Annotated in this window: 51 protein-coding genes and 1 pseudogene (1 of these 52 only partly in view); 19 read left to right on the top strand and 33 right to left on the bottom strand. The window is 33.9% G+C overall.

What is annotated here, in order from left to right; all coding sequences use genetic code 11:
* On the bottom strand, nucleotides 1-195 hold the beginning of the coding sequence (locus ACODSB_RS11625) for a helix-turn-helix domain-containing protein (RefSeq protein WP_256634538.1). The gene continues 675 nt to the left of window position 1, outside the view; only the first 195 of its 870 coding nucleotides appear in the window; its start codon is at nucleotides 193-195; its stop codon lies beyond the left edge, outside the window.
* 206 nt (nucleotides 196-401) lie between these two features.
* Here ACODSB_RS11625 and ACODSB_RS11620 point away from each other — a divergent pair, with 206 nt between their 5' ends.
* The 4 genes from ACODSB_RS11620 to ACODSB_RS11605 all read left to right on the top strand — a co-directional run bounded on the left by ACODSB_RS11620 (nucleotide 402) and on the right by ACODSB_RS11605 (nucleotide 2069).
* Nucleotides 402-638: a hypothetical protein gene (locus tag ACODSB_RS11620; protein WP_488937168.1), complete on the top strand. Its 237-nt coding sequence runs from the start codon at nucleotides 402-404 to the stop codon at nucleotides 636-638.
* Nucleotides 639-689: 51 nt separating this feature from the next.
* On the top strand, nucleotides 690-989 hold the full coding sequence (locus ACODSB_RS11615) for a Crp/Fnr family transcriptional regulator (protein ID WP_488937167.1): 300 nt from the start codon (nucleotides 690-692) through the stop codon (nucleotides 987-989).
* 101 nt (nucleotides 990-1090) lie between these two features.
* On the top strand, nucleotides 1091-1489 hold the full coding sequence (locus ACODSB_RS11610; protein WP_488937166.1) for a hypothetical protein: 399 nt from the start codon (nucleotides 1091-1093) through the stop codon (nucleotides 1487-1489).
* A 10-nt stretch (nucleotides 1490-1499) separates the two neighbouring features.
* Nucleotides 1500-2069 carry a hypothetical protein gene (locus ACODSB_RS11605; RefSeq protein ID WP_488937165.1) on the top strand — a complete coding sequence of 190 codons (570 nt, stop codon included), beginning with the start codon at nucleotides 1500-1502 and terminating at the stop codon, nucleotides 2067-2069.
* A gap of 148 nt (nucleotides 2070-2217) precedes the next feature.
* On the opposite strand, the gene galA is transcribed toward ACODSB_RS11605, so the two are convergent.
* Nucleotides 2218-5037 (bottom strand): beta-galactosidase GalA, encoded by a 2820-nt coding sequence (gene galA, locus ACODSB_RS11600; RefSeq protein ID WP_488937164.1) that lies wholly within the window; start codon nucleotides 5035-5037, stop codon nucleotides 2218-2220.
* A gap of 210 nt (nucleotides 5038-5247) precedes the next feature.
* Between galA and ACODSB_RS11595 the strand changes: the two genes are divergently transcribed.
* The 5 genes and pseudogenes from ACODSB_RS11595 to lpdA all read left to right on the top strand — a co-directional run bounded on the left by ACODSB_RS11595 (nucleotide 5248) and on the right by lpdA (nucleotide 9867).
* Complete coding sequence (locus ACODSB_RS11595) at nucleotides 5248-5631, top strand: hypothetical protein (RefSeq protein ID WP_053472222.1); 384 nt, start codon at nucleotides 5248-5250, stop codon at nucleotides 5629-5631.
* 15 nt (nucleotides 5632-5646) lie between these two features.
* Complete coding sequence (locus ACODSB_RS11590) at nucleotides 5647-6513, top strand: chromate resistance protein ChrB domain-containing protein (protein ID WP_488937163.1); 867 nt, start codon at nucleotides 5647-5649, stop codon at nucleotides 6511-6513.
* Between the two features lie 59 nt (nucleotides 6514-6572).
* Nucleotides 6573-7073 carry a hypothetical protein gene (locus ACODSB_RS11585; RefSeq protein ID WP_488937162.1) on the top strand — a complete coding sequence of 167 codons (501 nt, stop codon included), beginning with the start codon at nucleotides 6573-6575 and terminating at the stop codon, nucleotides 7071-7073.
* A 14-nt stretch (nucleotides 7074-7087) separates the two neighbouring features.
* Nucleotides 7088-8248 (top strand): annotated as a pseudogene (locus tag ACODSB_RS11580) (chromate transporter).
* A gap of 212 nt (nucleotides 8249-8460) precedes the next feature.
* Entirely contained in the window at nucleotides 8461-9867 is a 1407-nt protein-coding gene (gene lpdA, locus ACODSB_RS11575; RefSeq protein WP_488937161.1) for a dihydrolipoyl dehydrogenase, read from the top strand.
* Between the two features lie 587 nt (nucleotides 9868-10454).
* Here lpdA and ACODSB_RS11570 read toward each other — a convergent pair.
* Nucleotides 10455-10946 (bottom strand): TlpA family protein disulfide reductase, encoded by a 492-nt coding sequence (locus ACODSB_RS11570; RefSeq protein WP_488937160.1) that lies wholly within the window; start codon nucleotides 10944-10946, stop codon nucleotides 10455-10457.
* 375 nt (nucleotides 10947-11321) lie between these two features.
* Between ACODSB_RS11570 and ACODSB_RS11565 the strand changes: the two genes are divergently transcribed.
* On the top strand, nucleotides 11322-11624 hold the full coding sequence (locus tag ACODSB_RS11565; RefSeq protein ID WP_035644774.1) for an ArsR/SmtB family transcription factor: 303 nt from the start codon (nucleotides 11322-11324) through the stop codon (nucleotides 11622-11624).
* A 7-nt stretch (nucleotides 11625-11631) separates the two neighbouring features.
* Nucleotides 11632-12738 carry an NADH:flavin oxidoreductase gene (locus ACODSB_RS11560; protein WP_488937159.1) on the top strand — a complete coding sequence of 369 codons (1107 nt, stop codon included), beginning with the start codon at nucleotides 11632-11634 and terminating at the stop codon, nucleotides 12736-12738.
* A 245-nt stretch (nucleotides 12739-12983) separates the two neighbouring features.
* On the opposite strand, the gene ACODSB_RS11555 is transcribed toward ACODSB_RS11560, so the two are convergent.
* The 5 genes from ACODSB_RS11555 to susR all read right to left on the bottom strand — a co-directional run bounded on the left by ACODSB_RS11555 (nucleotide 12984) and on the right by susR (nucleotide 19920).
* Entirely contained in the window at nucleotides 12984-13487 is a 504-nt protein-coding gene (locus tag ACODSB_RS11555; RefSeq protein WP_488937158.1) for a hypothetical protein, read from the bottom strand.
* Nucleotides 13488-13766: 279 nt separating this feature from the next.
* A complete protein-coding gene (locus ACODSB_RS11550; RefSeq protein ID WP_488937157.1) occupies nucleotides 13767-14906 on the bottom strand; it encodes an acyltransferase family protein in 1140 nt (379 codons plus the stop codon).
* A gap of 155 nt (nucleotides 14907-15061) precedes the next feature.
* The gene (locus tag ACODSB_RS11545) at nucleotides 15062-15709 is read right to left on the bottom strand and encodes a DUF1349 domain-containing protein (protein ID WP_488937156.1); all 648 of its coding nucleotides are present in this window, start codon (nucleotides 15707-15709) and stop codon (nucleotides 15062-15064) included.
* A gap of 179 nt (nucleotides 15710-15888) precedes the next feature.
* Nucleotides 15889-18105, bottom strand: a complete 2217-nt coding sequence (locus tag ACODSB_RS11540) for a glycoside hydrolase family 3 C-terminal domain-containing protein (RefSeq protein WP_488937155.1) — start codon at nucleotides 18103-18105, stop codon at nucleotides 15889-15891.
* A 207-nt stretch (nucleotides 18106-18312) separates the two neighbouring features.
* Nucleotides 18313-19920 (bottom strand): SusR family glycan utilization regulator, encoded by a 1608-nt coding sequence (gene susR / locus ACODSB_RS11535; protein WP_488937154.1) that lies wholly within the window; start codon nucleotides 19918-19920, stop codon nucleotides 18313-18315.
* 183 nt (nucleotides 19921-20103) lie between these two features.
* On the opposite strand from susR, the gene ACODSB_RS11530 reads away from it, so the two are divergent.
* Nucleotides 20104-20445, top strand: coding sequence for a 5-carboxymethyl-2-hydroxymuconate Delta-isomerase (locus tag ACODSB_RS11530; protein WP_488937153.1), 342 nt, complete (start codon nucleotides 20104-20106; stop codon nucleotides 20443-20445).
* Between the two features lie 274 nt (nucleotides 20446-20719).
* On the opposite strand, the gene ACODSB_RS11525 is transcribed toward ACODSB_RS11530, so the two are convergent.
* Nucleotides 20720-22978 (bottom strand): acyl-CoA dehydrogenase family protein, encoded by a 2259-nt coding sequence (locus tag ACODSB_RS11525; protein ID WP_488937152.1) that lies wholly within the window; start codon nucleotides 22976-22978, stop codon nucleotides 20720-20722.
* Nucleotides 22979-23301: 323 nt separating this feature from the next.
* Complete coding sequence (locus tag ACODSB_RS11520) at nucleotides 23302-24219, bottom strand: EamA family transporter (protein WP_180859809.1); 918 nt, start codon at nucleotides 24217-24219, stop codon at nucleotides 23302-23304.
* A 101-nt stretch (nucleotides 24220-24320) separates the two neighbouring features.
* Between ACODSB_RS11520 and ACODSB_RS11515 the strand changes: the two genes are divergently transcribed.
* Complete coding sequence (locus ACODSB_RS11515; protein WP_488937151.1) at nucleotides 24321-25745, top strand: aminotransferase-like domain-containing protein; 1425 nt, start codon at nucleotides 24321-24323, stop codon at nucleotides 25743-25745.
* A gap of 458 nt (nucleotides 25746-26203) precedes the next feature.
* Here ACODSB_RS11515 and ACODSB_RS11510 read toward each other — a convergent pair whose 3' ends face one another.
* The 6 genes from ACODSB_RS11510 to ACODSB_RS11485 all read right to left on the bottom strand — a co-directional run bounded on the left by ACODSB_RS11510 (nucleotide 26204) and on the right by ACODSB_RS11485 (nucleotide 32402).
* The gene (locus ACODSB_RS11510) at nucleotides 26204-27151 is read right to left on the bottom strand and encodes a bestrophin family protein (protein ID WP_053472206.1); all 948 of its coding nucleotides are present in this window, start codon (nucleotides 27149-27151) and stop codon (nucleotides 26204-26206) included.
* 47 nt (nucleotides 27152-27198) lie between these two features.
* Complete coding sequence (locus tag ACODSB_RS11505; RefSeq protein ID WP_488937150.1) at nucleotides 27199-27918, bottom strand: adenine nucleotide alpha hydrolase family protein; 720 nt, start codon at nucleotides 27916-27918, stop codon at nucleotides 27199-27201.
* A 77-nt stretch (nucleotides 27919-27995) separates the two neighbouring features.
* Nucleotides 27996-29399, bottom strand: a complete 1404-nt coding sequence (locus ACODSB_RS11500; RefSeq protein WP_488937149.1) for an ATP-binding protein — start codon at nucleotides 29397-29399, stop codon at nucleotides 27996-27998.
* A 1-nt stretch (nucleotide 29400) separates the two neighbouring features.
* A complete protein-coding gene (locus tag ACODSB_RS11495; RefSeq protein ID WP_180858478.1) occupies nucleotides 29401-30075 on the bottom strand; it encodes a response regulator transcription factor in 675 nt (224 codons plus the stop codon).
* Between the two features lie 320 nt (nucleotides 30076-30395).
* A complete protein-coding gene (locus ACODSB_RS11490) occupies nucleotides 30396-31016 on the bottom strand; it encodes an outer membrane beta-barrel protein (RefSeq protein WP_053472202.1) in 621 nt (206 codons plus the stop codon).
* A 111-nt stretch (nucleotides 31017-31127) separates the two neighbouring features.
* Nucleotides 31128-32402, bottom strand: coding sequence for a BamA/TamA family outer membrane protein (locus ACODSB_RS11485; protein WP_488937148.1), 1275 nt, complete (start codon nucleotides 32400-32402; stop codon nucleotides 31128-31130).
* 235 nt (nucleotides 32403-32637) lie between these two features.
* On the opposite strand from ACODSB_RS11485, the gene ACODSB_RS11480 reads away from it, so the two are divergent.
* Nucleotides 32638-33111 carry a hypothetical protein gene (locus ACODSB_RS11480; protein ID WP_488937147.1) on the top strand — a complete coding sequence of 158 codons (474 nt, stop codon included), beginning with the start codon at nucleotides 32638-32640 and terminating at the stop codon, nucleotides 33109-33111.
* 81 nt (nucleotides 33112-33192) lie between these two features.
* Here the strand turns inward: ACODSB_RS11480 and aspA are convergent, their stop codons facing one another.
* Nucleotides 33193-34602 carry an aspartate ammonia-lyase gene (gene aspA / locus ACODSB_RS11475; RefSeq protein ID WP_488937146.1) on the bottom strand — a complete coding sequence of 470 codons (1410 nt, stop codon included), beginning with the start codon at nucleotides 34600-34602 and terminating at the stop codon, nucleotides 33193-33195.
* Nucleotides 34603-34737: 135 nt separating this feature from the next.
* Here aspA and ACODSB_RS11470 point away from each other — a divergent pair, with 135 nt between their 5' ends.
* Nucleotides 34738-35316 (top strand): pentapeptide repeat-containing protein, encoded by a 579-nt coding sequence (locus ACODSB_RS11470; RefSeq protein ID WP_488937145.1) that lies wholly within the window; start codon nucleotides 34738-34740, stop codon nucleotides 35314-35316.
* Nucleotides 35317-35386: 70 nt separating this feature from the next.
* Here the strand turns inward: ACODSB_RS11470 and ACODSB_RS11465 are convergent, their stop codons facing one another.
* The 5 genes from ACODSB_RS11465 to glyA all read right to left on the bottom strand — a co-directional run bounded on the left by ACODSB_RS11465 (nucleotide 35387) and on the right by glyA (nucleotide 40237).
* Entirely contained in the window at nucleotides 35387-36358 is a 972-nt protein-coding gene (locus ACODSB_RS11465; RefSeq protein WP_488937144.1) for a hypothetical protein, read from the bottom strand.
* A 69-nt stretch (nucleotides 36359-36427) separates the two neighbouring features.
* The gene (locus ACODSB_RS11460; RefSeq protein ID WP_488937143.1) at nucleotides 36428-36925 is read right to left on the bottom strand and encodes a GNAT family N-acetyltransferase; all 498 of its coding nucleotides are present in this window, start codon (nucleotides 36923-36925) and stop codon (nucleotides 36428-36430) included.
* A 20-nt stretch (nucleotides 36926-36945) separates the two neighbouring features.
* Nucleotides 36946-37986: a GMP reductase gene (locus tag ACODSB_RS11455; protein WP_488937142.1), complete on the bottom strand. Its 1041-nt coding sequence runs from the start codon at nucleotides 37984-37986 to the stop codon at nucleotides 36946-36948.
* Between the two features lie 245 nt (nucleotides 37987-38231).
* On the bottom strand, nucleotides 38232-38825 hold the full coding sequence (locus ACODSB_RS11450; protein WP_053472194.1) for a MiaE family protein: 594 nt from the start codon (nucleotides 38823-38825) through the stop codon (nucleotides 38232-38234).
* 137 nt (nucleotides 38826-38962) lie between these two features.
* On the bottom strand, nucleotides 38963-40237 hold the full coding sequence (gene glyA / locus ACODSB_RS11445) for a serine hydroxymethyltransferase (RefSeq protein ID WP_053472193.1): 1275 nt from the start codon (nucleotides 40235-40237) through the stop codon (nucleotides 38963-38965).
* Nucleotides 40238-40346: 109 nt separating this feature from the next.
* Between glyA and fahA the strand changes: the two genes are divergently transcribed.
* Complete coding sequence (gene fahA, locus ACODSB_RS11440) at nucleotides 40347-41630, top strand: fumarylacetoacetase (protein WP_488937141.1); 1284 nt, start codon at nucleotides 40347-40349, stop codon at nucleotides 41628-41630.
* A 437-nt stretch (nucleotides 41631-42067) separates the two neighbouring features.
* Here fahA and ACODSB_RS11435 read toward each other — a convergent pair whose 3' ends face one another.
* Nucleotides 42068-43108, bottom strand: coding sequence for an agmatine deiminase family protein (locus tag ACODSB_RS11435; protein ID WP_488937140.1), 1041 nt, complete (start codon nucleotides 43106-43108; stop codon nucleotides 42068-42070).
* A gap of 188 nt (nucleotides 43109-43296) precedes the next feature.
* On the opposite strand from ACODSB_RS11435, the gene ACODSB_RS11430 reads away from it, so the two are divergent.
* Together ACODSB_RS11430 and ACODSB_RS11425 are read left to right on the top strand one after the other, a co-directional pair.
* Complete coding sequence (locus ACODSB_RS11430; RefSeq protein ID WP_488937139.1) at nucleotides 43297-44817, top strand: choice-of-anchor I family protein; 1521 nt, start codon at nucleotides 43297-43299, stop codon at nucleotides 44815-44817.
* Between the two features lie 202 nt (nucleotides 44818-45019).
* Nucleotides 45020-46279, top strand: a complete 1260-nt coding sequence (locus ACODSB_RS11425) for an OmpA family protein (protein WP_180856942.1) — start codon at nucleotides 45020-45022, stop codon at nucleotides 46277-46279.
* Between the two features lie 70 nt (nucleotides 46280-46349).
* Here the strand turns inward: ACODSB_RS11425 and ACODSB_RS11420 are convergent, their stop codons facing one another.
* From ACODSB_RS11420 to clpB, 7 genes are all read right to left on the bottom strand, one after another.
* Entirely contained in the window at nucleotides 46350-47240 is an 891-nt protein-coding gene (locus tag ACODSB_RS11420; protein ID WP_180856943.1) for a carbon-nitrogen hydrolase, read from the bottom strand.
* 95 nt (nucleotides 47241-47335) lie between these two features.
* Complete coding sequence (locus tag ACODSB_RS11415) at nucleotides 47336-47626, bottom strand: type II toxin-antitoxin system RelE/ParE family toxin (RefSeq protein ID WP_488937138.1); 291 nt, start codon at nucleotides 47624-47626, stop codon at nucleotides 47336-47338.
* On the bottom strand, nucleotides 47626-47871 hold the full coding sequence (locus ACODSB_RS11410) for a hypothetical protein (protein WP_488937137.1): 246 nt from the start codon (nucleotides 47869-47871) through the stop codon (nucleotides 47626-47628). The genes ACODSB_RS11415 and ACODSB_RS11410 overlap by 1 nt, the downstream gene beginning before the upstream one ends.
* A 131-nt stretch (nucleotides 47872-48002) precedes the next feature.
* Nucleotides 48003-48416 carry a hypothetical protein gene (locus ACODSB_RS11405; RefSeq protein WP_053472187.1) on the bottom strand — a complete coding sequence of 138 codons (414 nt, stop codon included), beginning with the start codon at nucleotides 48414-48416 and terminating at the stop codon, nucleotides 48003-48005.
* A gap of 357 nt (nucleotides 48417-48773) precedes the next feature.
* Nucleotides 48774-49190: a hypothetical protein gene (locus ACODSB_RS11400; protein ID WP_488937136.1), complete on the bottom strand. Its 417-nt coding sequence runs from the start codon at nucleotides 49188-49190 to the stop codon at nucleotides 48774-48776.
* A 138-nt stretch (nucleotides 49191-49328) separates the two neighbouring features.
* Complete coding sequence (locus ACODSB_RS11395) at nucleotides 49329-50204, bottom strand: DUF808 domain-containing protein (protein ID WP_488937135.1); 876 nt, start codon at nucleotides 50202-50204, stop codon at nucleotides 49329-49331.
* 357 nt (nucleotides 50205-50561) lie between these two features.
* On the bottom strand, nucleotides 50562-53165 hold the full coding sequence (clpB, locus tag ACODSB_RS11390) for an ATP-dependent chaperone ClpB (RefSeq protein ID WP_488937134.1): 2604 nt from the start codon (nucleotides 53163-53165) through the stop codon (nucleotides 50562-50564).
* Nucleotides 53166-53371: 206 nt separating this feature from the next.
* On the opposite strand from clpB, the gene ytxJ reads away from it, so the two are divergent.
* The gene (gene ytxJ, locus ACODSB_RS11385; RefSeq protein WP_488937133.1) at nucleotides 53372-53761 is read left to right on the top strand and encodes a bacillithiol system redox-active protein YtxJ; all 390 of its coding nucleotides are present in this window, start codon (nucleotides 53372-53374) and stop codon (nucleotides 53759-53761) included.
* 159 nt (nucleotides 53762-53920) lie between these two features.
* On the opposite strand, the gene ACODSB_RS11380 is transcribed toward ytxJ, so the two are convergent.
* The 3 genes from ACODSB_RS11380 to argH form a co-directional block, all read right to left on the bottom strand.
* On the bottom strand, nucleotides 53921-55090 hold the full coding sequence (locus ACODSB_RS11380) for a hypothetical protein (protein WP_488937132.1): 1170 nt from the start codon (nucleotides 55088-55090) through the stop codon (nucleotides 53921-53923).
* Nucleotides 55087-56085 carry a DUF2157 domain-containing protein gene (locus tag ACODSB_RS11375; RefSeq protein WP_488937131.1) on the bottom strand — a complete coding sequence of 333 codons (999 nt, stop codon included), beginning with the start codon at nucleotides 56083-56085 and terminating at the stop codon, nucleotides 55087-55089. The genes ACODSB_RS11380 and ACODSB_RS11375 overlap by 4 nt, the downstream gene beginning before the upstream one ends.
* Before the next feature lie 142 nt (nucleotides 56086-56227).
* Entirely contained in the window at nucleotides 56228-57508 is a 1281-nt protein-coding gene (gene argH, locus ACODSB_RS11370; RefSeq protein WP_053472180.1) for an argininosuccinate lyase, read from the bottom strand.
* Nucleotides 57509-57671: the final 163 nt, after the last annotated feature.

The raw sequence follows: 57671 nt of genomic DNA, 5'->3' as shown, positions 1-57671 counted from the left end.
AGTTCCGTCGGTTTCTATTCCGCGGTCAGCATATTGTATGATACTTTTACTCGTATTGATGCAGATTTTATAAAAATCCCTGCGGCTGTAAACGGGAATTTTACTTAAATCTCCGTTGATCTGATATACCTTAAAGCCCTTCAGCTTTAAATCTGAAGTAAAATCGCAATTCTGAGTTTCTGATTGATTATTCATTTTGCAAAGTTATGAAAATCAAATATAAAAATAAAAACAAGTTCCAATATTTCAAATTACAAATTCCAATTTTCAGGCTTGATTATCTTTATCTGCGTATAAAAATTTCACAAAGGTTTATAACTTCATGCATTGAATTTATTTTTTGAGGTTTGGAATTTGGAATTTGAAATATTGGAACTTATTTTTATTTTATCTTTGTTTTCATGAAGGATTTACTGCCCGTTATAGACTACGTTTCAAGATATGTTGATTTGACAGATGATGAAAAAAAGCATCTGGCTACTTTTTTGAAAATTACCAAAGTAAAGAAAAGGCAATTTATTGTACAGCCAGGATTTGTATGTAAACACAAAAGCTATGTTGTAAAAGGTGCTTTTAGAGGTTATTTAGTGGATAACGAAGGAAAAGAACACACTTTATCATTTGCGATTGAAGATTAGTGGATTTCTGATTACAGCAGTTTAATTTATCAGGAACCTGCTACTCTGTTTGTGGAAGCATTGGAAGATTCCGTTTTGATTCAAATTGAATATGAAGACGAACAAAAATTTCTACGCGAAATTCCCAAACTTGAAAAATTCGAACGTATTATAACACAACGTTCACTTGCTTTTCAGCAAAAAAGACTTTTATCAAATTTCACCAAAACCGCCGAAGAACGTTATGACGAATTCATAAGCAAATATGCCGAAATTGCTAAACGTGTTCCGCAATATGCTTTGGCTTCTTATCTTGGTTTTAGCACCGAGTATTTGAGCAAAATACGCAATCGGAAAACCTCAAAAAGTTAAACTAGTTTAACCGAATTTCCTAAACCAGTTCATTTTTATTTTTCTTGTTCTGTCCCAGATTTGCATTGTCAATAGGGACAAATAATTTCAATTCAATAAAAATGAAAAATACTATTTTAATTACCGCTTTTTCGATTCTTTTTGCTGCTTGCGACAGCGAAAAGAAATCTGCTTCAATTCCTGTTTCTCTTCAAAGTAAATATACTGTAACAGATATTGGTCTTTATCCGGAAGGAATTGATTATGATTCTAAAAATGAAAAATTCTTATTTAGTTCGTTGTATAAAGGTGCCGTTTATGCAATGAACTCAAAAGGCGAAACAGCCGTTTTTGCTACAAGCAATAAACTAGTTTTACCAACAGGAATTTATACGGATGAAGTCCGAAACCGATTAATTGTGGCAAACGCCGATTTGGGAATTTCACAAAAAAGTACTGCTACAAGCGCCGGAACGATTGCTACAGTAAGTATTTTTAACCTTACTTCGGGCGCATATTAAGGAAATTGATTTGAAAAATTTCACTCCAAATGCCGGATCGTGCCTTAATGATATTGCGGTAGATACTGACGGAAATATTTATATTACTGATTCTTTTTCTCCGAACATCTATAAAATTGATACCAGTTTTACAGCATCATTATTTGTTACGAATACTTTATTTCAGCCTGCTCCCAATCAGTTTGGTTTAAACGGAATTGTTTTTCATCCTGATGGTTATTTGCTGGCTGTAAAAACAGATGATTCTAAATTGTTTAAAATCTCTATTGCTAATCCTTCCATTATTACTGAAGTTACAGGAGCAGCTTTCAGCGCGCCTGACGGAATAGAATTAGACAAAAACAATAATCTTGTTGTGGTTGAAAACGGGTTGGCTTTAGGTAAAACTTATACTTTTTCGAGCAGTAATAACTGGAAAAGTGCTTCAAAAATTAGTGAAACTGCTATTGGTAAAGAAGATTTCCCAACGACTGCGGCCTTGGCTTCAGATGGAAATGTTTATGTGATAAGTTCTAAATTAGGCAAATTGTTGGGTGGAGATAAAACGCAGTCTTCTTATGATATTCAGAGAATAAAATAGTTTTTTTTAACCGCAAAGAGCGCTAAGATTTCGCAAAGCACGCAAAGAAAATAAAACTTTGCGCCTTTGCGACTTTGCGAGATTCTTTCATTCCAGCTAAAAAAAACTTAGCGAACTTTGCGTAAACCTTTGCGCCTTTGCGGTTAAACTAATTTTTCAAGTTGCCTGTTCGTAATCCTTTCGCGGAAGCAGATAAAATTACTTCTTTAGCATTTTCCTCTTTTTGAATTATGATTTGTGTATAACCATTAAAAAGTTTTCTTTTCCAAGGTTCAGATGGTGTTACAACCTGAATAATTCCGGGATCTGTATTCATTACGTCCCAGTCTTTTATTTTTTGAAGCGGCGTTGCAACGATATGAATTGTGTTTTTGCCTTCTTTTAGTATTTTCGAATCCAAAATATACTTTTGAGAATCTTCTACACTTGCATCTACTTTATTTCCATTGATAAAAACCACAGTTTCAACTCCGATTTTCTTGTAAAAGAAACTCACAATATTTGATGCCAAATTGTTTTTTAACTCAAAATCACCTTTATAAAAATAAGATAGCGCCTGGTTTTTATAATCTCTGTCTTTAAAAGCTGTTTTCCAATCGTTTTCAGGATAATTTTGTAATTCTTGAGGCAAAGTAGCCGTTAATCCTTTTTGTTCCTGAAAATTAGTTATTTGAACTAGCGAAATAGCATCCAGAAACTGATCTTTTTCTAAAGAAGTTGGATCGCCGTTTCCTACTCCCAAAATCTTTCCGCCTTTTATAGAAAAGGTAATTTCATCATTTGAAGTTGGAACATGCAGACCGTTTTTATCTGTAACCTCAACTGTGGCAACCGTAACTTTTGAATTTGGTACATTTTCTTTATCTACAGAAAGTTTAATATTTTCAGCTTTTCCGGTTGTTTTTTGAATATCAGAAAGTATTCTTTTTCCGTTTTTATATCCAATGGCTTCCAGAGTTCCCGGCGCATAATTTACTTTCCATTCTAAATGGCTGTTTTGTTCCATTTTCTTTTTGCCGAGACTTTTTTTGTTCAGGAAAAGTTCTACTTCATCGCAATTAGAATGTACCCAGACATCAATTTCTTTTCCTTCCATTCCACTCCAGTTCCAATGCGGCATAATGTGCAGAACAGGCTCCGTTCCCCACCACGATTTCAAATAAAACACATTGTCTTTCGGGAAACCGCAAACATCCATCATTCCGAAATATGAAGTTACCGACGGCCAGCCGTAAGGCGTCGGTTCTCCGCGATAATCAAAACCTGTCCAAATGAACATTCCGGCTAAATAAGGTCTTTCTGCATAAAACTTCCAGCCTTCTTCAATACTGTAAAAACTTGGGCGGGGTTTTTTATCGTAAGCACTTTGATAATGTTTGGCATCATCAGTAAAATAAATGCCACGTGTTGCAAAAGTCGAACCTTCCTCCGTTCCCATTCCCGGTTGGTTTTTAAACTGATTTCGGTGTGCATCGATATCTCCGTTTCCAAGATAATTATAACCCATAATTTCAACAACAGACGAAATTCCGCTTTTAAATCCGCTGCTAATTCCAACCGTTACAGGTCTTGTTGGGTCAATGGTTTTAGCAAAATTCTGCATCACATTCGTAATACGTTCCCCAACAATATTGCCTTCAATATTCCACTCTTCATTTCCTACCGACCAGCAAAAAATACTCGGATGATTACGGTCACGCTCCATCATTCGCTTTAAATCATTCAAATGATAATCGTTAATTCCCATCAAACGCGTTTCATCAATTACAAGCACTCCCAATTCATCACAAGCTTTCAGTAATTCGGGCGTTGGCGGATGATGTGAGCAACGATAAGCATTCGAACCCATTTCTTTCAGTTTTTTAATTCGATAATACTGAATTTCATCTGGCAATGCCGTTCCAATTCCCGCATGATCCTGATGATTATTGGTTCCTTTTAGTTTTAAAGGTTTTCCGTTAAGAAAAAAACCGTTTTCCGGATCAAACTCAATCGTTCGAATTCCAAAAGTAGTTTCATAACTATCAATTGTTTTTCCGTTTTGCTTAATCTGTGTTACCAAACGATATAAATTCGGCGATTCAATACTCCACAAAAATGGATTTTCTACATATAATTTTGAACTATGCGTACTCGTTTTGTAAAATTCGGGAGCTACTATATTTTCAGAAAAATTGGCAGCTTGTTGATTTTGAAGATCAAAAACAGTCTGAACAATTTCAATCGATCCTTTATAATTTCCTTTATTTTCAATCGTAACATCGGCAATAACATCAGCTCCGTTATTTTTAAGTTGAGAAGTTACATAAGTTCCGTTTGATGCAACATGAACCGGATTTGTTTTCTGCAGATAAACATGTCTGTAAATCCCCGCACCTTCATAAAACCAGCCTTCTTCCATTGATGTATCGGCACGAACAACGATTGTATTTTCTCCTCCATAATTTACATAAGCCGTTACATCATATTCAAATCCGTTATAACCGCTTTGTTCTGTTCCGAGATAATATCCGTTAAAAAATACTTTTGAATTTCTAAAAACACCGTCAAATTTTAGACTGATAATTTTACCATTATCAGTTTCCGGAATATTGATTTTTTTTCGGTACCAGCCAATACTTTTCTCCGGAAAGCCTTTTCCTGCGGTTTTAAATCCGTGGCTGAAACTTCCTTTTTCACTAAACTCCTGTTCAACAGCCCAATCGTGAGGTAAATCTAACTTTCGCCAGGCACGGTCATCAAAATCTTTTGCCGCCGGGCCATCGCCAAATCCGGTTTTGGTTAAGTATGAAAAATAACCCGTTGCATGCCCAAAATCTTTTTCTGTATCGTATAAATGACCCAACGAAAAACGCCAGTCTTTATCGATTAAAGTAAATTCTCTTTCTGATTTATTTTGGGCGAATGTCAAACAAGAAATCAAAAAACTGACAGACAGAAAAATTCTTTTTAAGGAAACAATTTTCATAAAACTTGGTTTGGTAAAGTTAGAACGATAAAATTAGGGCATAAAAAGGACTTAACTTAATAGTATTTTATCAAAATATATGCAATAAGATCTGATAATCTGTTTGAAAATGGTGCTTAAAAAATTTAGAATCATTCTATTGGCTATACTTTTTTAAATAACTCTGATTTGATGTAATTTTATATAAAAATTTAAAAAACAGAGATTACTATGAGTGTTATTAAAGATGAAAAAAAGCTTCTTAGCACCATTAAACGTATCGATGAAAAGATCGATAAGAATAATGATCAAAAGATATTGGCCTTTTTTGAATCTCTTGGATTAACTGAAAGAGATGATGTTCCCCAAAATTTTCTGGATTGGGATACGATTCTTATTGTCGTTCCCGACCGCCACATTTCGCATGAATTAAAATATTATAAATATTCCATATCAAGGCTTTTCTTTGTAACTAATCCTTATGCTGATCAAATTCATATTTATGATTTTGACCAATGGAAAAGTGTAACCCGAAACAAAACCCAATTTCAAATTAGAGAATTGATGAAAACGAGTTTTGGCGGTGTAAAGAAAACTTCGAATGAAAACGATTAATTTTAAACTTGCCAAATGAAATGGATCACCCGTGAAAGGCCTAAAATTGATAGAATTGCCTGTCCGTGGCTGATCAAAAATTTTGTTGATGCCGATGCCGAATTTATTTATGTTCCGTTTAGTGAAGTTGCAGCGAAAGCGAAAGAATTAGATGCGATTCCGTTTGATATTCCAAATGTAGAATTTACGCATTATAATGAAGAATGTACTTTTGATTACATTATAAAAAAATATCAAATTGCTGATCCAGCGGTTTTAATTATGGCAAAAATTGTTCGCGGCGCCGATACCGACCGTCACGATCTTGCTAAAGAAGCCGCCGGACTCTGGGCAATTTCTGCCGGACTTTCGCATAATATTACAAACGATGCCGAATTATTAGAAACGGGATTAAAACTCTACGACGCCTTATACAGCTGGGCAAAACATTTGTACAAGCAAAATCATTTGCAAAACAGCCCGTTTGAAAGTTTACTTCACGAAGTTTACAATAAGCTTTTGATTGAGAAAAAAAGCAGTCAAAAAACACCTTTATGGGTTAAGGAATTAAAGAACATCATTCAGGATCAAATTGATGCGCAGTTTACTTTTGATTTAAAGAAAATCTCTAATGATTTAGAATTAAACCCTTCTTATTTATCAAGGGAGTTTTCTAAATATTTTGAAGATTTAAATTTTGGCGAATATGTTCGAAAACTTCGAATTGAAAAAGCGATAAACTTAATTCAGAATTCTACTTATACTTTAACCGAAATTGCTTACATGACAGGGTTTTCAGATCAAAGTCATTTTACCAGAATTTTTAAACTCCAAACAGGAAAAAATCCTTCTTCTTATAGAAAAAATACGCTAAAAAGTAATCCAGATACAAAAGGTAAATAGCATTCTATTTTTTAATTTACATTGTCGATAGTTTTGTTTCTTAATTAACAAAACTAATCATGATTTCATTTAAACACATTTTCATAATCGCTTTATTTACTTTCAGTTTCAATGCATTTTCTCAAACTACTTATCCAAAAATTACAGGATATTTTGGGATAATGCATCCTATTGCCACTTTTAGCAGTGAACAAACGAGTGTAAATTTTAGAGATTATTATGCCGTTGGTTTTCCTACCGGAATCAATATTTGGAAGAGCCAGAAAATAGGTTTTTCTTTTGAAGTTGTTCCTAATATCAGAGTTCAGGGAAACAGTGATAAAGTGACTAATTTATTATTTCATCCCGGTGTTTTAGTGGCTCTTGGTAACGGTTATACTTTTGCCGGAAGAGCAGCTTTTGAAAGCAGCGGCAGATATGGTATAACTCCCGTACTTAATAAAACGGTTATAAAAAGTGATAATTGCAGTTATTATGTGGCGCTTCCGCTTCCCGTTCGTTTTGGTAATGATCATCCTGCCTTTTTTACGGTTGGCTTTCAATTTGGAATTGCTTTTTAAAAATATCGGTATCAATGACAACTTCAAAATATTCATTAAGAGAATTAACTTTATACTTTCTAAAACTAGGAACAATAGGTTTTGGAGGGCCGGTTGCGCTTGTGGGATATATGCATAAAGATTTAGTCGAAAATCGCAAATGGATTTCTGAATAAGAATACAAACAGGGTTTGGCTTTAGCCCAATTAGCCCCCGGCCCATTGGCAGCTCAATTAGGAATATATTTAGGTTTTGTGCATTATAGACTAATAGGAGCCACTTTAATTGGGTTTGCATTTATTTTACCTTCCTTTATTATGGTTGTCCTTTTAGGAATTATATATAAATTATATGGAGGGCTTCCCTGGATTCAAGCTGTATTTTATGGTGTTGGCGCAGCCGTTATCGGGCTTATAGTCGTCAGTTCGTATAAACTTACTGTAAAATCTATTGGTAAATTTAATATAGAGTCTTTTAGGACAAACTGGTTATTATGGCTGTTTTTTATTATTACTTTTAGTATAACATTTATAATGCGGCAAGAACCGGTTTTGTTATTTATTGCCGCAGGATTTTTATATATGATCATTAAGTCACCTCCTAAATGGTGGAACTCAAGATCTATAACTTCAATATTATTTCTACAAGTTCCTTTGTGGAATTATGAAAGCAGAACGTTAATAAAAATTGCTATTTTCTTTGCCGAGGCAGGAACATTTGTATTTGGAAGCGGGTTAGCCATTGTACCTTTTTTACATTCGGGCGTTGTAATTGAAAATCATTGGTTAACAGAACAGCAATTTTTAGATTCTGTTGCTGTAGCAATGATAACACCCGGCCCGGTGGTAATTACTGTAGGATTCATTGGCTATTTAGTCGACGGTTTTTTGGGTGCTCTGGTTGCGGCCTTAGCGACATTTTTACCTTGTTATATATTTACTGTAGCTATGGCTCCTTATTTTCATAAAATTGCAGGAAATAAATCAGTTAAATCATTTGTTGATGGAATTACAGCAGCAGTTATTGGTGCTTTGGCAGGCTCAGTTCTTGTAATAGCTTCCCAAACTATAATTGATATCCCAACAACTTTTATCGCTCTTATAACAATTGTTACTTTGTTTCGCATCAAAAATTTACCCGAACCTTATATAATAATTATTGCCGCTTTATTTGGCTTATTTATTAAACTTATATAACCCGTTCGTTTTGCAATGCATCCTGTCTCTTTTACAGCTGGTTTTCAATTTGGGATTACTTTTTAAATATCATGAATTCAACTTTTTAAATAACGAAATACAGTAAATTCTTTTCCAGAATACATTTTTAATTATTAAATTCAACAACTTAAATAAAGGCATATTGATTGCTTTAACTAAAATGTTCTTTTAATTATTTAAAAAACTCATTTATGGAAACAAAATTTGATATTGTTGTTATTGGTTCAGGTCCGGGCGGTTATGCATCGGCAATTCGCTGTTCGCAATTAGGTTACAAAACTGCTCTTGTAGAAAAATATAAAGCCCTTGGCGGAACCTGCACAAATGTTGGCTGCATCCCCACAAAAGCATTACTGGACAGTACGGAACATTATCATACTGCCGAAACCAAATTTGCAACACACGGAATCCTAACCGGAAAATTGAGTTTAGATTTCAAGCAGTTAATTAAAAGAAAAGGCGAAGTTGTAGAACAGAATATTGCCGGACTTAATTTTTTAATGAAGAAAAACAAAATCGAGGTTTTTGAAGGAATTGGTTCTTTTTTGAATAATTCTGAAATCAGCGTAAAACACAACGATGGCAATTCTACTAAAATTACTTCGACTTATTTTATTATTGCAACAGGTTCAAAACCAGCTACAATTCCCGGAGTTGAAATCGATAAAGAAAGAATTATAACTTCAACTGAAGCTCTTTCATTGCCAGAAAAACCGAAAAGCATTGTCATTATTGGCGGGGGCGTAATTGGTGTAGAAATGGCTTCTATTTATGCCAGAATTGGCGTTGAGATTACAATAATAGAATATTTTGACAGCCTGATTCCAACAATGGATAAAGATCTTGGAAAAGAACTTAAAAAGATATTTACTAAACAGAATATCAAGATTTTATTGAGTCACAAAGTACAATCGGCTAAAAATAACGGCAAGAATGCAACGGTTAGTTTTTTGGATGCCTCCAATAATCCACAGGAAATTACCGCCGATTATTGTTTAGTTGCCGTTGGAAGAAAACCGTATACAGAAGGTTTAGGTTTAGAAAATACCAATATCGAAGTCGACTCAAAAGGCCGAATTGTTACAAACGAAAAACTACAAACAAAAGCCGAAAATATTTATGCTATTGGCGATGTTGTGGCCGGAGCAATGCTTGCACACAAAGCCGAAGAAGAAGGGATTTTTGTTGCCGAAACTATAAACGGGCAAAAACCGCATATCAATTACAAGTTAATACCGGGCGTTGTTTATACTTGGCCAGAAGTGGCTTCCGTTGGCTATACCGAAGAAGAACTAAAAGAGAAAGGTATTGAATATCGCGTTGGAAAATTTCCGTTCTCAGCCAGCGCACGAGCGAGAGCCGCGATGGAAAAAGATGGTTTTTCTAAAATCTTATCTGATCCAAAATACGGAGAACTTTTAGGAATGCATGTCATTGGCCCGCGAGCCGCAGATTTAATTGCTCAAGGCGTTATCGGAATGGAATATGAAGTTACAGACGAAGATATGTTCAGAATTTCATACGCTCACCCAACCTATTCTGAAACTTTAAAAGAAGCGTATATGATTGCTTCCGGACAGGGAGCTATTAATATTTAAGTTTTTTGTTTCAGGTTTTCTTTGTTTCAGGTTTCAAGTTTTTTCAGCGCTTAATCTTTGTCAAAGTTTGGAACTTTGACAAAGATCTGTATTCTATTTTTTATCTCATTTAATTTCAAAAATCCTGATAAATTTTTGCTCTAATTTTTTCCTCTTTCTTTCCTCTTTCCATCTTGAATAGAAAATAACAATAAGAAGAAACAAGCTCACAATTGTAGTAGCTCGCCTAAGACCTCTTCCGAAGAAAAGAAAAAATACATTAATAAATATTAAAAAAACTACTGGAGAGAATTTCGTCCAAAACAACTGAAATTTGCTATTTTCTTCAACGACGTAATTCACATTAACCCTATTATCAATATTCTTGTAATTTCCTCTCACAATAAAAATTGTGGGAGATGTCGCTGAATTTATAGTTAACCGAAAACTTTTATCATCAAAAAGTCCGTAAAAAGGTTTTGCTCCGCCAAATAAAGGAAATATCCTAAAGTGACTTAAGTTCACTTTTAAAGAACCAATTTCGATATTATTTTGCAATCTCGTACGGAAGTCTGATAAAGAAAGATTTGATTCCTTTTGATTAGTCATCACGGCGCCAACAAACCATTAACCATATCTTCTAAAGCTTTTCCATGAATATTTTTAGCCAGAATAATTCCGTTTTTATCAATTAAAAAATTCAAAGGAACAGACTGAAGCATATAATCTCCAATAACCGGAGATTTCCAGTATTTTAAATCGCTTACTTGTATCCAAGGCAGTTTTCCTTTTGCAATTGCTCCTAACCATAAAGGCTTTTTAGTATCCATAGAAACGCTGTAAATTGAAAATTTATCTGGATAGGCGTTGTATAATTTTAATAAAGTCGGCTGTTCTTTAATACATGGCCCGCACCAGGAAGCCCAAAAGTCAACTAAAGTTAATGAACCTCTTAAAGACGAAAGTACCACATTGTTTCCTTTGGTATCAGGAAGATCTATTTCTGGTGCTATATCGCCAATATCAGTACCTACAACCTGAGCTTTTGAACTGGTTATTACACAACATAAGAATGCTAAAATAAGTAAAGTTTTTTTCATAGTTTATTAAGTTTAATTTGTTTTGGGGAACGTTTTTTAATCTCGCAAAGTCGCAGAGTCGCAAAGTTTTTTTAGTCTTTTCTATGAATTGCCTCCAGCTTTAGCTGGAGGTTTATAAAAATTAGCTTGGAAAGGCTTTAGCCAAAAATATAAAGTTTGGCTAAAGCCCTTTTCTCACCTTTCTTATTATCTCCAGCTAAAGCTGGAGGCAATTGAAAAAAAATTTTGCGACTCTACGACTTTGCGAGATTAATACGCAAGCAAATATAATTTTTCTTTCCTAAATTCTCCATCATTTCTCCTCCTCCATCATAAAATTTTCCTAAATAATTTTATTCAAATAGATATATCGGGAAAAGTCGATATATTTGCATCATGGAAAATATAGAACTTTTTAAGGCACTCTCTAACAAGTCCAGATTACAAATGCTGGAATGGCTTAAGGAACCCGAAATAAACTTTCCCAGTCAGCTGGAACATGGCGGATTTGAACACGGAGTCTGCGTGGGACAAATTCAGGCCAAAGCCGGTTTGACACAATCTACAGTATCTGAATACCTGTCTATTTTACAACGCGCCGGTTTCATCGAAGCCAAACGTGTTGGACAATGGACTTACTATAAACGCAACGAAGGTGCCTTTGAAGCACTCAGTAAATTAATTCAATCTAATTTGTAAATTACTTATGAGTACAAACAACCTGTTTTCGCCGTTTAACTTAAAATCGTTAAACCTTAAAAACCGAATCGTAATGGCGCCAATGACGCGCTCTTTTTCTCCAAACGGAGTTCCAACTGATGATGTAGCTGCTTACTACCAAAAAAGAGCTGAAGGTGAAGTTGGTTTAATATTATCTGAAGGAACTGTAATCAACAGACCTTCTTCATCAAATGATGCTAATGTGCCGCATTTTCACGGTGAAGCATCTTTAAACGGATGGAAAAAAGTTATTGATGGAGTTCACGCTGCAGGCGGAAAAATGGGCCCGCAGATTTGGCATATGGGAATTATGGATAACCACCATTCAGGATGGGTTCCGCCAGTTCCTTTTGAAGGTCCTTCCGGATTAAATCGTCCTGATTTTAGAAATGGTGTTACCATGACTGAAAAAGATATTGAAGACACTATTCTTGCTTTTGGACAAGCTGCTGCTGATGCCAAAAGATTAGGTTTTGATACTATCGAAATTCACGGTGCACACGGTTATTTAATTGACCAGTTTTTTAGAGCTGAAACAAATTTACGTGAAGACATTTTCGGTGGAAAAACTTTACCGGAACGTAATCGTTTTGCTATTGAAGTGATTAAAGAAGTTAGAAAACAAGTGGGTAACGATTTTGCTGTAATCATGCGTTTTTCTCAATTTAAACCTTCTGATTACAATTATAAACTGGCAAAAAATCCGCAGGAATTAGAAGCTTGGCTTACTCCTCTTGTTGATGCCGGAGTAGATATTATACACGCTTCACAACGTCGTTTCTGGGAACCAGAGTTTGAAGATTCTGATTTGAATTTTGCAGGCTGGGCTAAAAAAGTTACCGGAGCTCCAACTATTACAGTTGGTTCTGTTGGTCTTTCCGGAGATTTCTTTGGTGCTTTTGCCGGAGAAAGTTCTCAGCCGACTTCTTTAGAAGAATTAAACAGACGTTTCGACAGAGGTGATTTTGATTTGGTTGCCGTTGGAAGACCTTTACTATCTGACCCAAATTGGACTGCTAAAATTAAAGCCGGAAAAACAGACCAGTTAAAAGGTTTCAGTAAAGAAGCTTTAGGAGCGTTAGTTTTAGAATAAATCTTAAAGATGGCCCACTGGTTTAACAGATTTTACTGGTTTACGCTGGTTTTAATTGTTTTAATCTTTTAATCTGTGGCACAAATAATACAACAGGGATGAGACTATTAAATTTTATCCCTGTTTTTTTTTACGAAACGTATATCCGTAGAGACGCACAGCAGTGCGTCTACGCAACGTTATGTAATCAAATATAATTACAAAATATAAAGGGATGAAACTATAAAATTTATTCCTTTTTATTTTTATAGATCATCATCGCTATCAGAATTAAAATAATCGTTTGGATTAAAGGGAATATCATCATCCGGATCTTTATCATGGGCATTTACGCCCGGCGGATTAAATAGTCCCCAGCTGTCTTTTATGTAATTCCAAACATCAAAACTCGCAACCCAATCAATAAATAGCAAACGAAATTCTTCAATGGTATTTCTTAATAAAGAAATATAATCCATATCTTTTATCCCCTCTTCATATCGTAAACTCCCGGCCTGAACATATAATTCTCGAGCAGCTTTTCTAATAATCGCTGCATTTTCCATACGAAGATCATATAAATCTCCTCCTTCTGCTCCTGCAATTTTTACTGGAATAAGCATAGCATTTTCTAACATAAAACGAACCACAGTTTCCTGTAAATATTCATTATCCGCAGGAACAATATAGACTAATCCTTGTGTTAATTTAAAAATTTGTTCTGCCTTTTGGTATATTGGCATTTTCTCGGTTTCATCTGGCTCTAACATTTCTTAGATATTTTTTATCAATACAAATATATTACAATAAAATCTTACAATATAATTTTATAACATCTGTATATAATACAAAATAAAATCATTTTAATCCTTTTAATCTGTGGCAAAAAAAAGCACTGCTGTGCGTCTCTACATAAAAACAAAAAAATAAAGGGATGAAAACATGAAATTTCATCCCTTTTTTGAATATCTATAACTAACAAAATTAGAAATTCAAGATTTTATATACGTTGCGTAGATGCACTGCAGTGCATTTCTACCTTTCACATTTTACGCTATTTTACGTTTTTGAAATTTATTCTGAAGCCAATTTCTAACCGGTTCATCGTATAATTTTAAACATACGAAAGCTAAAAGAATACTCGCGACCAGAAGTACAATTCCAGGGATGAATCCATCTTTCAGGGACACTTTATTATCAACAACCCAAGCGGTATACCAATAAATTAAAGGATAATGTGTAATGTAAATTGGATATGAAATATCACCTAAAAGTTTGCATATTTTTGCTGAGAAAGCGCTTTTAATTTGTCCGCCTGCTCCTATTGCAACAATAATTGGGAAAATTAAGATGATAACGAATGTTTCGTATAAACCATTCATCCATAACGTATCTTCATCACCAAATCTTGGCAATGCCAAAACAATTGTGATTAAAATACTGCAAACCCAAAAAGCCCCTTTTATATGGATTAATTTCCCTAAACGGGAAAGTAAAATTCCGGCAAAAAACGGATACAATAATCGGGTGAAACCAACATTCATTTGTTCCAGATTTAATGACCAGCCGCCAATTACATCACCTTTTGGACCAAAAACAGTATAGTTAATTAACAGTCCGGCAAATATCAGCACAAAAACTGATAGTACTTTATTCGAAAATCTGCGGAAAATTAGGGCGTACAAGATGTTTGCGATGTATTCGAAAAAAAGTGACCATGCCGGACCATTTAAAGGATGCATTTCACCCCAGCCTCTGATTTCCATTGAAGGCGGAATTGGTAATAAAGTGAAACCAATAATCATGGTTAAAATTACTTTCCACACTTCCATTCCTGCAATTTGTGGAAACAATATATCTGAGGCCTGAAAATAATAAAATATAGCACCAATGATCATTCCCATAATCACCATAGGCTGTAAGCGTATTAATCGGCGTTTGTAGAATTCCCATTGCGTCATTTTCCCCCAGCGATCGTCATACGCATAAGCGACAACAAACCCTGATAAAAGAAAAAAGAAATCAACGGCTAAATAACCGTGATTGATTATCTGTATAAAACGATTTCCGCCGCTAAAGGTTTCAAAAATGTGAAAAATAACAACTAAAATAGCCGCAACTCCACGCAAACCATCGAGAATCTCGTAATGTTTTTTTGGTTTTATATCAGTGTAAATAACTGTGCTCATAAAATATTTTGGTTATTATAAGGTTAGTCTAAATTTTTAATTAAACACATAGAGACATAGTTTTTGAACTTTAAAAAAGGCGTTTCACTTGTTTAAACAAACATAGCTATGCGTTAACAAATTGGAATTTGGAATTTAAAAAATTGAAAATTAATTTATTGGTGGTTTTTCAGCCACTCTAATCTTCTTTGATCCGCTAAATGTTTTACAGAGAAGTTTTCGAATTTAGCTTCAAAACCTTTTCCGTCCGGAGAAGCGGCCATTAATCCAACCATTACAGGCGTATTGTCTTGTAAAGGTGCGTTTCTGGTCATGATGTAATTTTTATCATCAAAAGAATAAAATACCTCAACGGCATCTAATCTTCTTACCGCTTTAATCCAGATAAACGGTGGTGCTTTTTCAAGAGTAGTGACGCTCCAGTCGCTTTTATCATGCGTTACAACGGTGCTGATATTGAATTTTCCGTCAACAAATTCTACTCCGGTTTTGATGTAGTTTTTTTCATCAACACGAATCATTAATCCCATTTGGTCAAAACGAGCGATATAATTTCCTGTGATTTTTACTTTGGCTTCAAATTCACCGCCGTAAGTTGCATAGTAAAAAGGCGCATCATCAACCGTGAATCCGTAGTGAGAAATTCTCCAGTAATCGCTGTTAGCCGTTACGTTCATGATTAAGGCATTGTTTTTAATTTCCCATTTTTCAGGTTCATTAAACCATTGCATTTTTTCCAGACTTTGCGCCGCAAGATTTTGCACTAAAAATAAAGCGACAGCACCAAGTACATTTTTTTTCATAGTAAATAATTTAAACAATAAAGTGTTTTATTTTTTTACCATTAAGATATTAAGTTCAAAGCTTAATTAACTTAATATCTTAATGGTAAAATTTTAAACTTAATGGTAAATCTTAAAAAGCAAAGCTGCAACTTTTTACACTTGCAGCTTTACAACCAACCAATTTAGAAATAATGAAATTATTGAAGTGAGAAGCCCACTTTAGATTTTATATCAGTTGAAGATGCCCCTACGATAGCTTCAAAAGCTCCCGGTTCAGCAACCCAGTCGTGTTTTTTATCATCGAAGAAACTTAAAGCCGTTTTATCGATTGTAAACGTTACTGTTTTTTCTTCTCCCGCTTTTAGCGAAACTTTCTCAAATCCTTTTAATTCTTTAATCGGACGAGGTAATGAAGATTTTAAATCGCTGATATAAAGCTGTACCACTTCAGAACCTTCTCTGCTTCCTGTATTTTTTACCGTAACAGAAAACGTGATTTTATCGCTGCTTGAAATTTGTTTTTTATCAGCAGTTACTTTTCCGTATGCAAAAGTCGTGTAGCTTAATCCGTGACCGAAAGAGAATAATGGTTTTATTTTTTGTTTGTCTGCCCAACGGTATCCAACAAAAATTCCTTCGTTGTATTTTACTTCATCCTTACCTGGAAATTCTCCTAAAGCGTGTGCTCCGTTATCTGATAATTTTACCGGGAAAGTGAAAGATAATTTTCCAGAAGGGTTAACATCTCCAACTAAAACCGAAGCCAAAGCATTTCCAGCTTCAGTTCCTAAAAACCATCCCTGAACAATTCCCGGAACTTCTTTTACCCACGGCATTGCAACCGCATTTCCAGAAATATTTACGTAAACTATGTTTTTATTTACTTTCGCTAATTCGCTGATTAATTTATCCTGACCATAAGAAAGCTCTAATCCGTTACGATCATGACCTTCATCATCCTGATTTGGGGCTTTATTCAAACCTCCAATAAACAATACAATATCAGCATCCTTAGCCACTTTTAAAGCCTCAGCAGTTAATTCAGCAGCAGAACGTTTTTCTTCTAAACTTACTTTTGCTACAACTCCGTTATAATTACTTGTTGGATCTCCAACATAACCACGAGCATAAACGATTTCAGCCTGATTGCCAATTCTTTTCTTTAAACCTTCAAGAGGTGTAATTTCGTAACGTGCTTTTAGAGAAGAACTTCCTCCTCCTACAGTCATCATTTTAATTGCATTTTCACCGATAACGGCAATCTTTTTAGTTTTAGAAAGATCGATTGGTAAAATGTTGTTATTGTTTTGTAATAAAACGATTCCTTCCTGAGCAATTTTTAAACCTGCTTTAGCATGTTCTTCTGTTCCAAAAGATCCAAAAGGACGGTTTCTATCCATTGTAGTCAGGAAAGCTAAACGTAAAACGCGACGTACTTTTTCGTCTAATTCTTTCGTTCCGATCTCCCCTTTTCTGATCATTTCAGAATATGGTTTTGCTAAGTAATAGTTATCATAAGCATTACTGGTTCCCCAAGAAAGTCCGTTTGTCCATGAACCAAACTCCATATCCAAACCATTATGGATAGCTTGTTTCGTATCGTTTACGCCTCCCCAGTCAGAAACTACAACACCTTTAAAGCCCCATTCTCCGCGAAGAATATCGTTTAATAAATATTCGTTGTGGCAGCATTGCTGACCTTTGTATTTGTTATAAGCACCCATAATTGCCCAAACTTCACCTTCTTGTACAGCCGCTTTAAAAGCCGGAAGATAAATTTCGTACAACGCACGATCGTCAACTACTACGTTAACAGAATTACGGTTTGTTTCCTGATTGTTTAATGCGAAGTGTTTTACACAGGCAGCAACTCCATTAGACTGCACTCCTTTAATATAAGGAACTACCATTTTTGAAGTTAAGAAGGGATCTTCTCCCATATATTCGAAGTTACGACCGTTTAAAGGGCTTCTGTAAATGTTAACTCCGGGGCCTAATAGTACGTTTTTGTTTCGGTAACGCGCTTCTTCTCCAATTGATTTTCCGTATAAAGAAGCTAATTCTTTATTCCATGTTGAAGAAAGTGCGGTTAAAGCCGGAAATGCAATACAAGAATCATTTGTCCAACCAGCCTGATCCCATTCGTCCCATTTTACTTCAGTACGAATTCCGTGTGGTCCGTCGGTCATCCAGTTTTCCGGAATTCCAAGGCGTTTTACACCAGGTGAACTAAATTTTGACTGCGCATGAATTATGGCAATTTTTTCTTCGGTTGTCATTCTTGAAAGCGCATCTTCTACACGCTCGCTAATTGGCTTTTTATCATCAAGATAAACCGGAACCTTATTTTGTGCATTCAATCCGAATGAACTCAACAAAACTAAAACAAGGATTGTTTTAACGTTTTTAAACATAACTAGTAATTTATTTAAGCATTCAATTTTTGGTATAGATACAAGTGGTCAATTGTACCTTTTAATAATATTGTAAAGCTAAAACGTTATAGTTCGTTTTGAATTTTTAAACGAAAAAAAGTAGTGAATTAAAAAATTAAAATTCTGATTATCAATTTTTTAATAAAAAATAAAGGCTAAAAAAAGTAGTGATTTTAAAATAAATCTTTACATTTTCAATGTAATTAAACCTATTTTCATGACCATTTCTTCAAAATCATTTCTCGAAACTGCCGCTTTATTTCGGGCTCTTGTTCGATAATTGTAAATTGTACTTAAAGAGTAACGAAGAAAGGCCGCAATTTTTACACTGTCGTTAATTCCTAAACGAATCAAAGCAAAAATTCGAAGCTCGGTATTTAGCAATTCTCCCTGTTTTAAAACAATTTGTTCTTCTTTAATTAAAAGGGCATTAAAGTCTTTTACGAAAGTAGGATATAAATTCAGGAAAATAATATCGAAGTTTTTATACAATTCTTCTAATTCAGTATCAACCAAAGTCGTTGACTTTAGCATTTTGTAGATTTCGTCAAATTGTTTTGCCGTTGCTTTTTTATTTAAAATAATGCGGTAGTTCTCCAGTTTATTAATGTAAGTTGAGCAAAGACTGAAAAAATGCGCAATATATTCCTCCTTGATATGATTCGATTCTGATAATTGTGCATTACGTTCCTGCAGCTGATTATTGGTTTCGGTAATATCCTGATTTAATTCGGCTAATTTTTGACTGGTTTCATAGAGTTCTCCCCGAATTCTTGAAACCTTTTTCATTTGTTTGTAAACGTAAATTACCGCAATAATTAAAAATACCGAAAGCAAACTGATGCAGATTAAATAAAGCTGTAATTCTGTTTTTCGTTTGGCTTCTTTCTCTAAATAAACGGTATTAATGATCGAATAAACTTCTGACATTAAAAGCGTTCGAAACTGTACATTACAATAAAGCGCATCTTCAATTGCCGATTGCGTTAGTTTATACGCCATATCAACATCTTCGATTTCGTAAAAAACCAAAGCCAGTTCCTGCAGCGAAGCATTGTCTTTATTAGCATTTTTAATATCAGCGGTTGCGGAAAGTGCATAATATTTTTTTCGCAATTCAAGCTGATGTGTATGCTCATAAATGTTTCCAAGCAAATAGGTAATCATGGCATATTGCGGATCATCTTCGCTGGTATTTTTAAGCAGATTCATTAATTGCTTTTGGGCACTAACTATTTTTTTATGATATACATCGTGCTGAATTTTATTGATTTGGTAATTAATAGATTTTGGATCTAAAACCATCAATAACGAATCACGGTATTTTTGAATTTGCTGTAAATATTCTTTACTGTAACTATTTGCCGCGTAATGCTCAAAAAACTCACGATACGAAACAAAATAGTTGGGAAGAAGCGATTTTGACAATTTGTTTTTGTCAATACTTTTTAAAATTGCTTCAGATTCCCTGTATTTTCCCGAAGAGGAATATAGTGTAACCAATTGCAGATTGGCTAAATCGGCCAAATCTTTATCGTGAAGTTCATCGGCAATTTTTAAGTTCTTTTTTACATATAAAATAGCCGAATCTGAATTGAACTTTTGGTATTCTGTATATAAGGTTTTATTGTAATTGTACTCTTGTTCTTTCGTTAAATCCTCTGATTTGATTTTTTTGAAATTTAGAATCCTTTCTTCCTTTAATCTAACATAATGTTGTTTGTTTTTTAGCGCCAGATTTAACTTGTCTATAATATCATCCGTACTTTCCGAAGCAAAAACCGGAAAGCTCATCAAGACAATTAAAAGTAACAAAAGTGGATTTTTCAAACTGTGTAAAAAATAAATGTAACGTACAAATATAATAAAGTGTAAATAGAAAAATGAATTATTTATATATCTCGCAAAATAACCTAAAACTAATAATGATTTTTATAATTTTGATTGAAGTGAATTTCTAACTTAACCTACTATCAAATGCCAAATTTTATCATCGAATGTTCTGAAAATGTATTAAGATTAAAATCTGCAGATGATATCATGCAGGAAGTTTTTAATTCAGCTTTATCAACCGATCTTTTTACCGCGCCAGAAATTAAAGTTCGCATAAATCCTTTCTCACATTATAATAATGGCAATACTTTGAGTGATTTTATTCATGTTTTTGGATATATAATGGAAGGCCGAAATGAGGAACAAAAAAACAATTTATCAAAAGCAATTGTAACTAAACTTAATACTATTTTACCCGAAGTTAAATCGATTTCTATGAATATCGATGATTTTCAAAAGGCTGGTTTTAATAGTAAAATGATTTGATTGGTTTGTTTGATATAAATAATTTTATTACAAATAATAAATGTTATAATATTTTCCATGATATTATCATTCCGAGGAACGAGGAATCGCACTAGAGAATCGACAAAGATTGGCGATCTGCTGTGTGGAATTTCTAGTGCGATTCTTCGTTCCTCAGAATGACAAACTTTGTGTTAAAAAAAACAAACTTTGTCAAAGTTTAAAACTTTGACAAAGTTCCTCTAAAACTTATAAAACCTTATATCACTTATATGGTTTAAAAAATATTTAAAAACTACACCGCAATTGGCGCTGCCAAGCAACTCTCCGGAATATCAAAAGCATTTACTAACGCCACAGCATCCGGACGAATATCCCAGCAAAGCTGATTGACTATTTTACGAACCGCTTTTGTTTTCACCGCTTCCATATATCCATCTTCAAGATACCACGCTTTGTTTTTTTCTATCTGCGAAAGCGCATATAACTGATATAATTTTGTCAATATTTGTTTTGAATTTTGATCTTCAATTGCTTTGATTGCTTCCTGAAATTGTTCTAAAACAATACGTTCCAAATAAGCCTGCGCAACATCTATCATTTGATGCTGTACAACATTAAAAGCATCATAAGCTTCTAAACCGCCGTCGACTAATTTCTTGATACGTCTCGCTGCCGAGGCCAGAATTGTTTTTTCTCTGTGCACAAAAGCCTGTAAATGAAATTCGCCATCAAGTAAATGTTCATCATCTGATCTTCTGGTTGCGATTGGATTTTTCTCTGTAATGGCTGTTTTGGCATTTTCATATACATAATTGATGATTCCCAAAGAACCCATTTCACCAAAAGATTTTCTGAATTCAGACAAACGGTTTTTAGCCACTAATTGCATTAAAACGGTATTATCACCTTCAAAAGTCGTGTAAATTTCAGTATCATTTTTTAATGCGTCGATTCGGTTTTCAGATAAATATCCTTTTCCGCCACAGGCTTCTCTACATTCCTGCAAAATATCTCTTGTACTCCAGGTTGAGTACGATTTCATTCCGGCTGCAAGCGCTTCGATTTCCTGCATTTCGCTTTCTGTTCTGTTCAAAAATCTTTTAGTCAGATATTGAAGTGCAAAATGAACGGCGTAGGTTTTAGCTAAATGCGGTAACAATCTGCGTTGGTGCATTCTGTAATTTAAAATCGGAACTTCTGATCCGCCTTCTGGTCCAAATTGTCGGCGTTGGTCACTGTAGCGAATGGCAATTGTCAATCCAGATTTGGCTGCAGCCAAAGCCGAACGCGGAATTCCGATTCTTCCTCCAACCAAAGTTCCTAACATGGTAAAAAATCTTCTGTTATCACTCGGAATTGGACTTTCAAATTCGCCTTTATCGTTTACCGAAGCAAAACGATCCAACATATTTTCTTTCGGAATCACAACATTATCAAAACTAATAGTTCCGTTGTCTACGCCATTTAATCCCATTTTATGTCCGCAGTCACCAATTGTAACGCCTTTTAGAGTATTTCCGTTTGTATCTCTTAGCGGAACTACAAAAGCGTTTACGCCATAATCGTGATCGTCTATAATTAGTTTCGCAAAAACCGTTGTCATTTGTCCGTGAACGGCTGCGTTCCCAATATATTCTTTCTGAGCATTTTTATTTGGCGTATGAATCGTAAAAGTCTGATCGTTATGATTGTATGTTGCCGTAGTTTCTAAACCTTTTACGTTTGATCCGTGATGTGTTTCGGTCATGGCGAAACAACCCGGAAGTTTTAAGGAACCAATATCTTTTAGATATTTTGCATAATGTTTTTCGGTTCCAAGAGACTGAACGCTCATTCCCCAAAGTCCAAACTGAACTCCAAATTTTATCACCAAGCTTAAATCATGATAACTTAGCGTTTCCATAATTGCAAAATAATCTTCTACGTTTCCTCCTCCGCCATATTCCTTCGGATAAGCCATATTTCCTAAGTTTTCATCGGCTAAAATTTTACACCAGTTGTAAACCGTTTGACGAAAAACATTAATATCTGTCGAAGTTTCGTAAGCAAATTCAGGTCTTGAAATCACTGATTTTACTTTTTTTATGATGTGAGCTTCTTTTCCATCCAGAAATTCGGTTATTTTTTGAATATCAAAATTGCTCGTTGTCTGCGAATTTGCGGTAAAAGAATCGGCTTTTGTTTTGAAGTTTTGGAGTGCTTCTTCGCCTAAAATTCCAAGATCGTTTTCAAGTTTTGTAAAGTCTGATTCTAATGAAGAAATATCTAAATCTTTATCTGAAAGTGCCACAGCAATATCAAAAATGGATTTTATCGAAGATTTATCCTGAATGCTTTTTTCAATATCCAGTTTCCATTGTGCGAGTTCATTTCGCGAAGGCGGATTTGAAATATCAACTTTAGATAAAAGATATTCTTGTTCTTCGGCTGAAAGGGCTTTTTGGGATTTTATAAATTCTTTTAATGTGGCAAATTCCTTTGGAGTCAAAAGATCATCAGACCACACTAAATAAAACAATGGAGTAAAAGCTTGAAGTTTTGCTGGTTTCATATAATAGAGATTCGGTTTTTATTTTTTTTTGCCACAGATTATACAGATTAAGAGGATTTTCTTTTGCCACGAATTACACGAATTTTCACGAATTTATTTTTTTTACTGATTCTTTAAATCAATTTGAATTCGTGAAAATTCGTGTAATTCGTGGCCAACTTTCTACGTAAAGAAAACAATCCCTTTAATCCTTATAATCTGTGGCCTATATTTCATTTTACTGCATAAAAAAACAGGAATGAAAAATACTCATTCCTGTTTTAAAACCCTGTTAAGATTCTCGTAATTTTACATTTTTTAACCAATAAAATATGAGAGATACATTACTGAGAATCTTTAGACGACAGGATATATTTCTGTTTTATGGCAAAAATATGATGTGAATTAAAAACTAATACAGCAATAAAAATAATACCGTATGCTATAATTTGTATAATGCCAAATGGTTCTTTATAAAAAAACATGGCCAGTAAAAAAGCAATCATCGGATTGATGTTTAAAAGCATCCCAACGGTTGAAGAATTTATTCCTGAAAGTGCATATAAATTAAGAAACAATGGGAAAATGGTAAACAAAATGGCGATAGTTTCGATACAGAAATAAAACCTAAATTCTGTTGGAATTGGTCCGCTGTAGGCTGGGAAAAAAGGCACTAAAAATAAAGCAGCCAAAGTAATATGAAATGTTAGGACTATAAATTTATCAAAACCTTTGTTAACGCGCTGACTTACTAAATATGCGGCATAAGTAAAGCCAATTATGATGCTGAAAAACATATCCATTATATTGGCATAAGACAAAAGAATACAGCCTGAAATACTTAATCCAACTGCAATCCATTGTGTTTTACTTAGTTTTTCGTGCAAAATAAAATACGCCAATAATGTGGTTAAAATTGGACAGACTAAATATGCCAAAGATGTGGCTTTTACGCTGACATGATTCATTACATAAATAAAGGTAAACCAATTGGCCATTAGAAAAACGCTTCCGCCAATATTTAATAAAGCCGATTTTCTCTTTTCAGCTTTTGGCATTGCTTTAAAAACTGCTATGGCTTCTTTAACCTTTTTTCGTCTAAATGTAAAAGAAATCAGGAGCATTAAAATGCTGCAGCTGAAAACACGATAGAATAATATATCCAATGAGGCATAATCATGTATTGGTTTTAAAACCAAACTAAAAAATCCCCAGATTACAAAACAAGTAATCGCCGCTATGTAGTATTTTGTTGTTTTCACGAAATTTTAGTTTGTTTAATTTTCTATGAAACAAATTTCTAAAAAATAAAATAGCAATACAGATACAGTTTTTGTAAATTGCAGCATAACAGTTTATTTTTATGAAGAGTTCAAATTACTTGTATCTGCAGTTTGCAGACGTTATTGAAAAGCAGATAAAATCAGGGCTTTTAAATGTTGGAGACAAACTGCCTTCGATCCGGGAAGTTTGTGCCGAAACGGGTTACAGCATGAGTACGGTAAGCAAAGCGTATTATGAAGTCGAAAGCCGATCACTTATTGAATCCCGTCCTCAGTCTGGTTATTATGTGAGTAATATCTCGGCCAGAACAATTCCGGAACCTTCTGCCAGCAGTCCCATATTAAAATGCGAAAACATAGATCGGGAAGATTTAATCGATCAGGTTTACGGTAATATGACCGATAAAAATATTACGATGCTGTCGCTGGGTTTTCCATCAAATGAGCTTCTTCCTATTGCAAAATTAAACAAAGGAATGGTTCAGGCGATGCGCCAGCTGCCAAACAGCGGAACAAGCTATGAAGAAGTACAAGGTAATTTGAATTTAAGAAAAGAAATTGCGCGCTGGTCTTTTAGCTGGGGCGGTTCTTTAACAGAGCGGGATATTATAACGATGCCGGGCTGTACAAGCGCCATATCGCATTGTTTAATGACGTTGACAAAACCAGGAGATACTATTATTACCGAAAGTCCTGCTTATTTTGGAATTCTGCAATTGGCTAAATCTTTGGGTTTATATATTATGGAACTGCCTACCAATATGACAACGGGCATAGAATTAGAAGCGCTGAAAAAAGCTCTTGCGACTAAAAAAGTTACACTTTGTTTATTGATGAGTAATTTTAGTAATCCTTCTGGAAGCATGATGCCTGCTGAACACAAAAAAGAAGTGGTAAAATTGATGGAGTTTTACAACATTCCATTAATTGAAGATGATATTCACGGCGATTTGTACTTTGGCGCAAGCCGCCCGACAAATTGCAAGACTTACGACGAAAGCGGTATTGTACTTTGCTGCAGTTCTGTTTCTAAAACACTGGCACCGGGTTATCGCGCCGGCTGGGTTTCACCTGGGAAATTTAAAAAAGAAATCCTTCGTAATAAAATTTACCACACGCTCTCCTCTCCTACAATTACACATGAAGTTGTGGGTGATTTCCTGAAAAACGGACGCTATGAAAATCATCTTAGAAAAATCCGCCAAATACTGAATCGCAATTGTAATAATTATATCAATACAGTTTTAGAATCTTTTCCCGCTGGAACAAAAGTGAGCCAGCCTCAGGGCGGCTTTTTCCTTTGGGTTGAATTAGATAAAAAAATTGATACTGCTGTGTTTTATCATCTGGCTATGAAACATAATATCAGTATCGCGCCCGGAAGGATTTTCTCTTTTCAAAATCAGTTTTCGAATTGTATGCGTTTGAGTTTTGGGCTTCCGTGGAGTAATGAATTGCGGGAATCTATTCGAACTTTGGGGAGATTGGCAGCGAAACAGTTGTAAAGTTTGTCTTTGCGATTAGTTTGTCATTTCGAGGAACGAGAAATCGCACTCGTAAATCGACAAAGATTGGCGAATATCTGTGGGGAGTCTAGTGCGATTTCTCCTTTCAGTCGAAATGACAAACTATGTGCTTTTAAAAATAAAAAAACTTAGAATCTCAGCAACTTAGAATCTTAGCATCTTCAATTAATACAGCCCGTGGTTTCAACCACGAGGACATGGAGTATGACATTGCATTGTGATTACATTGTGTTCCAGTGGTTGAAACCACTGGCTATGTTTAAAATGTTTGCGTTTATATTTTTGTCGATTTGTTAGTGCGGTTGCTTCGTTCCTCGCAATGACAAAAACTCAGAACCTTAGCAACTTAGAATCTTAGCAACTCCAAAAAAAAAAGCTGGACAGCGCTAACCAATACACTGTCCAGCCAACAATTAAAGAAGACCAAAATTAAAGTCTTATAACACGAAATAAGCGTCTTTTTCGACTTTCTTAGGTTCGTCGTCTAAGTGGAATTCTTTCAGAATATCAAATTCGCTTTGATATTCGTTTAGCATTTGTTTGATATTTTTTTCAATTGTGTTTGCAATTGTGGTAACCGGCGTATCGGTTGGTCTGTTTTCAAACGGATCTTGCAAATGAATCGCCATTCTTTCGATCAAAAAGAAAGCAGCTGCAATTGCTGTAATCAACGGAATCGCAAACCAGCTCAATACACTTGTCAACCCAAAAGGCAGTAACAAAATAAATAAACACAAGGTTAATCTAATGTACATACTGTAGGTTGTTGGAAAAATCGTGTTCTTGATTCTCTCGCATTTACCCATTTCATCGCATAATCGCGATAATGTATTATCGATTTCAACTTGTTGGTACATGTTGATTTTTTTCTCGTTTTTAGCATTTTTAAGGTCACGCGCATGAAGCATTAAAATAGCATTAGGAACGTTTTGATGATTCTTGATATACCTAATTTCGTCTTCGCTCATTAAACCTTTTAAAGGTTTTACAGCATCTTTATTTCGAAGCGCCTGACCTAAACTATAACACCATGCAATTTGTCTTTTGGCAAAGTTCTCTTTGAATTCACTTGCTTCTACAGAAAAATCGGGATCTTTATAAAATGTCAAAACCTGACGAATTAAAGTTCTCGAATCGTTTACAACTGCTCCCCAAACAATTCGTGCTTCCCACCAGCGATCGTAAGCCTGATTCGATTTAAAGGCTAATAATAAGGAAATAATGGTTCCAATCATGGTTGGAATCGCAATTGGAATATCTACAGGAAGTGTTACAAAATAGTGGTGAAAAATTTCGAATAAAACAGTATAAGTAATCACTAAAGCCATTTCTACTTTAATTTTCCCGAGAACGTACTTCATTGGTATTCTTTTCTTTAATAACATATTTTCGGTTTTAATTAAATTAATATTTGTTTAGAAGAAATCGGGTTTTATACGGTTTCTTCATATAATGAAAGTACCGGAAGTCCCAGTTTTTCATTAATGTTTTGTTTTTTTACTTTTTTAAATTTGATTTTTTCTCCTTTTCGGGTTTCTACCAAAAGATCAATTTCATATTTTGAAATAGCTTCGGTTAAATAAGGTGCAGCTGCTTCGTAATTATCATCAACTCTTGAAGTCTGACTTACAATTTCATAAGAGAAATTTTCATTTAAAAACTGCTGTACATCTTTTACATGAACATTTGCAGCGCTGTTTTCTATATAAAGCGCTTTTGTAAAATCTTCTTTAAAATCGTTTCCTAAATGCAGAATCGGGCATTTTTGATTGGCCGCTAATTGCACTAAATATTGATGAATACGTTTTGTTTCCTGTTTATAAGAGTGTGTTAAAACGACTAATTTTACAGCAAAATGCTCAATGATTCCTCTAAAAATTGGAGACGAAAGTCCGTATTGATTGTGAATTTTAATTTTGCAGTTTTTAGTATGATCAATCATATATCTGCAGGTTTCGAGAACTTCTTCCTGACTTTTGGTAAGTCCGGTTCTCATTTCACGTAAAAAATTAGAGGATGAAAAAGCATCTGGAGTATCAGAAACCATCATTAGAACAATTTCGCAGTCTGATTCTTTTGCCTGACTAATAGCTGATTTTACAGCAGAAATTGTATCATCTTTTAAAGTAGTAGGTATTAGGAAATTTTTCATATGTATAATCTTTTAGTTTATACATACAAAATAACGGGCTGAAAATTAGAAGGGTCTTAATCTAAAATTAGAATTTTCTAAGATTCAACATTAGATTTTTTAATGTTGGTCTTTTTAGGATTTATCTTTTTAAAGATTATCGTTACGATTGTTCCTTTGTTTTGCTCTGACTGCACTTGTATTTCGCCATCGTGCATACGAATGATTTTTGACGCCAGCGGCAATCCTAAACCGTAACCAATATATTTGGCTGCAATTTTCCCTCTAAAGAAAGGTTCGTACAAATGTGGAATATCTTCTGGCGGTATACCGATTCCGATATCGTTAATCGAAATTTTAATTGCATCCTGATTGGCGGAAAGCGTTACAAATACTTCATTATTATCGGAATACTTTACCCCGTTTGTAATAATATTATTGATCGCTAATTCTAAAAGCGGTTTATTACACGGAATTAAAAGCAGATTAGAATCTTTTGGGGCAAAATTCATTTTAATGCTGACACGATTATCAGGATAAATTTTATCTAAATCTGATTTTACGTCTAATAACAATTCATCAATTCTGGCAATATCTAAAACTTGTTTGTTTCCGTCGTAACCCGTTTGTGTCAGTTTTAATAAACTTTCGGTGAGGTTTCCTAATCTTGAAGCCTGACTGTAAATGTTTTGCAATGATTCGACATATTCTGAAACTTCACGCTCTTTTAGCAGCATAATTTCAGACTCGGCAATTATGGTTGTAATTGGCGTTTTTAATTCGTGTGAAGCATTATTAATGAAGTTGGCCTGAATTTCAAATGAAGTTTCAAGTCTGTCTAACATATCGTTAAAAGTTTCTGTCAAATCTGAAATTTCATCCGAATTTTTCACTTCCGGAAGTCGGTTATGAAGATTTGAAGCGCTGATTCGGTTTACTTCTTTGGTGATTCTTGCGACGGGATTTATGACTCTTTTTGCCAGAAAACGACCTAAAAAGAAAGCGAGAAGTATGAAACCTATGCCTCCAAAAAGTAATATTTTTATAATATATATAGACGTAGTTTTTCCGCGTCGGTCGCGCGCGCCAACAATTACAATGTATTTTTGATGGCTTTCGGTAAAAACCTGTCCGAGATAATATTTGCTGTTAACTTCAAAATAGTCTTTTCCTGTTGACAGAATATTAGAATAAAATGAATTTGGGAGATTTAGATTTGTATTATAATCAAAACTATTGGCACTGTTGATTTTAAGAACATATTCTTCTTCTTCAATAAGTTCTTCCAGGCCGTTTTTCTTTAAATTACTATAGTATTTGCTTTTTTCAGGATCGTGCTGAAAGTGAATTGATGCTACAATTTTGGCACGGTCTTCTAACCTTTTCAAAAAATGGTAACGGTTATTTTCTCTAAATAAAACAAATACTATTATACTCAATAGCAATGTACTAAAGGTAGAAAGTGCTACATAAGTAAAAGTAATTTTTTTTCTGATATCCATTCTATGGCTTTATAACATAACCTAAACCTTTCATGGTATGAATAAGTTTGGTTTTAAAAGGTTTATCTACTTTTTTTCTTAAATACGTAATATACACATCGACAACATTGGTGTTCATATCAAAATTAATATCCCAAACGTTGTCTAAAATCTGATCGCGGGAAACGATTCTTCCGGCATTTTTTCCCAGATAATATAGTAATTTAAACTCTTTTGCGGTTAAAATTATCGATTCTCCTTCTCTTTTTACCGTTTTTGCACGTCCGTTTATTTCTAAATCGCCAATGGTAATTACATCGATTTTATCTGTTTCCTGATGTGCTCTTCGGTTTAAAGCATTTACTCTTGCATCGAGTTCTCCAAATTTAAAAGGTTTTACCAAATAATCATCGGCACCAGAATTTAGTCCGGTTACAATGTTTTCTGAAGTTCCCAGAGCGGTTAAAAGTAAAATAGGAACAAAATTTTTACTGGCACGAAGTCTGCGGCAAATCTCGATTCCGTTAATATCCGGTAACATAACGTCTAAAACGACAACATCAAAGTTATAATTGTGGATCATTTCGAGGGCAGTTTTGCCATCCATAGCCACACTTACTTCGTTGTTATTTTCGGCAAATCCTTTCCTTAAAATCGATAAAAGATTTGGTTCGTCTTCGACTATTAGTAACTTCATATTAATTTGTATATACAACAAAAATAAGGATTGACTTCAAAAATATTATTCATAATAGTTGTAAATTATGATTTAATTATGAACAACGGCTTTAAAAAGCATAAAAAAAGCAGCTTTATCTAGCTGCTAATTCTTACTTATAAATTTATACACGTTGAACTTAATTAATTAAACATATAGAAACATAGATTTTGTTATTGATCAAAGGCGTTTCACTTGCATTAACAAACATAGCTATGTGTAAATGATATATCATTTATTTTAATCTTTATTCAATTAATACATAAATCTACGTTTCTATGTGTTAAATATTATTCTTTCTAATTTTTAAAATTAAAACTCAATACTGCTCCAAGTCCAAATTGAAAAGTCGAAATATAATCATCAACTGCAACCGGGCCATACCAATATGTCCAATAATAACTCTCACCAACTGCTGCCGACATCGATTGTAAATAAGCGTTAATATTTACAGAGACAGTCGAAGCTGTTTTAATTTTTACACCTCCCTTTACATCCCAGGCAAAATAAGTTCCGCTTCCTCCCTGAGGCGTTTCTAAAATACTAACTCCTGCTCCTGCACCCAAATAAGGCAATAAATTTGATCCTGTATCAAAATAATGGGTGAAATCTGCTAAAATAAAATTGAAGGCGCCTTTATCGTTTCCGGCATTAACCTGATTTCCTAAAGGGCCATAAAAAGGTATTTTTACATCTGATCTTAAATACTTTAACTCAACTGAGTTATTTGTCGAAAAGAAATACTCAAATCCTGCTCCATATTGAAATCCATCTTCAATTGTTGCAGAATAACCGTCGTAATCCAGCTCATCTGAAAAATTATAACCGCCATACAAATTAAGCGAAAAAGACCTTGCATCCTGAGCCTGCATCCCTATCGCCGACAGGAATACAGCTAATAATAAACTGTACTGTTTCATAAATTATGTGTTTGAAAGTTAAATGGTTAGCCAAATTTAATATTTTTTATTGTAATTTCTTACATTTTTAAATATAAATTTCACATAATCAAACACTTACAAACAAAACTATTAAAAAGTTTCTCCAGCATTTAAGTAAAATCCCTTCGAATTATTTCCCCACGCATTATCGATAATTAAATTGGTACGTGTTTTTTTGTCTATTAATATTCTAAGGCCAACACCAACCGTTGGCTGGATTGCATGAAAAAGTGATACATCATTGTCTTTATTACTAGCGGTTACAAAATTGGTAAAAGCTACGCCGCTAAACATTTGATTGCAGGTTATGGGAAACCGAAATTCTGTAGAAAGATATACAAGTCCGTTTCCTCTAAATAATCCTTGTGTGTAACCTTCTCCACTTCTGCTGCGCTGATCCCATCCAATTGCAGGCAGATTTAAATACGGAACATCGCCTCTTGTAACAAATTGTCCGTAAGCCCAGATTCCGAGAATGTAACGCGGATTTTTCTGCGAAAGCGGAATAAAATTTCGGTATTCGGCATACAAAACGTTGCTGTATTTTTGATTATCAAAAAATACGGGATTAAAACGATAATTGATATTCGCAAACCAGCCTCTGGAAGAATTTACCTGATTGTCTCTCGAATCGTAAACCATATTAAAACTTACTCCGGTTAGAAAATATTCTAAATTATCAAAACCGTGTTCCTGATTGTAATTGTAGTGATACGTTAGATTTCCGTTTTCAACATCTAACTCTTTGTCTTTTATATTGGTGTACCAATCGATATTGATTCCTGCACCTACGTAAAAATTCTTTCTTACTTCAAAAGAAGCTGTTTGGTGAAATTTGAAATAATTATAATCCATTTCCTGTGCCAAAGAATCGATGCTAAAACCGGGTTCCTGATCGCGATGCGGCGGAATTATATCTGTTCCGAGTCCGTAGTTTGGCTGTGAAAATATGTAAAGCCTGTAATCGCCGCTTAAAAAGATTCGGTTATTTTTTAGCAGAATATTGTTTTTGACATTGATCAGCCATTGCTTTTTTACGGTATAGGTTATACCCAAATTAGCGACTGAATATTTATCTGATTCTTGTTTTCCTTTGAAAGTATACTGAGCAACGGCACCAAAAAAGAATCCCGTTGCGGGCTGTGAACCAATTGCGGGAATTACTAGGAAAAAATTGTTTTTTGTGGGTTTAACGACTAAAGTAGAATCGGGTTTTTTAAAGATTTCTAAAATAGTTTTGGGTGGACATATTTCTTTTTTTTGAGAATCTGTTTCCGTTTGTGCCATTAGAAATAATGGAAACAGGAAAAGCAGCACTGCCATTTTAATTTTATGCTGAAAACTTATTTTTCTTAAGAATTTCATTCGGCAAAAATTTTAATTTCTATTTAAAAAATCAAACCTCTTGTAAATATAACCCTTATTTTCAACATTTTACAGAACAAAACATTCAGAATACCTCTTTCAATAAAATCTTATTCTACAATTTTTTAAACTTTTACAATCAAAACTACTTTACGGTTGAAATTAATTTTGCAAAATGTTTTAAGAGACATAAATCTTTCATTTAAAAACATTTACAAATAAAATAGATACCATAATGAAAAATACTTTTGAATTTAAGCTTCCTCATTTCCCAACTGATATTTTTGAGTTTGAAAATAATATTTTCTCAGGAAAATCAACATTAAAACAAAATGGAGTTATTGTTGAACAAAGTAAAGAAAGAGGAAAACCTTTTTTAATAAAAAGGGTGAATGACGAAATTGTAGAAGCTTTTCCTAAAATGAACATTCCGGATATCTCTGCACAAGTTTTAAGCATAGACGGAAAAAGATGTGTTATGGCTGCCCAATTAAAATGGTATGAATATATAATTGGTGCACTGTCTTTTCTTTCCTTTTTTACCATAGGTGCAATTGGCATTGTTGCGGGGAGCACGGCAACTATTATTAATTATAATTTCTTCAGACAAAATACTTCACCAATACATAAATATCTTAAAGTTTTTGGAGTAAACGTAATTTGTCTGGCTTTATATTTAATAGCAGTAAGCTGGAAAATGAATCAATAAATAATTAAGAAATTTAAAACACAGAAAAAGAAAAAGCCGTCAGTAAATTGACGGCTTGTTATTATATTTTTTATAGCAATTTTATTTTGTGATAAATTTTGGATGAATTAAATTTTCTAAAGAATAGATTTCATCCCATTTTTCCTGTGTGATCAGCTTTCTTTCTAAAACAGCAATTTGATGTACACTTTTGTTTGTTTTTAAAGCTTCACCCGCAATACTGGCACTTTCTTCGTAACCAATAATTGGATTTAACTGCGTCACAATTCCTATGCTGTTCATGACCATATTATAGCAATGATCAACATTTGCCGTGATTCCGTTAATACATTTATCAATTAAGGTTTGAATGGCATTTGAAAGATAATCTAAAGACGTAAACATCGCAAAAGCAATTACAGGTTCCATTACATTCAATTGTAATTGTCCTGCTTCTGCCGCCATTGTAACCGTTAAATCCTGACCAATTACATAAAAACAAGTTTGGTTTACGACTTCTGGAATTACCGGATTTACTTTACCCGGCATAATGGACGAACCTGGCTGACGTGCGGGTAAATTGATTTCATTTAATCCTGTTCTTGGCCCTGAACTCAACAATCGTAAGTCGTTGCAGATTTTAGAAATCTTAACGGCAGAACGTTTTAAAGTTCCCATAATTTGGACATACGCTCCAGTATCAACCGTTGCTTCGATTAAATCTGGTGAAAGCGTTAACGGAATTCCAACTTCTTTAGCTAAGTAAGCAACACAAATTTCAGGATAGCCTTCCGGAGCGTTTACTTTTGTTCCAATGGCCGTTGCGCCCATATTGATTTCCAAAAGTAATTCCTGAGCATTTTTTAAGCGTTGTATATCTTCACCAATTGTTGTTGCATAAGCTTTAAATTCTTGTCCCAAAGTCATGGGAACTGCATCTTGCAATTGTGTTCTTCCCATTTTTAGAACTTCCTTAAACTCCTCTCCTTTTTTGGCAAAAGCAACTTCTAGACCTGCAAGTGTTTTAATAAAACTATCCATTTTTAAATACAATGCAATTCGAAAAGCCGATGGATAAGCATCGTTTGTAGATTGTGAACAGTTTACATGATTATTGGGATGTAAAAAGTTGTATTCGCCTTTTTTGTGTCCCAGATATTCAAGTCCAATATTTGCGATTACTTCATTGGTATTCATGTTTACAGAAGTTCCCGCGCCGCCCTGAATTAAATCGCTTACAAATTCATCATTAAATTTTCCGGCAATAACCTGATCGCTTCCGTAACAAATCGCTTCGGCAATTTTTGGATCAATGGCATTGCAGTCTTTATTCGCAAGAGCTGCGGCTTTTTTCACATAACCTAAAGCTTTGATAAACAAAGGTTCTTTTGAAATGGGAATTCCGGTAATATTGAAGTTTTCTACCGCTCTAAATGTTTGGATTCCGTAGTACAGATGATTTGGAATTTCTAATTCTCCTAAAAAATCATGCTCCTTTCTTGTTGATTCCATATAATTAAAATTGATGTTTTTTAACTTAAAAAATAAGCGTAAAGCTACATCAAATTCTAAATTTTGTTCACAACTTTTACTTAATATTTTGGCTTAAATTAGTACCTTTTCAGCCTCAAAAATTTAAAAATAAACTTGAAAAAAGAAAGCGAATATTTTCTTGATAAAGAATATAATACGATTATTTATGCCAAAGACGATCTTAATTTTAAAGATTTCGAATGCTGCGTTTTTAATAATTGTAATTTTTCTGCCTGCACTTTTTTAGCGGTTACTTTTATCGACTGCATTTTTAATGACTGCACTTTCACCGAAGCAAAAATTAATTATGTTGCTTTTAGAACGGTGACTTTTAATGGATGTGAAATTAAAGAGGTAAATTTTGCCATGTGCGATAAACTGATTTTTGAAGTTCGTTTTAATGACTGCATTCTGGACTTTTCAAAGTTTTATAATTTAAAAATAAAAGGAACTCCATTCACCAATTGCAGTTTAATTGCGGTTGATTTTATGGCCGCGGATCTAACGGGTGTTTTATTTGACAACTGTGATTTATACCGTTCCGAATTCGACAAAGCCATCGCCAACAAAACCGATTTTAAAACGAGTTATAATTATACGATTGACCCTTCTAAAACAAAACTTAAAAAGGCTGTTTTTGCTTTGAAGGAGCTGAAAGGGTTATTGTTTAAGCATGATGTTATTGTGAGTTAAAGAAAAAAGCCAATATAAAATTGGCTTTGATTATTAATATATATCATTGGAGATTACTTGACGATAGTACCTACCTTAATTTTATACTTTCAGCGATTTTTTTATACTCATTAAAATAAGTATATTTTTTTGATATGTCGGTTCCTAAAAATTGAATTATACCTTTTGGTGTTTGTTTTATATATTGATACATTTTTAGTTCTTTTCCTTCAAAAATTCCAGACATTTCTACTTTTATAATCTCATCTGCGCCCTCTTTATATTTTTCTTCGGAGATCACTTTTATCTTAACATTTTTCTCTTTATAAATATTATTTCCATATTTATATATCAATTTATCACTGTAAGTTTTTAAATCAAATCCATTAAGATTATTAGGTAAAACTCCAATTAAAAAATTATTTATGTAGATTCCATTACCAACCAATTGTTCTTTACCAATAGTATATATACCAAAACTATTCATGACATTTAATAATTCAAATTCTGATTTTTTTAAATCTACATCATAAAATAAATTATCATTAATATTTACTTTTATATTCTCATCATAATATGTACTTAAAACTAAATCTGTTATTTCCTTCCTTTCTTTTTCATCATTTGAAAAAACTCCCATAACTAAAACTGAAAAAGAAGTATCTCCAAAGGCAAGAATAATTTGCTCTGAATCATTACCTTGAGGAGCAAGAGCAAAATAAGCATCATAAAATCCTAATTTAAATTCTTTCTTTATTCTTATTCTTCCGCCTTGCTTTTCTAGCTCATCAATTTTATTACTTATTTTGGTAACAGATTTATGATAGTCTTGGTTTGGAATTTCAATAACTTGAAAATAATTTTTTGAATCTTTTTGAAACCTTTTTAGTTCATTATAATATACATAATCTTTAGATTCATTTATTAATATTTTTGTGCCCTTTACAATTACTTTATTTTCAATATTCGAAATTTTAATTTGATCGGGAATATTTATTGATTGTCCCTTTAAGTTAAAACTGAACACTGAAAATATAAAAAAAAATATTGTGATGTGCTTCATACGCTATTGTTGTTGTCATTATTCAAAAACATAAAAGTAAAAACATCTTTAAAAGGACAAAAACTATTTTTAAATATTTTTCCCCATCACATAATCCTCCATTAAATACCCATTTCCAATTTCTATATCGACTGTTTCTTTGATTTCGAAACCTAGTTTTTTATAGAAATTTAATGCCGTATTAAAACGGTTTACGTTTAATAAAAGAGCTGTAGAATTGTTTTCTAAAGCTAATTTTTCAATTGATTCAAAAACTATTTTCCCGTAACCTTTCCCCTGTGTTTCCGGCAGAAGATAGATTTTATGGATTTTAGTCAGAGCTTCATTTTTATAATTATTTTCAATTCCGATAAATCCAATTGTTGAATCTGAATCTGAAATCAGATAAAATAATTGTTCTTTATTCTCAATTTGCTTTGCTAAAGCTTCCTCAGAATAAAATAAATCTAACATATAATCCAATTGTTCTTTGGTCAAAATTTCGCCGTAAGTAATTGGCCAGGTGATATTAGTGATTTCCTGAATTATTTTAATATCACTTAAACCTGCTTCTGAAATAGTAATCATATTATATTCTAAAAGTATTTTTAATTTGTAAAAATCTGATTTTCTTGTTCGCTTACGCGGATGAAAGTTGTTCGTTTAGTAAGCTCTTTTAATTTTGATGCACCAACATACGTACAAGTGCTTCGTAATCCGCCCAGAATATCTAAAACTGTAGCGATAACATTTCCTTTAAATGGAACTTTTACTGTTTTTCCTTCGCTTGCTCTGTATTCTGCAACGCCTCCAACATGTTTTTCCATCGCGGTTGCCGAGCTCATTCCGTAGAATTGTTTGAATTTTTCACCGTTTATTTCAATTAGTTCTCCTCCGCTTTCTGTATGTCCGGCAAGCATTCCACCCAACATCACAAAATCTGAACCTGCACCAAAAGCTTTTGCAACGTCACCCGGAGTTGAACAGCCGCCATCGCTTATAATATGACCGCCTAAACCGTGCGCTGCATCGGCACATTCGATAATGGCAGAAAGCTGTGGATAACCAACACCTGTTTTTACACGCGTTGTGCATACAGAACCCGGTCCAATTCCAACTTTTACGATATCGGCGCCAGCTAAAAGTAATTCTTCGACCATTTCGCCTGTAACTACATTTCCGGCAATAATTACTTTATCGGGATATTGTTTTCGGGTTTGTTTTAAAAACTGAACAAAGTGTTCTGAATAACCGTTTGCAACATCAATACAAATAAATCTCAATAACGGATTTGCTGTTATGACTTTTCCAATTTTATCAAAATCTTCTTTCCCGGTTCCGGTGCTTATGGCTATATAATTGTAAAAATCCGGCGTTACATTTTTCAAAAAACTATTCCATTCTTCTAAAGTGTAATGTTTATGAATGGCTGTAAAAAGTTTTTCTTTGGCCAAAACCTGAGCCATTTCAAAAGTACCAACTGTATCCATATTGGCGGCCATTATGGGAATTCCTGTCCAATCTGAAGTGCTGTGTAAAAACTTAAAATTTCGTTCTAATGAAACTTCAGATCTGCTTTTGAGCGTTGATCTTTTTGGACGAATCATTACGTCTTTAAATCCTAATTTCAGATCGGTCTCTATTCTCATGGCTTTGAATTTTGGGTTACTTTCAAAGATAGGAATTTTTAGATTGCAGATTTTAGATTTTAGATTTTAGATTTTAGATTGCTAAACTTTGCGCTTAATTGGCACACGGATGATACGGATTCGCTTTCGCGAAAACGCGGATTTTTACGGATTTTAAAATTTAGTTTCAGGTTTCACGTTTGTCACGTTGAGCGAAGTCGAAACGCGCTCCAATGAGAAACCTGAAACCTGAAACTAAACTAAAACTATCCGTGTATAGTCTCGTTTTTCCCGTAATTTTTAATAATCGATTCTTCGAACTCCAGCCATTCTCTCCAGCGTTTTTCAACATCGATTCCGGTTCCGTATTTTCTTGCGTAAGTGATGAATGTGGTGTAATGTCCGGCTTCGCTTTCCATTAATTCTCTGTAGAAAACAGCTAATTCTTCGTCCTGAATATTTTCAGATAAAACTTTGAAACGTTCGCAGCTTCTGGCTTCGATCATTGCAGAAAATAATAATCTTTCTACAAGACCAGAAACACGACTTCCGTCGCCGCTTTTTTTCATGTATTGGTACAGTTCGTTTACGTATTCGTCTTTACGTTCGCGCCCTAGTTTTAATCCTCTTTTGATAATGATATTATGAACCTGCTCAAAATGATCTATTTCTTCTTTGGCTAAAGCCAATAAATCTTTAACCAAATCCTGATGTTCCGAGTTATTGGTAATAATTGTAATCGCGTTTGTTGCTGCTTTTTGCTCGCACCAAGCGTGATCTGTTAAGATTTCTTCTATGTTTTTCTCAACGATATTTACCCATCTTGGGTCGGTTGGCAGTTGTAATCTTAATACGCCCATGGCTTTTATTTTGTTTCAGGTTTATTTTGTTTCAGGTTGCAGGTTTTCTATTCTAAATGAAAAAAGTTTAAAGTTTCATAATCCGCTTATTTACGCATTACAAAACTTTAAACTTGAAACCTGAAACTTTAAACTAATTAATATGCAAAAATTGGTCTTTCGCTCATTAATTCGTTTACTTGTTCAGCAACTTCTTCGATAACGTCTTCATTTGTATGATCAGTAAGAACTTTATCGATTAAAGCTACGATAGTTTCCATATCTTTTTCAACTAAACCACGAGTTGTGATTGCAGCTGTTCCAACACGAATTCCTGACGTGATAAATGGTGATTTATCGTCAAATGGAACCATGTTTTTGTTTACTGTAATTTCTGCTTTTACTAATGCATTTTCAGCTTCTTTTCCAGAAATATTTTTATTTCTTAAATCGATAAGCATCATGTGGTTATCAGTTCCGCCAGAGATAATATTGTAACCTCTTTTTACGAAAGCATCTGCCATTGCGTTTGCATTTTTTTGTAATTGCATTGCATAAGAGAAGAATTCATCTTTTAACGCTTCACCAAAAGCAACAGCTTTAGCAGCGATAATGTGCATTAAAGGCCCACCTTGGTTTCCTGGGAAAACAGCTAAATCTAATAATGAAGACATCATTCTGATTTCTCCTTTTGGAGTTTTTAATCCTTGTGGGTTTTCGAAATCTTTCCCCATTAAGATCAAACCTCCACGAGGTCCGCGTAATGTTTTGTGAGTCGTTGTAGAAACGATATGACAATGTGGAATTGGATCGTTTAATAATCCTTTTGCAATAAGACCTGCTGGGTGAGAAATATCAGCAAATAAAATTGCTCCTACGCTGTCAGCGATTTGTCTGAAACGAGCAAAATCCATATCACGAGAATAAGCCGAAGCTCCTGCGATGATTAATTTTGGCTGTTCTTTAGTTGCAATTTCCTGAATTTTATCATAATCTAAACGACCAGTTTCAGCATCTACTCCGTAAAAAACCGGGCGGTATAAACGTCCTGAAAAGTTTACAGGAGAACCGTGCGTTAAGTGTCCACCGTGAGATAAATCGAAACCTAAAATAGTATCTCCAGGATTTAAACATGCGTGATAAACTGCTGTATTTGCCTGAGAACCTGAGTGAGGCTGTACGTTTGCGTATTCAGCACCAAATAATTCTTTAGCTCTGTCAATAGCAATTTGCTCGATAACGTCAACTACTTCGCAACCGCCGTAGTATCTTTTGCCAGGATACCCCTCAGCATATTTGTTAGTTAAAACAGACCCGGCTGCTTCCATTACCTGATCACTTACAAAATTTTCTGAAGCAATTAGTTCTAATCCGTGAATTTGTCTATCTTTTTCTTCTAGAATAAGATCAAAAATTTGTTCGTCGCGTTGCATTTCTTCGTTTTTCGTTAATTTCCTGCAAAAATACAAAAAAACGTTTGTGATACTGTTAGATTATGATATATTTGACATGTAATTTTTCAACAAATAATTAACATTCAACATGCCAATAACCGCCAACGATACCAAAAGAAAATCATGGTTAGAAGTACCTGAAAATAGCGACTTCCCTATTCAAAATATCCCTTTCGGTGTATTTCTTACCAAAGAAAATGTCGTTACAGTAGGAACTAGAATTGGCGATTACGCTATAGATTTAGGGGCTTTACAACAATTAAACTATTTTGAAGGAATAGATTTAACCGATGATATGTTTATGCAGGACACGCTTAATGATTTTATTTCTGATGGAAAAAAAACATGGCGTTTGGTGCGAAATCGTATCGCTGATATTTTCGACGAAACCAATCCTCAGCTAAGAGATTCAACAAAAGACCGCGATATTGTTATTTTTAATATCGACGATGTCGAGATGCAATTACCTGTTTTAATTGGTGATTATACTGATTTTTATTCAAGCAAAGAACACGCTACAAACGTAGGTAAAATGTTCCGCGATCCAGAAAATGCGCTTCTGCCAAACTGGTTACATATTCCGGTTGGATATCACGGAAGAAGTTCGACAATTGTTCCATCTGGAATTCCGGTTCACCGACCAATGGGACAAACAATGCCAGCTGGCGGAGATTACCCTGTTTTTGGTCCGTCTCGTTTAGTAGATTTTGAACTTGAAACCGCTTTTATTACTACTGATGTGAATATTATGGGAGAAAATATCCCAACATATGAAGCAGAAGATTATATTTTCGGAATGGTTTTATTGAATGACTGGAGCGCGCGCGATATCCAAAAATGGGAATATGTGCCTCTTGGACCATTCTTAGCCAAAAACTTTGCAACATCAATTTCTCCGTGGATTGTTACTATGGATGCTTTGGAGCCTTTTAGAACAAAAGGTCCTAAACAAGATCCGTCGCCGCTTCCATATTTGCAGACAAAAGGAAAAAAAGCTTTTGATATTCATTTAGAGGTTTCAATTAAGCCAGAAGAAGCTGAAGAAACTATAGTTTCAAAATCTAATTTTAAATATTTATACTGGTCAATGAGTCAGCAGTTAGCGCATCATACTTCAAACGGATGTCGCGTAAATTCTGGTGATATGATGGGATCTGGAACTATTTCGGGGCCAACTCCTGATAGTTTTGGTTCTATGTTAGAATTGACTTGGGGCGGGAAAAATCCTCTTACTTTAAAAGATGGAAGTGAACGTAAATTCATTGAAGATAATGATACTGTAATTATTAGAGGTTTCTGTGAAAATGCAGAAGTTCGAATTGGTTTTGGAGAAGTTGCGAGTCAGCTTTTACCTCCATTTATCAGACAATGAAGAGCAGATAAATCATCTGAAGATATATAGAAAATAAAAAACCTTGGTTATCGCCAAGGTTTTTTTTATGTCTTTTTTTGCCACAGATTAAAAGAATTAAAATGATTTTTTTATCTGAATGTTTTTAATCTCGCAAAGTCGCGAAGGCGCAAAGTTTTTTTTAGTTGCCTCCAGTTTTAACTGGAGATATTTACATTTTGCAAGAAAAAAGGCTTTAGCCAAAAAAGAGTTTGGCTAAAGCCCCTAATGGTGACTTTATTTTTCCTCCAGTTAAAACTGGAGGCTATTTAATAAAATTATAAAAACTTTGCGTCTTCGCGACTTTGCAAGATTAAATCTGTATACAATACTTTGACGAAAATCTTAGCGGGGCTTCGACTTCGCTCAGCCTGACAACCGTATAAAAAAATTGCGCCTTTGTCTTCGTAGCAAAAAAATTATGCCGGAATCTGCTGGCTTAAGCAATGCAGTGTTCCGAATCCCCAGATAAAATCAATACAGCTTATTCCGATTACTTCTCTATCAGGGAAACATTCTGATAATATATTTAATGCAACACGATCGTTGCTGTCATTAAATGTTGGCACTAAAACACAATTATTCAAAATTAAGAAATTAGCATAACTTGCCGGTAGTCTTAAATCTTCAAAATCTACACGTTTTGGCATTGGCAATGCTACAATAACCGGCGATTTTCCGTTTTCTAGTTTTGCGTTTTGCAAACGTTTCAAATTATCTTGTAAAGGTTTATAATTTGAATCGTTTTTATCAGTTTCAACAATTGTAACAATAGTGTCTTCATTTACGAATCGGCATAAATCGTCGATGTGTCCGTGTGTATCATCGCCTTCTATTCCGTCACCAAGCCAAATAACATTGGTAACTCCTAGATATTCTTTAAAAACAGCTTCGTAATCTTCTTTTGTAAAACCTTGATTTCTAACCTGAATTGTTGGATGCATCAAACATTCTTCAGAAGTCAATAAAGTTCCTTTTCCGTTTACATCAATTGCACCGCCTTCCACGATTACAGGTTTTCCTTTATATGTAACCTGAGTTAACGGCACATCAATAAAATCAGCCACTTTACCCGGAACAAATTTATCCAATTGATAATTTTTATATTTTGCCCAGCCATTGAAGTTGAAATTCAAAGCTTCTCTTTTTGAACCATTTTTCACAATAATCGGCCCGGAATCACGCATCCAGCTTCTGTTGGTTTTATGGATTATATAGGAAACATTTTTGATATCAACACGAGCTCTTTCAAGCATTTCGGCTACTTTTTCTTTTAGCTTTTCATCGGCTACGACCAAAAAAACAGTTTCAAAAGTGGCTACTTTTTTAATAAATTCTACAAAAGCCCATTGAACTGCTTCATATTTTCCCGGCCAGTCGTTACCGTTATGCGGAAAACATAATACAATGCCTTGTTGTTTTTCCCACTCTGCTGGAAATCTTCTATTATTTGCTGCCATAAAAAAGTTCTAATTTTTAAAAGTGTACAAAGATAAGCATTCGTTAGGATTTTAAAACATCTGAATAAAAATCATGTGTTATTTCACAAAGAATATCTTCCAAAAATTAAGTTAAAGATTAAATAATGAAGACTTAATATTCGACCGGGATTGGCTAATTACATTTGGCAAAACTAAAACACTAACAAATGAAAAAAGTAACCCTATCCTTATTAGCAGCTTTATTTTTAATGACTAGCTGTAATAACGATGAAAATTCTAACAACGAAGAACAAGAAGTTGTTGTAAATGAGAATCCTGCCACTTTTAAAGAAATTGGTTCAATTAAAATTGGAGATGCTGCTGCCGCTGAAATCTCTGCTTACTGCGAAAAAACAAAAAGACTTTTTACTGTAAATAACAGTGGAACGAATCAAATTGATGTTATTGATTTAGCTGATCCAACAAAACCGGTTAAAATTGGAAAAATTGATTTAGCTTCTTATGAAGGTGCTTCAAATAGTGTTTCTATTTATGATGGAAAACTGGCAGTTGCTTTAGAATCAACAATAAACAAACAAGGAAACGGAAAAGTTGTTGTTTTTAATACAAGCGATTACAGCTTAATAAAACAAGTTACAGTTGGTGCATTGCCAGATATGATTACATTTTCTGCTGACGGAAAATATATTATGACTGCTAATGAAGGTGAGCCAAATACCGATTATTCTCAAGATCCAAACGGAACCATTTCTATTATCGAAACTAGTAATTATACTGTTACAACTCTTGATTTTGCTTCTTTCAGTAGTCAGGCTGCGGCATTAGCTAAAGACGGATTCAGAATTTCTAAGTTTGCTAAAAGCTTTGCTCAGGATATTGAACCAGAATACATTACAATTTCTGATGATTCAAAAACGGCTTGGGTAACTTTGCAGGAAAACAATGGTGTTGCAAAAGTGGATTTGACTTCAAAAACTATTACTGCAATTTACCCTTTAGGATTAAAAGATTACAATACGGCAGAAAATGCTATTGATGTAAGTGATAGTGACGATAAAATTGCCTTTAGCCCATGGAAAGTAAAAGGATTATATATGCCGGATGCTATCAGTCATTTTTCATCTAATAATGTTCCTTATTTTGTTACTGCTAATGAAGGTGATGCAAGAGAATATGATGCTTATACGGATATTAAACGTATGAAAAGCTTAAAGCTTGATGCAACGGTTTTTCCTGATGCAGCTACTTTAAAATTAGATGCTAATTTAGGAAGATTGAATCTTATTACTGATATGGGAGATACTGATGGTGATGGAGATTTAGATGAAATGGTGAGTTTTGGTGCAAGATCATTTTCGATCTGGAATGGAAACACTGGAAAAATTGTTTATGACAGTAAAAATGATGTTGACAAAAAAACAAATGAATTAGGAACTTACGATGACAAACGAAGTGATGATAAAGGTTCTGAACCAGAAGCTGTAGTTGTTGCCAAAATGGGAAATCAGAATATTTTGTTTGTTGGTCTTGAAAGATCTGATGCTTTTATGACTTATGATGTTACGAATCCTGCTTCACCTCAATATTTACAAACGGTAAAAACGGGTGATGCTCCAGAAGGTGTACTTTATATTCCTGCTTCAAAAAGTCCAACTAAAAGAAGTTTAGTTGTAGTGAGCAGCGAAGGCGATGGAACTATAAAAATATATCAGCCAGATTTAAAATAACCAGTATTTTAAAATTCAAAAAAGGGTAAAATTTAGATTTCACCCTTTTTTTTTGCTAAAAACAAAAGTTTAATTAATGTATTTTCAGATTCTTAGACAAAACAATGGGAATTATGTAAGACGGTATACAACACATTCCAAAAATACCAGCCCTACTTTTGCTAAGAGTTTAAATAAAAGCCGAATTAAATTTTTTGATATTATGAAAAAGAAATTAGCATCTGTATCTCTTTTACTATTAGCCTTCGCTGCAAATGCACAAATGACTACAACGTCTACAACACCAAGTATTGAAAAGCCAGAATATAACAAATGGTCTATCGAATTAAATGGTGGTGTTAATAAACCAACACGAGCCATGACTCCGGGATATGCCACTGAAAGCCTGAATTTGTTTCATGGTGATTTAGGTGTACGATATATGTTTAATCCAAAGTTTGGTGTAAAGTTAGATGTTGGATACGATCAATTTACAGAAAAAGACAATACTCCTGATTTTGAAAGCCGATATGTACGTGCAAGTTTACAAGGGGTTATTAATGTTGGACGCGCCTTAAATTTTGAAACATGGACAAATACTATTGGGATTTTGGCTCATGGAGGTTTTGGAGTTTCGCAAATTAGTACTGAAACCGGTTTTGGCGGTCAGGATTATATGGCGCACGGAATCGCAGGTTTGACAGGACAAATTAAATTAAGTAACCGAGTTGCTTTGACTGGTGATCTTACCGGAATTATTAACGGAAGACAAAACTGGAATTTTGACGGAATGGGAAATACTACAACCGATTCTTTTGATGGTATTTTATTGAATGCGTCTGTTGGTTTGACTTTCTACTTAGGTAAAAATGAAAAACATGCTGACTGGTATTCTGAAGAAAATGAAAGGTTAAATAAATTAGAAGACAGAGTTACTACTATTGAAACTGGTCTTATTGACAGTGATAAAGATGGTGTCGCTGATCTATATGATTTAGAACCAAATACAATTGCCGGAGTGGCTGTAAATACAAAAGGGCAGTCTATTGACAATAATCAAAATGGTGTACCGGATGAACTGGAAAGCTATTTAGAGAAAACATACGGACAAAACGGTAAAGGTGCAACAAACAGCACTGTAGAAGAATTAATTAATGGGGGATATGTAAATGTTTATTTCGATTTTAATTCGTCTAAACCAACAAACGCTTCTTTATCTGGTGTTGATTTCTTAGTGAAATATCTAAAAAATAATCCTGGAAAATCTGCGGATATTGTGGGTTACGCTGACGAAATTGGAAAAACCAGCTACAATACTGAGTTGTCAAGAAAAAGAGCTGAAGCTGTGAAGAAAGTTGCTGTTAATGCGGGAATTGATGCTTCAAGATTGAATGTAATTGCGAACGGAGAAGATACTTCGGTAAACAAAAATTCAAAAGAGGCACGTCAAATCGTGAGAAGAGTTACTTTTCAGGTAAAGTAAATTATATATTACATTAAAAAAGGCGGTTTCAAATTATTGAAACCGCCTTTTTATTTTATATAAACATAAATTATTTATCGATTGCTCTTTTGGTAATATCTCCAAAAGCATCAATTCTTCTATCTCTAAAGAATGGCCAGTTTTGACGAACATTTTCCTGTAAATCTAAGTCAACCTCAGCAATTAATATTTCTTCTTTATCGTGTGATGCCTGCGCTAAAATTTCTCCTTGCGGGCCAGCAATAAATGATGCTCCCCAAAATTGGATTCCTTCTGTTCCTTCAAGATATTTTTCAAGACCAATTCTGTTCGCTGCTGCAACGAAAACACCATTTGCAACGGCGTGGCCTTTCATTACATTCATCCATGCTCCGTATTGATTTTCTCCGTATTGTTCTTTTTCTTTTGGGTGCCATCCAATTGCAGTTGGATAAAATAAAACCTCAGCACCTTTTAAAGCTGTAATACGAGCAGCTTCCGGATACCATTGATCCCAGCAGATTAATGTTCCAACTGTTCCTTTTTTAGTCTCTATTGCCTTGAAACCTAAATCCCCTGGCGTAAAATAGAATTTTTCATAAAAGTGCGGATCGTCTGGAATGTGCATTTTACGGTATAAACCAGCTTCTGTACCATCTGTATCGATGATATAAGCGCTATTATGGTAAATTCCTGCCATTCTTTTTTCGAAGAAAGGAACAATAATTACTACTCCTAATTCTTTTGCCAATTCGCTAAAAGCAATAAATGAAGTGCTGTAAAGTGGCTCTGCTAATGCAAAATTGTCTACATCTTCACTTTGGCAGAAATAATGACTGCTATATAATTCAGGAAGTAAGATAACTTCTGCTCCTTGGCTTGCAGCATCTCTTACCCAGCTGATACATTTTTTTAAATTGTTTTCGGCTACATCATTCAGGTTTAACTGAATTACCGATATTTTATATTTTCTTTTCGACATGACATAAAATTTAGAGTGCAAAAATAGTAAATTTTAGAGGAATGGCAAAAGTATACTGTTTTAAGAGTGTATAAAAAAAGAGCTAAACAGCTCTTTTATAATTGTGCACCTGAATCTCGTTTAAGAGAAAATATTTTTACAATAAAAACTATTTCATTTTCTACTTTATACAATAATTTATACTCTCTTACAATAATTCTTCTGTATTCTGGCTCGATCTCATCTTTTTGAAATTGTTCGCTAAAATTTATTTTTTTAGCTGCATTCAAAATATCATCCTTAACATTATTTGCTCCTTGAAGAGATCTTTCTTTGTAATAATTAAAAATCGTTTTTAGCTGGTCTTTGGCTGAATTAGTCCAAACAATCTTTTGAATTTCGCTCATTACCAGTTCTCAGATTCTTTTTCTAAATCTTGCTGTGAAATTATATGGCCGTTTTTAATTTCTAATTCAGCATCAGCTAATTCCGTTTTATAAACAGTTTTTGTAATAGGTTTTCCATCAACAGAAAAAGCAACTATTTCTTCTTCCTGATAGCTTTCAATAACTGCTTTAACAACTTTTAAAAGACGTTCATCTGCAGTATTGATATATTCTAAAATACTATCTCTCAATTCCAAAGCTCCCATATCATATTTCTTTTTAATTATTCAAAGATAATCATTTCCGGTTATTCCTAAATAAAAAACCATTTTACATCGGTTCAAAAATTAAACGTCTGCAAAATGGTTTTACCACCTAAATAATCAACTAAGAAATGTTAGTCTATAACAACACTTTTAGTTATAAATTCTGTTTCTGATTTTTTGAATTTGATTTCAACAGTTCCTTTTGCAGTTGCTTTAAATTTATAAACTGTTTTTTTAGGATCTGGAACTTGCTGCGTGCAAACTCCAGTTGGATATTTCGCTATAACTTGTAATCCATTAACGGCTCCAATTTTTACTTCAGAAATTTTATCGAATTCTCCACAAGCATTATCAACAACGTAAGTTACTTCATAGCTTAATTCGTCATTCACTTTTCCTGTAGCTGGTCCACTAATTCCAGTAACCAATGCTGCTTTTGAAACTGAATCGTTTACTGGTTCCTCGTCGTCATCATTATTGCATGAAACAAATCCAATTGACAAGAATAAAACTACTAAAACTGATTTTAATTTAAAACTTTTCATATAAAATAATAATTTAATGTTATAATATGAAGATGCAGTATAAATAAAATGGTTGCTTTGATGAAATGTTAATTTGAACAATGAAATGACTAAACTTTTGAAATTGAGAAACTTATTCAATAAAAATATTTTTAAAAAGAAGCATAATTTCTTATGAAAATAAAATTTTCTGGTTAGCCCCGATAGAAACGATATCCTTTTGTTCGCTTCTTTAGCGGGCAAAAGATATAGTGGATAGCGGGAGAGATAGTCTTTGTAGAATTTGATTTTTGTGCTTTAAAAAAATAAAATCATATATGGCACAAAAAAAACCGCTTTACCTATGTAAAACGGTTTTAATATTTTAAAGAGATAAAGTTAGTCAGTTATAACAACTTTTGTAACTATAAATTCAGTCTCAGACTTAGCAATTCTTAAATAATAAGTTCCTGCTAGGTTTGTTTTAATTTTATAATTCGTTTTTTTTATTTCAGGATCCGGTAAAGAACAAGTTGCAGCTGGATATTTTGCTTCAACTTGATATCCAAGTTCTTTATTAAATTCAACATCAGTCATTTTGTTAAATTCTCCGCAACCATTTTCAACCTGAAAAGATATATTATATATAAGTTCCTGACCTACTTTTCCTGTTGTTGGCCCTAGAACGGTGGTTGCATAAGCGCTTTTATAAATGTATCCATCTCCTTGAGGAGTGTCGTTATCACTACTACACGAAGTTAATACAGTCATAATAAATAATACAAAGGCCAGAGATTCTAATTTAATTTTTTTCATAAAAATAATATTTGTTATTATATAGATATTAATTTGTGATTTAGGTTGCTTTACAAAATGTTAAAGTTTAAAAGAAAAAACGATATATTAATCCTTTTATTTTTTTATCCTTTGTAATTACAACAATAACTTTGCCATTTATCTTTTAAAAATCTTTTTAAAGACATTCACAAATCCTAAAACTACAAGCCCTAAAGCCAATCCAATTACAAATTCTTTTATAATGGAAGGGATCTTAATTTCTTCAGATAAATGATGGAAATATGGAATGTAATGCACAAAAATACCTCCGGCAACTAATATCAAAGCTATTGTACCAATTACGGTTAGGCTTTTAATAACCAATGGAAGTGCTTTAACCAAAATATTTCCTATGAATTTTGATATGCTTTTTTCTCTTTTACTAAATTTGATAAGCTTATACCCTGCTTCATCCATTCTAACAATTAGGGCTACAATACCATAAACTCCTATGGTTGCGATTACTGCAATGATTGATGTTACGATAATTTGTTGTGTAATAGGCTTGCCTATTACAGTTCCCAGTGCTATAATTACGATTTCGACAGATAAGATAAAATCGGTTACGATTGCTGATTTTATTTTGCCTTTTTCGGCTTCTAAAATTTGTTCTTCTGTTAGAACTTCTTCCGTAATTCCTTCTGATTCTTCGTGATCATGAGGAAAAATAAATTCGTAAATTTTCTCGGCTCCTTCATACGCCAGGAAAAGTCCGCCAAGAACCAAAATTACAATGATTGCAACAGGAAAAAATGCACTTAGTAGAAAAGCGACAGGCAAAATAATAATTTTGTTAAGGAGGGAACCTTTACTAATTGCCCACAATACAGGAAGTTCCCTTGATGAAGCAAACCCAGAAGCTTTCTCAGCATTAACTGCCAAGTCATCGCCCAGAATACCTGCTGTTTTTTTTGCTGCAACTTTACTCATTACTGCAACATCGTCCATAATTGCTGCGATATCGTCTAATAGTACGAAAAAACCTGATGCCATTATATTTTGTCTTTGTTTAAATTTAGTTGTGCGAATTTAAGACTTTTTATGCTGATGTTTTTAATGATTTGATGGATTTAATTTTTAACTGCACTGACCTAATAATAGCCAGATAATTACAAATACGAGTATAGTTCCAAAACATCCGCCGCCTAATTTTTTCGCTCCATATCCGGCGATTAGTCCTCTAAATATATTGTTCATGATAATTAAATTTTATGTTATAGTAAATTTGAGAATTAAATCAGAATTTCTGTTTATATGACTTTTGAAAAAAGTTTCATTATTCACGGATATAAAAAAACACCAGCCTTTCGACTGGTGTTTCCTCCTCAAAAAAATAATTAACCAAACAAATTATAGTACGGGTTGTGTTTGATTTCTAAAAACCAGCTTCCCGTCGAAAGCATCCAGTAAAATGATGCTGTCTGTTGTTATATTTCCTGCAAGGATTTCTTTTGACAATTGATTCAGAACTTCTCTCTGAACAATACGTTTTACAGGTCTTGCACCAAAATGCGGATCATATCCTTTGTCTGACAAGTAAGCGATTGCTTCTGGAGTTGCATCCATTGTAATTCCTTGAAGTGCCAGCATTTTTGTAACGCTCTTTAATTGCAGGCTTACAATTTTTGAAATATTATCTACTGTAAGCGGCGTAAACATTACAATTTCATCTATACGATTTATAAATTCAGGACGAACGGTTTGTTTTAATAATCCTAAAACTTCATTTTTAGCAGCTTCTGTGGCAGCTTCAACGCTTCCTTTTAGGTTTTCAAATTTTTCCTGAATAATATGACTTCCCATATTAGATGTCATAATGATAATCGTGTTTTTGAAATCAGCAAGGCGGCCTTTATTATCAGTTAATCTACCTTCATCTAAAACCTGCAATAAAATATTGAACGTATCCGGATGTGCTTTTTCGATCTCATCTAACAAAATAACTGAATATGGTTTTCTACGAACAGCTTCAGTCAATTGACCACCTTCATCATAACCTACATATCCCGGAGGCGCACCAACTAAACGGCTCACGCTGTGACGTTCCTGATACTCGCTCATGTCAATACGAGTCATTGCATTTTCGTCATCAAAAAGATATTCTGCTAATGCTTTTGCCAGCTCTGTTTTACCAACTCCGGTTGTTCCTAAAAATAAGAATGTTCCAACAGGTTTTTTCATATCCTGCAAACCGGCGCGGCTTCTGCGAACGGCATCACTCACAGCTTCAATTGCTTCTTCCTGACCTACTACACGTTTGTGTAATTCATCTTCAAGATGCAATAGTTTTTCTCTTTCTGTCTGAAGCATTTTCATAACCGGAATTCCAGTCCATTTTGCTATAACTTCTGCAATATCTTCTCTGGTTACTTCTTCTTTAATTAAAGAATTACCAGATTGAAACTCCAATAATTGTTTTTGTAACGCTTCCTGACGTTCCTGTGCTTCTTTGATTTTTCCGTAGCGAATTTCAGCTACTTTACCATAATCACCGTCACGTTCTGCACGTTCAGCTTCATATTTGAAATCTTCAATTTCTAATTTTACAGCCTGAATTCCGTCAACAATATCTTTTTCAGATTTCCATCTTGCGTAGATTTCGTTGCGCTCTTCTTTCAGGTTTGCCAAATCCATGTGCAGGATTTTCAGTTTGCTTTCTTCTTTTTCACGTTTAATGGCTTCTATCTCGATTTCCAACTGCATTATTCTACGATCCAAAACATCTAATTCCTCCGGTTTTGAATTGATTTCCATACGAAGTTTCGAAGCTGCTTCGTCCATTAAATCAATCGCTTTATCCGGTAAAAAACGGTTTGTAATATAACGTTGTGAAAGTTCAACAGCGGCAATAATCGCCTCGTCTTTAATCTGTACTTTATGGTGCGTTTCGTATTTCTCTTTAATTCCGCGTAAAATTGAAATCGCACTTTCCGTATCCGGTTCGTCGATTAGTACTTTTTGGAAACGTCTTTCAAGCGCTTTATCTTTTTCAAAATATTTTTGATATTCATCTAAAGTTGTTGCACCAATTGCTCTTAATTCTCCACGAGCCAAAGCTGGTTTCAGGATATTAGCCGCATCCATTGCACCTTCACCTCCACCCGCGCCTACTAGCGTATGAATTTCATCAATAAACAAAACGATATCTCCTTCGGCAGCGGTAACTTCTTTTACAACTGATTTTAAACGTTCTTCAAATTCTCCTTTAAATTTTGCTCCGGCGATCAAAGCCCCCATATCTAATGAGAAAACGATTTTATTTTTTAGGTTTTCCGGAACGTCTCCATCAACAATTCTGTGCGCTAAACCTTCTGCAATTGCGGTTTTACCAACTCCGGGTTCACCAATAAGCATTGGATTATTTTTTGTTCTACGGGTCAAAATCTGCAATACACGACGAATTTCCTCATCACGGCCAATAACCGGATCCAGTTTTCCTGTACGCGCTAATTCGTTTAAATTTTTAGCGTATTTATTTAATGAATTATAAGTTTCTTCGGCTGAAGCAGAAGTTACTCTTTCGCCTTTACGTAATTCTTCGATTGCGGCTTTTAAACCTTTTCCGGTAACTCCCTGATCTTTTAAAATTTGAGATACTTTGCTTTTTGAATCAAAAATTGCCAAAATTAAATGTTCTATCGAAACGTATTCGTCGTTCATTTTTTGTGCAATGATTTCTGCTTCATTCAAAGCTTTGTTTGCATCTCTGGAAAGTAAAATGTCACCTCCTGAAACTCTTGGAAAACTCTGAATTGTACTGTCTAAAATTTGTAAAAACAAAGGCACATTTACGTTTAATTTCTTTAAAATAAACGGCGCGACGTTTTCATCAACTTCAAAAATTGCTTTGAAAATGTGTTCATTTTCAATTTGCTGCTGGCCATTTCGCTGCGCTAATTGCTGCGACAATTGAATGGCTTCCTGCGATTTAATAGTAAATTTATTTATGTTCATATTTTTTAAGATTTGATTGATTTTTGTTTTTAAATATTCGATTACATTAAAGTTACAACTTATCGAGGTACATTTTTAACTCAAAAGATTTAACTTTGTTTTCTAATATTCAAATTATATTCCACAGTAAAAACAAAGACAAAATGACGTAAAAAATCTGATTTTAATCAGTTTTAGATGTCAAAAAGTCATAAAACAAGCCAAATATGAGTTTTTTAAATTCAATCTTCGGAAGTTCTGAGAACTCAGATTCTCCAAAAAGTAAAGTTAATTGGACTGAATTAACCGATATTCATCAATTAATGGAAATCGAAGCCATATCTAACGAAAAACCTGTTGTAATTTTTAAACACAGTACAAGATGCAGTATCAGCCGTATGGCATTGAAACAATTTGAGAGAGAGTTTGATCTTGAAGAAGTTGTTGATGCTTATTTTCTTGATCTAATTGCACACAGAGATGTTTCTAATGAAATCGCAAGTAGATTTGGGGTTTACCATGAATCGCCGCAATTAATTTTAATCAAAAACGGAAAAGCAGTTTACAATGTTTCTCACAGTGATATCGATGCTGAAGCTTTGAAAAGTAAAGTATAGTTTTTTTTGCCACAGATTATAAAGATTAAAATGATTTCTTTTTTTGCCACGAATTACACAAATTTACACAAATCAATTCGTGAAAATTTGTGTAATTCGTGGCGACTTGACAAAGATTAGAAAATCATTTTAATCTTTATAATCTGTGGCAAACCTAATTTAAAAGCTTTCTCCAGATCCGCCACCGCTAAATCCTCCTCCTCCAAAATCCATTGGCGATTCGGTTTTAACTTCGGGTTTCATGCCAAAAGTTGAAGCAACAATTAAAGCCTGCGCATTCAAAATTGCTGTTGAATGATTGATTCTGTCTGGTTTAAAAGTTAATCCTGACTCTTTATTTTTTAATTTTTGGATGGAGAAATAAGCAATTACAAACATTACTAATCCGCCAATAGTCAATGCCGCTTCAATTGGCAAAACCGAATAATAAAATCGGATGGTGAAAACGGTAAATGCAATTGCTGCAAAACTAATCCAAAGCATGATTCTGTCTTTGGTTTTTAAAGCCTGAACCAAATACACAATGGGAACTATAAACGTAAATGCGTAAAAGAAATAAGCAAACGGAATATCTTGTCCCGGCTGAACCTCAACTCCTAAAAGTTCTGCAGAAAGTTCTCTAACTACTAAATAATTACAGGAAAGATAAAACAGAATCAAACAGAAACTATTGGCTAATAAAAGTCCGTTGTAATAGTAAACTTCTTTTAAATTCTTGATCTTTTGTTTTGTAAAAAAATAAAATCCTGCTGAAGCCAGCATTGCTGCAAAAGGTAAAATTGTTTTACCAATATCTCCAATTTCAAACAGACCGAAAAATAAAACTGCTGAACCTGCCAAGCAAAAAACAAGCATAGAAAGTAGATGCAGATATCTTTTATAAGTTAAAAAAGAAGCAATGGCAACAAAAATAGCAGGAGTTAATCCAGTTTCAAAATCTTCTGTAAGTATAAAAACTGCTCCGCCTACATTTAAAAGTATTCCTAAAATAAAAGCATCGTCTAAGCCGTGCCTGTAATATTTGTTAGTCGCTAATAATTCAGCACCTGCAATACCAACACCTGCGAAAAGAAAACAGCAAATTTTGAAAAAAGATTCTGCGCCTGATAATGCTATTAAAGAAATAAAACTGCAAATCGATGAATATAAAAATGAGCCCAGCAGAAAAAATCCTAAACGAACTAAAATGTTATTTTGAATTTTGAAAGATGGTAATTGATTTCTAATTATTTTTTTTTGCTCTTTACTTATAAACCCTCCGCTTTCAAGGGAATCTGCTTCTTCAGTTAAAAACAAATTGTTTAGTAAATTTTTATCGTGTACTATCATTCGGCTATTTCTTTATTGAAGTTTTTAATCAGTTTTATAAACAATACTATCGAGCCAATGAAATAAACTGGTAATATCATTATAAATAATACCCATATATCGCCAAAATCAATATGTTCGAAAATTCTAAATATGAAAATATTAATGCCAATGTAGGCGTAAACAATCATAAAAATGTATAGTGAAATGGCTTTGAGCTGATGACTTATTTTATAAAAATAAACAGATGAACCTGCTAAAATTAAAGAGAAAAGAAGCCATATAATATCTTCACTAACCATATTGCTTATTGATGCAATACTTATAATATGCAAAGCAAATGTGAGATAGACAAGCGCAAAATGTGTTTTTAAATTAATTCTAAAACTATAAACTGTCCATAGAATCAATAAAAATCCAAGCATAATGGCAGAATAACTCAAACTTTGATTGTCATAAAAGTTATTATTGCTGTTAAAAATATCCTGAGGCGTTACCGAAAGTCCAACGTAAGCTGCCAAACCTGTAACGGCAATCGTAAGAACACTTTTATTATCAAAATAATAAGCACAAAAGAAACTGACAATTGTGGGAACTAAAGTCGCTAAACCATAATGTGTTCCAAATACTTCATATTGAACCTGGAGATATCCTATAAAAATACAGGTGAGAACATTTGCTGTTAAAACTATATATTCCAGAAAATGACTTTCTGTTGTGGTTTCTGTTTTCTGAAAACCTTTGGAATTTTTAAAACAGTAATAAAAACAGCCGCAAATAAGAACAAACAAAATAGCCAGAAGTGCAATATGTCCAATGCTGTCAATATTGTCATAAATAAGAATTCCAATTCCGGATGTGAACATTAAAACCGAAATCGAAAGTAACAGTTTTAATTCGACATTAAGCGAGAAAATATTGAGGCTTCGATATTCTTTTATTTCCTGAAGCTGATTTTCGGTAATTAAGTTTTTCTCAAAAAGACCTTGAGATGCCGGTTCGTCAAATTGCGTCATGTTTTTATTTTAAAAATGATCAATTCTCAAATTTAGAGAATTAGGTCGAATTTTCTTAAGTTTCAAAAATATATTTGAAGAAATAAAAAAACCGATTTGTATTAGCTGCAAATCGGTTTCATATTATTCTGGAAATAAGCTTTTAGAAAGCGGCTTTCATTTTATCTTTAATTGCATCAAGGCATAAGTTATTGATACTTCCTTCGTGTGTGTGTTTTGTTTCTTTTGGAGATTTGTATGTTCCAGCTTCCAATTGTTCTGCAACAGCTTTGTATGCGTCTCTAAAAGGCATTCCTTCTACAACCATTTCGTTTAATGTATCAACTGTAAACAGATAATCGTATTTTTTATCTTCTAAAATATGATCTTTAACAGTAATATCTTTTATTGAAAAAATGGCAATATCCAAACAAGATTTTAAAGTTTGAATTGCCGGAAACAAACCTTCTTTTAAAAGCTGTAAATCTCTGTGATATCCGCTTGGAAGATTATTGGTGATTAAAGTGATTTCGTATGGAAGCGCCTGAATCTTATTACATTTCCCTCTGATTAATTCAAAAACATCCGGATTTTTTTTGTGAGGCATAATGCTTGAACCTGTTGTAAGATGCGCCGGAAGACCAATAAAATCAAAGTTTTGGCTCATATATAAACAAACGTCCATTGCAAATTTTGATAACGTTCCTGCAACGCTTGTCATCGCAAAAGCAACTGTTTTTTCTGCTTTTCCACGGCTCATTTGTGCCGCAACGGCATTGTATTTTAAGGTTTCAAAACCTAATTCTTGTGTTGTAAATGTTCTGTTGATTGGGAATGAACTTCCGTAACCCGCAGCAGAACCTAAAGGATTCTGGTCTACAATTTTTGAAGCTGCGTTCAACATTGTAATATCATCAATCAGACTTTCAGCATAAGCCGAAAACCACATTCCAAATGATGATGGCATTGCGATTTGTAAATGCGTATAACCCGGCAATAATACATTTTGATGCTTTTCTGCTGATTCCATCAACAGATCAAAAAGTGTTTTTACTTGTTCTTTAATTGCTTTTAATTCGTCTTTTAAATATAAATGAACGTCTACTAAAACCTGATCGTTACGAGAACGTGCGGTGTGGATTTTTTTTCCTGCATCGCCTAATTTTACCGTTAGAAGATATTCTATTTTAGAATGTACGTCTTCGAAACTGTCTTCGATTTCGAAATTTCCAACTACAATATCAGCTATGATTTCGTTTAATGCATCAACTAACGAAGTTGTTTCTTCTGTTGTCAATAAACCAATCTGACCTAACATTTTAGCATGTGCGATTGAACCTAAAGCATCGTATTTTGCCAAAACTAAATCCAGTTCACGGTCGTTTCCAACGGTAAATTGTTCGATTTGTTTATCTGTTGGTATTCCTTTTTCCCAAAGTTTCATAAGATGTATGTTTTTTGTTTCACAGAGATACTCAAAGTAAGCTCAGAGATTCACAAAGTTTTTTTTACGTAATGTTTCTCAATTCCTGAGAGTCCTAGCCCCGATAGTAGTGGAAATCCTTTTTCTGGCTTCTTTAGCCAGGAAAAGATTGGAACGGATAGCG

Source organism: Flavobacterium sp. FG68, from assembly GCF_057808895.1.
The sequence above is the reverse complement of the archived record's forward strand: the minus strand, read 5'-3'. Positions and strand labels throughout refer to the sequence as shown.

Coding starts and splice junctions, on each gene's coding strand:
- ACODSB_RS11620 (WP_488937168.1), top strand. CDS start 402: ATGAAGGATTTACTGCCCGTTATAGACTACGTTTCAAGATATGTTGAT.
- ACODSB_RS11610 (WP_488937166.1), top strand. CDS start 1,091: ATGAAAAATACTATTTTAATTACCGCTTTTTCGATTCTTTTTGCTGCT.
- galA (WP_488937164.1), bottom strand. CDS start 5,037: ATGAAAATTGTTTCCTTAAAAAGAATTTTTCTGTCTGTCAGTTTTTTG.
- ACODSB_RS11595 (WP_053472222.1), top strand. CDS start 5,248: ATGAGTGTTATTAAAGATGAAAAAAAGCTTCTTAGCACCATTAAACGT.
- ACODSB_RS11590 (WP_488937163.1), top strand. CDS start 5,647: ATGAAATGGATCACCCGTGAAAGGCCTAAAATTGATAGAATTGCCTGT.
- ACODSB_RS11585 (WP_488937162.1), top strand. CDS start 6,573: ATGATTTCATTTAAACACATTTTCATAATCGCTTTATTTACTTTCAGT.
- lpdA (WP_488937161.1), top strand. CDS start 8,461: ATGGAAACAAAATTTGATATTGTTGTTATTGGTTCAGGTCCGGGCGGT.
- ACODSB_RS11570 (WP_488937160.1), bottom strand. CDS start 10,946: ATGAAAAAAACTTTACTTATTTTAGCATTCTTATGTTGTGTAATAACC.
- ACODSB_RS11565 (WP_035644774.1), top strand. CDS start 11,322: ATGGAAAATATAGAACTTTTTAAGGCACTCTCTAACAAGTCCAGATTA.
- ACODSB_RS11560 (WP_488937159.1), top strand. CDS start 11,632: ATGAGTACAAACAACCTGTTTTCGCCGTTTAACTTAAAATCGTTAAAC.
- ACODSB_RS11555 (WP_488937158.1), bottom strand. CDS start 13,487: ATGTTAGAGCCAGATGAAACCGAGAAAATGCCAATATACCAAAAGGCA.
- ACODSB_RS11550 (WP_488937157.1), bottom strand. CDS start 14,906: ATGAGCACAGTTATTTACACTGATATAAAACCAAAAAAACATTACGAG.
- ACODSB_RS11545 (WP_488937156.1), bottom strand. CDS start 15,709: ATGAAAAAAAATGTACTTGGTGCTGTCGCTTTATTTTTAGTGCAAAAT.
- ACODSB_RS11540 (WP_488937155.1), bottom strand. CDS start 18,105: ATGTTTAAAAACGTTAAAACAATCCTTGTTTTAGTTTTGTTGAGTTCA.
- susR (WP_488937154.1), bottom strand. CDS start 19,920: ATGAGCTTTCCGGTTTTTGCTTCGGAAAGTACGGATGATATTATAGAC.
- ACODSB_RS11530 (WP_488937153.1), top strand. CDS start 20,104: ATGCCAAATTTTATCATCGAATGTTCTGAAAATGTATTAAGATTAAAA.
- ACODSB_RS11525 (WP_488937152.1), bottom strand. CDS start 22,978: ATGAAACCAGCAAAACTTCAAGCTTTTACTCCATTGTTTTATTTAGTG.
- ACODSB_RS11515 (WP_488937151.1), top strand. CDS start 24,321: ATGAAGAGTTCAAATTACTTGTATCTGCAGTTTGCAGACGTTATTGAA.
- ACODSB_RS11510 (WP_053472206.1), bottom strand. CDS start 27,151: ATGTTATTAAAGAAAAGAATACCAATGAAGTACGTTCTCGGGAAAATT.
- ACODSB_RS11505 (WP_488937150.1), bottom strand. CDS start 27,918: ATGAAAAATTTCCTAATACCTACTACTTTAAAAGATGATACAATTTCT.
- ACODSB_RS11500 (WP_488937149.1), bottom strand. CDS start 29,399: ATGGATATCAGAAAAAAAATTACTTTTACTTATGTAGCACTTTCTACC.
- ACODSB_RS11495 (WP_180858478.1), bottom strand. CDS start 30,075: ATGAAGTTACTAATAGTCGAAGACGAACCAAATCTTTTATCGATTTTA.
- ACODSB_RS11490 (WP_053472202.1), bottom strand. CDS start 31,016: ATGAAACAGTACAGTTTATTATTAGCTGTATTCCTGTCGGCGATAGGG.
- ACODSB_RS11485 (WP_488937148.1), bottom strand. CDS start 32,402: ATGAAATTCTTAAGAAAAATAAGTTTTCAGCATAAAATTAAAATGGCA.
- ACODSB_RS11480 (WP_488937147.1), top strand. CDS start 32,638: ATGAAAAATACTTTTGAATTTAAGCTTCCTCATTTCCCAACTGATATT.
- aspA (WP_488937146.1), bottom strand. CDS start 34,602: ATGGAATCAACAAGAAAGGAGCATGATTTTTTAGGAGAATTAGAAATT.
- ACODSB_RS11465 (WP_488937144.1), bottom strand. CDS start 36,358: ATGAAGCACATCACAATATTTTTTTTTATATTTTCAGTGTTCAGTTTT.
- ACODSB_RS11460 (WP_488937143.1), bottom strand. CDS start 36,925: ATGATTACTATTTCAGAAGCAGGTTTAAGTGATATTAAAATAATTCAG.
- ACODSB_RS11455 (WP_488937142.1), bottom strand. CDS start 37,986: ATGAGAATAGAGACCGATCTGAAATTAGGATTTAAAGACGTAATGATT.
- ACODSB_RS11450 (WP_053472194.1), bottom strand. CDS start 38,825: ATGGGCGTATTAAGATTACAACTGCCAACCGACCCAAGATGGGTAAAT.
- glyA (WP_053472193.1), bottom strand. CDS start 40,237: ATGCAACGCGACGAACAAATTTTTGATCTTATTCTAGAAGAAAAAGAT.
- fahA (WP_488937141.1), top strand. CDS start 40,347: ATGCCAATAACCGCCAACGATACCAAAAGAAAATCATGGTTAGAAGTA.
- ACODSB_RS11435 (WP_488937140.1), bottom strand. CDS start 43,108: ATGGCAGCAAATAATAGAAGATTTCCAGCAGAGTGGGAAAAACAACAA.
- ACODSB_RS11430 (WP_488937139.1), top strand. CDS start 43,297: ATGAAAAAAGTAACCCTATCCTTATTAGCAGCTTTATTTTTAATGACT.
- ACODSB_RS11425 (WP_180856942.1), top strand. CDS start 45,020: ATGAAAAAGAAATTAGCATCTGTATCTCTTTTACTATTAGCCTTCGCT.
- ACODSB_RS11420 (WP_180856943.1), bottom strand. CDS start 47,240: ATGTCGAAAAGAAAATATAAAATATCGGTAATTCAGTTAAACCTGAAT.
- ACODSB_RS11415 (WP_488937138.1), bottom strand. CDS start 47,626: ATGAGCGAAATTCAAAAGATTGTTTGGACTAATTCAGCCAAAGACCAG.
- ACODSB_RS11410 (WP_488937137.1), bottom strand. CDS start 47,871: ATGGGAGCTTTGGAATTGAGAGATAGTATTTTAGAATATATCAATACT.
- ACODSB_RS11405 (WP_053472187.1), bottom strand. CDS start 48,416: ATGAAAAGTTTTAAATTAAAATCAGTTTTAGTAGTTTTATTCTTGTCA.
- ACODSB_RS11400 (WP_488937136.1), bottom strand. CDS start 49,190: ATGAAAAAAATTAAATTAGAATCTCTGGCCTTTGTATTATTTATTATG.
- ACODSB_RS11395 (WP_488937135.1), bottom strand. CDS start 50,204: ATGGCATCAGGTTTTTTCGTACTATTAGACGATATCGCAGCAATTATG.
- clpB (WP_488937134.1), bottom strand. CDS start 53,165: ATGAACATAAATAAATTTACTATTAAATCGCAGGAAGCCATTCAATTG.
- ytxJ (WP_488937133.1), top strand. CDS start 53,372: ATGAGTTTTTTAAATTCAATCTTCGGAAGTTCTGAGAACTCAGATTCT.
- ACODSB_RS11380 (WP_488937132.1), bottom strand. CDS start 55,090: ATGATAGTACACGATAAAAATTTACTAAACAATTTGTTTTTAACTGAA.
- ACODSB_RS11375 (WP_488937131.1), bottom strand. CDS start 56,085: ATGACGCAATTTGACGAACCGGCATCTCAAGGTCTTTTTGAGAAAAAC.
- argH (WP_053472180.1), bottom strand. CDS start 57,508: ATGAAACTTTGGGAAAAAGGAATACCAACAGATAAACAAATCGAACAA.